We start from the raw sequence: 44,758 nt of genomic DNA, 5'->3' as shown, positions 1-44,758 counted from the left end.
TCCAGGATGCCCCGCCAGTTGCTCTCGTCGTTGGCTCCACCGCGATGGCATTCGTCGATCACGACGAAGTCGAAGAAGTCCGGTGGGTAGTCGCCGAAGTTGGGCGATGGGTTCCCGTCGGCATCGGTGCCGGTCATGAAGGTCTGAAAGATCGTGAAGAACACACTGCCGTTCTTCGGCACGCGTCCCTTCTTGCGAATCGTCTCGGGATCGATCCGCACCAGGGCATCCTCCTGGAACGCATTGAACGCGTTGAAAGCCTGATTGGCCAGGATGTTGCGATCGGCCAGGAACAGAATCCGCGGCCGGCGACTCGGCTCGTTGCCCGCGCGCCAGTCCTTCAGGTTCCAGCGACTGTGGAACAGCTTCCAGGCGATCTGGAACGCCACGGCTGTCTTCCCGGTACCGGTGGCCATCGTTAGCAAAATACGATCGCGACCATCGGCCACCGCTTCCAGCACACGATTGATGGCGTTGTGCTGGTAGTAGCGTGGCTGCCAGGCCCCGCCGCGATCCTCGTAGGGCACCTCGCCGAACCGCTCACGCCAGTCGTTCTGGGTGGCGAAGGTGGCCGCCCACAGTTCGTCGGGCGTGGGGTAACTGTCGACGTTGCCCTCGACACCCGTCTGCATATCGGCGCGGTATTGTTCGTGTCCGTTGGTCGAGTAGGCAAACCGGGCCTGGAGCATGCCGGCGTAGCGTTTGGCCTGGGCGAGACCCTCGGTCGGCGGCAGCGATTCCTTCTTGGCCTCGATCACCGCTAGCTTCTGCCCACGGTAGAACAGCACGTAGTCGGCGATGTCCTGCTTACCCCGCTTGCCGGCCCCCTGCAAACGGCCGATCGTGATCACCTCGCGCCCCACGCGGCTACCGGCCACTTCGCCCCAACCGGCGGCTTTCAGCGCCGGATCGATCAGCTCGGCGCGGGTTTCGGCTTCATTGCGGGCGTGGTTGGTCATCCGTACGGGGCGAAATCGTCGCTGTCGGTGGTAAGCAATTGGAGGTACTTGGGATGAATGAACAGCTTCTCGCGCCCTGATTGCTGCTCGTTCAGCACGCCCAGTTCCGCCAGCGCTTTCAAGTAGCGGGATGCCGCGCGGCGTTCGGCAATGCCGGCATCCACGACGTCTTGGATGCGGCAGTAGGGCAGCTCGAAGATCACGCTCACGAGTTCGTGGCTATAGACCTTGGGCTCGCGCTGGCGAACAAATTCCGTCGTGTGTTCCGCCAGCTGACGAATTGCTTTGATCTTGTTCGTGGTCCAATTGGCAGTCTGCTCGACCCCTTTCACCAGGTACAGAATCCAGTCCTCCCACTGGCCAGCAGACGTTACCCCGCGCAACAGTCGATAGTAGTCGTCGCGGTGCTCGATGATGTACCGACTCAAGTATAGGATTGGCAGCTTCAATAGTCCCTCATGGATAAGGAACAGGCTGTTGAGCACTCGTCCCGTACGACCATTGCCATCGGTGAACGGGTGGATGGCCTCGAACTGATAGTGACCAACGGCCAGGCGCACCAGTGGGTCGAGATCAGTTTGCTCGTGCATGAACCGCTCCCAGTTCGCCAACAGATCGCGCAGCAGTGGCTCGCCCACCGGCGGGGTGTAAACCACCTCGCCACCTGATCGGGCCAGCGCCGTGCCGGGCACCTTCCGCACCCGCATCTCGACGTTCTTAATCTTGGTGCAGACCTGTTCGGCCGTCTGGGTCGTGAGCGGGTAGTCGGACAGCGAGCGAAACCCTTCGAGCAGCGCCTGGCTATAACGCAGGGCTTCCTTGGTGGCCGGGTCGGCGTGGTCGTCCGTGGCCCGGTGCTGGAAGAGTCGATCGGTGGTGGTAACGATGTTCTCGATTTCCGAACTGGACTGCGCTTCGAGCAGCGGCAGTGTGTTAATCAACACGGCCTGATTGGGGATCAGCTCGGCCGCCTCCTTTAGGCCCTCGAGTGCTGCCCGTGCAGGGATGCACTGCTTGAGCACCCGGGTGGTTTCCAGCTCGGCGTGCGGTGGCAACATCGGCAGCTCGTTGTACGGCTGATCCGGTCGCCAATTGGGAGCTCTGGGCGGATTTCGCTTGGTTTTTGCGGATTCCTGCATGCCTGGAGCATATGTCACCAGAAGTGACAGGTCAACAGAACGTGTCACAATTTAGCCATTTCGGTGACATGTTCTCTGAATGTGTCACCCGAGGCGACATGTTTTTCGATTCGCCGCCAAATCGACCTATTGGCCGTACTTGTCGATGCAGTCAGCACATCAGGGCAGAGACTGCCAACCGTCTCCCAGTCTCCCCACAGTCCGCCAAGCAGAATCTCTTGGCGCACACTGGGGAGACTGTGGTAATCACTCGCCAAATCTGACCAGGCTCAGCCAGCGGCCGTCACGAAACCACTAGTCGACAACCCCCGCTCGCCATTCCACCGGTAAGCCACCAATTTGCCGCCCCTCGCCACGCTGTAGTCTACACAGGCCGCGTTTCGGGTCTGCGGAGTTGGCTCGCCGGTGAGCCAGTAGTGACCGAAGAACACCGGTGGAGCGTCTGTGGGGTACGTGTCAATCGGCAGGGCGTCAACTCGTGCTGCTACTCCGGTCGGCTCCGTAACGTTCGGAAGAGCATATTCGGCTATGTCCTGGCCATTCGGCGAATCGAACCACCGGGTTCGGATCGCGGTTCGCTCATGCCCATCCTTGTCCCGGTACGACATGCCCGCGGGTAGCTCCATCTCAGTGCCCTTGAGCACACGATCGACGGCGTGAAATAGAGCGGAGCTGTGATCGGTGGCATCCTTCACGAAGGCTTCCGTTAGCGGCGAGGTGCCGTCGCGTCGAGCCGAGATGGTGACGATGTCATTGGCACTCCAGCAGGCGTGCACCAATCGAACGCTATCCAGGTCGAGCCACATAGGCAGCATGCGAAACCACTCCAGCGCATCCTGCAACTCGGCTTCGCTAAGCTGCTTCATCGTTTCACTATGTTGCTTGTTGTTCTTCTCCGAATGCGGCCTGAGGTAGCTGCCGGCGCCGTCCGGCGTGTGGTAGGCGATCGCGTTGAATTCGTGATTGCCCATCACCGCCTGGGCTGCGCCCGAGTCGACCATCGCCCGCACGATCCGCAGCACCTCGGTGATATGCGGCCCGTGATCGATGAAGTCGCCCACGAACAGCACCGTCCGTTTTGGGTGCCTGTAGCCACTGCCGTCCTTGGTGTAGTCCAAGTGCTCAAGCAACCGCACCAATTCGCCAGCGTGGCCGTGGATGTCGCCGATGATGTCAAACAATGGCCTACCCCTTCACCAATGAAAATTTCACTTCGTACCGGTAGAACCCCACCGAGGGCACCATCGCGATCGCCCGCCTCAACTTGGGGCTATCTTCCAGCGCGATGATGATCCCTCTTACCTGCTGCCCCGGTGCTGCAAGTTCCTCGGCCACGAAGTTCATGTAACGCAGAAGCTGACCGACGACCGCGTCACTGGCTCGGCCTTTTTTGAGCTCGACAACCAGCAATGTTGCTTCATCCTTGCTGATAGCCAGTATGTCTATTGGTCCCGTATCAGTCTGGTACTGCTGGCCGACGGTTTCGCCATCGTCCTGAAATATGCTGTACTCCGCCCCCAATTCGGTGCAGGACCAATTGTGCACCAAGAAGTCCTCCAGGTGCTTCTCCATGACGAACTTTTCTGGGTCTTCGATAGTCTCGTCCGTTGTCACAATCTTGGGCGGCACAACCCCCGCAATGAGTGCCTCGATCTCTTCAGCGTGTTTCGTGATCGTGCTAACGGTGCCGGGGACTCCAGTAGAATTCTGGAGAGCTTCGGTCATCGACTCGCGGCTCACGTGCTGATTCCACCATTTGACTGGTCGGCGATGTGGAAGCGTGGCGCCTTCTGCATAGTAGTAGTCTCCTGCAACCTCGCCGATCTGGTAGTTGCCACCCCCATCGGGACACAGCAGCAAGTCGCTTATTTGCATTCCCTTGCTGACCGTCCAAATGGCCCCACACGCCAACCCCGCCGCGATCTTCGATTTGTCTGGCCACTTCGCCTGATACACGGGGATGAACTGCTTGTTGAACGTTCGCCATTCATCAGGAAGATGTCCCGTTAGATCCTGGTGCAAGCCAAAGTCGGTGCCTATGAACCCACCCGCAAAACACTCCTCAGCGTGCTCGCTTCCGCGGCCCAGCATCACTCGGTAGTAATCGGTCATCGCGTCGCTCCCATCAATGTCGATACGGTTGTTCCGAGCCGCCCTACGGCGACTCCTCCACAATCCGCCGGAAATCCTCCGCCACGTACTTCTCGAACTGCGGCTTCACGTGCTCGGTTTGGGCCTTGGTGTTCTTGCCGTTGAACCAAATCGTTCTCTTTCCCCTATTTTTGCCTGTCTTGTTCTGGTTCGCCTCCTTCACAAACTCCTTAGATGTCATGATCCACATCACGTCCATGCGTTCACCGCGATAACGAGGTCCGCAGTGTGCTTGCCCCGATCGCCAAGCTCGCCGAACAGCATGGCGCAGCGGTGCTGATGGTGGCCCATCGTCGCAAGGGCGCGGCGCAGTCGGCAGATGATACGGCTCTTGGTAGCCGCGCCTTTACGGGCCTGGCTCGTAGCGTGTGGCATATCAGCCGCGATCCCGACGACGACCAGCGCCGTTTGCTGCTACCTGGCAAGAGCAACCTGGCCGCCGTGACGACGGGGTTGGCATTCAGCATCATGGGCGAGCCTGCCTCGGTTCACTGGGACGACGAGCCGGTGCGGATGTCGGCCGACGATGCCCTGGCCCGCGAGACGGGCAACGCCACCGGCGAGTTGTCGGCGCTCGACGAGGCGGTGGCGTGGCTCGCCGAGTACCTGGCCACGGGTCCTCACCCGGGGAAAGCTGTCCGCAAGGCCGCCGAAGCCGACGGCATCGCCAACCGGACTCTCGATCGCGCCCGCGGCAAGCTGCAGGTTAAAGCCGAGCCCGATGGTTTCGGTGGCCCCTGGGTGTGGCGTTTACCGGACGACCACTCCACAGAGTGCGCCAACGTTGCGCCAGAGTCTACAGAATACGCCAAGGAAGATGCCTTGGCGCACACTGGGGATACTGTGGCGCACTCTGACGGATCGGCCTTGCATGCGTGTAGTCATTGTGGATCAACCGACCTGCGCGAGGTTCCGATTCACGATGGCCGGTCTATCCGCCGCGACTGCTCGCGTTGCAGCAAAATGGTCGACTTCCCGGTGTGGCGACCTGCCTAGTCCTGCGACTGGATATGATTGGCGACATCAAGCATAAAAGCAAAGTCGCTGCAACATTACGCAACAAATCGATACCCCTCCAACATCTTCTGATTTCCACGTCCTGCAATCTTGCGCGATTGCCTGCAACGTGAGACAATGACCTACGACAAGCAACCCTTACGAGGTAACACGATGGCTAGCATCGCAAAAGACCCAGGTGGCAAACGTCGCATTCTGTTCGTCGATCCGCTCGACAAGAGTAAGCGGCGCACCGTTCGATTGGGCAAGATGGCACAGCGGACCGCCGAGGGCGTCAAGATCAAGGTCGAGCACCTGATTGCTGCCAAAGCTTCAGGACATTCGATCGATGCCGATACTGCGAGTTGGGTCGCCAATATCCCGGACGATCTGGCCGAGAAGCTGGCCCGCGTTGAATTGATCGAGCCGCGCAAGCCTCGGAATGTGCACACCCTGGAGACGTTCCTCGATGACTACATCGCCTCGCGGAGCGACGTGAAAGGGAGCACGGCGACGATCTACCGTCACGTTCGCCGGTGCCTGCTGGAGTTCTTCGGCAACGACGCGAAGCTCGCCAGCATCACACCGGGCGACGCGGACAAGTTCCGGCTGTGGCTGGCCGACAAGAAAGGTGGTCAGGGCCTGGGGGTAAACACGGTCCGCCGGCGCTGCGGTATCGCCAAGCAGTTCTTCCGCGCCGCCCTTCGGTCAAAGCTGATCGCCGAGAACCCGTTCGCCGATCTGAAGGGCCTGACGATCAAGGCCAACCGCGAGCGTTTCCACTTTGTGAGCCGCGACGTGGCCGCCAAGGTGCTCGACGCCTGTCCCGACGCCCAATGGCGGCTGATATTCGCCCTGAGCCGCTACGGTGGGCTACGGTGCCCGAGTGAGCACTTGGCCCTCACCTGGGACGACGTCGACTGGGAGAAGGGCCTGCTGCGTGTGTCGAGCCCTAAGACTGCCCACCACGAGGGTAAATCCTCGCGGATCATCCCGCTGTTCCCCGAGTTGCGTAAAGAGCTCGACGCAGTGTGGGCCGCCTACGACGAGGACAGCACGACCGACCGCGTCCACGTGATCACCCGCTACCGTGACACAAATACCAACCTGAGGACTCAGTTCCTGCGGATCATCGGCCGTGCTGGTGTCGATCCCTGGCCCAAGCTGTTCCACAACCTGCGGAGCACGCGCGAGACTGAACTCGCCGAACAGTTCCCGATCCACGTGGTCTGTGAATGGATGGGCAACACGCAGGCGATCGCGGCGCAACACTACCTGCAAGTGACCGACGAGCACTACCAAGCGGCGCAAAATGCGGCGCAGCAGGCGCACGCGGAAGGTGGCACGGGTACGCACGACAAAAAGACGACGGAACAGAAACCCGTTGTTTTGTCGAATCTGTCGGGAAACACCGATGCAGTGAACGGGCGTTTAGTAGTCCGGGAGGGACTCGAACCCCCGACCAAGGGATTATGAGTCCCCTGCTCTAACCGACTGAGCTACCGGACCAGGTTGTTGATGCTGTGGGCGGTTGGTTTCTTTATTATACGCATCCCGACTTGGGTCGCGAGGGCTTCGGTCGGGCGGTCAGCGGGACTCGCCGTTGCTGGCTTTTTCTGGGGGGACCAGGGCAATTAGTTTGTCGCCGGCTTTGGGTTCGTATTTGCTGTCGGCTGCCACCACCATCAGGCGTCCGCCATCGGGGATGACGAACATCAGGATCGCGTCGTCGCCGTATTTTTCGCGGAAGTGCGACATGGTGAAGCCTTCGCTGAGGGTGGTTTTCTTCATCACGAAGCCACTTTCATGGCGTTCTTTTATCTGGTCTTCGGTCAGGTCGCTGGCGAACAAGATGCGTCCGCGGAGGTGCTTCGGCACGCGCTGATGCCGCTGGCTCGTCTTCTCGTGCGGAGCGAACTGAAACACGTTGGCGCTACCAAACTGTTCGGCAAACTCGCTGGCCGCCAGGGTGTTCACTTCGTCGTTCGGCGTCATGGCCAACAGCCGGCCGAGATCGCCTAGATCCGTTTCTTCGTGCACAAAATCGCTACCGATGCTGGCGTAGCAGACGGGCAGCCCGTCCATGCGGGCCAGGGCGATATTCTGTGGGTTGGTATCCACCAGCAGCGTGCTGAGGCCTTCGTTGTGCAGCGAGCGGGCGACCTCTCGGACTAGTGGCGATGCACCAACGAACAGCACACCCTGGGGATCTTCACGCGACAGGCCGAGATACCGCGCGACGTACCCGAGCGACAAGCCGTAGATGGTAACGGTGCCAACCACGACCAGGAACACAACCAGCACGAACTTCTTTCCTTCGGCCGCCATCTCGGGTTGGGCCTGGCTGATGCCAATGGCGAACAGCGTGGCGACGGCCGCGGCCACAATACCTCGGGGGTGAATCCAGGAGAGGAACAGCCGCTGCTTGCGCGTGAGTTCGCTGCCCAACGTCGACAGAAACACCGAGGCGGGACGCACCACCAATACCATGAACAGCACCAGGGCGATGCCTCCCCAGCCAACGTCGCGCAGGTCGGCCATGCTGGGTTGAATGCGGGAGGCCAGCACAATGAACAGTACCGACAGCAACAGCACGCGGAGGTTCTCTTTGAATTCAATCACGTGCTTGATGGTCACGTCGCGCTGGTTTGCCAGGTACATACCCAGCACCGTAACGGTGATAAGCCCCGACTCGGGCTGCAGGTAATTGGAAATCGCAAATAGCAGCAGCACGATCGCCAGCACCACCGGGTTCTGCAGGTAGTCGGGCACCAGGTAGCGCCGCATCAATTCCCGGACCACCCAGCCAGAGAGTAACCCGAGCCCCAAGCCAATAGCGATGGTCTTGCCAAGCGCGATCATGGTGCCTTGGGCGACGCCGTTGGGCGCAGGATGCGCGACCACCTCGTAGACCAGGGCGGCCAGCACCGCGCCGATGGGGTCGTTGATGATACCTTCCCATTTGACGACCGAACCCAATTTGCGTTCGGGGCGCACCTGCCGAAGCAGTGGCAAGATCACTGTCGGACCGCTGACCGTAAGCAGTGCTCCCAGCAGCGCAGCCATCGGCCAAGAGAAGTCCACCAGGTAGTGGGCGGCCACGGCTGTAAGCACAGCGGTGGTAAATAGACCGATGGAGACCAACTGCAATACGACACCGCTAGTTTCGCGAATCTCGCGGAACCGCAGGTTCAGTCCCCCCTCGAACAGGATCACACCAACCGACAAGGAAACCATCGGAAACAGGATGGACGATTCGAGGTAATCTTCCGGGCGGCCGGCCACGTAGCCCCAGCCGAAGCCCAGGAACAATAGCAACACGATCGCCGGTATCTTCAGCCGCCAGGCCAGCCACTGAGCGGCGATGCCGAGCGCCAGTACGGCCGCCAGGTAGAGCGGGGGGGCAAGTGTGATGGGCAAATCCATGGCAGGCCGGTGAGGTGATGAAGGCAAGTTGGCGGAGCCCCCATCTTAGAGCCAGCTATCCAGTTGGGGGAGTGGTTGCGGCAATGGTCAATCGTAGCCTGCTATCACTTGTTTTTTCGTCCGCAGACGATACTAGGCACATTTCGTGGGGTTAGTTCTCTCGTGACCAAGATCGCTCGAGCACTTCTTGGCGGCGGCTGGCAATGATTCGTACGAGTCGTGCGAACAGAAAGATGGTAGGCCGCAAGTCCAATTGATATTCCCTTAGGAGAGTGACGATGAAACGGCTACTTTGGCTGGCACCCCTTGGCATGGTGATGGCATGCCCCGTGCTGGCACAACCAGGCGGTGGGCCCCCCGAAGGACGAGGGCCCAGGAATGCCGAGCGCATGCAGCAGATGGTCGAGCGCTTCGACGAAGATGGCGATGGCAAACTGAGTCGTGAAGAACGCGAAGCAGCATGGAAAGCACGCAGCGAAGCGCGTGAAAGTCGAAACGCGGATGCTCCGCGAGGACCGCGTCGCACAGCACGCGATGGCGACCGTCCGCGCGGCGATCGCGGGGCGGCGCGTGACGGTGACCGACGTCGCGGTCCGCGCAATGCCGACACGAAGAAAGACTCCGACACGAAAAAGGCCGACGCAAAGAAAGGCACGGAAGCCAAGAAGAAAGCGGAAGCCAAAAAGTCAGCCGCGAAGAAGCCTGAAGCCAAGCAGGACGATGCGAGGCCTAGAAATCGTGCAGGACGCAATGCCCGCGGCCCGCGTGATGGACGTGGTGGCCCAGGGTTTGGTGGACCTCCAAGAGACAACCAGGCACGCCGTGGCGGCCCCATGGATCGACGTGGTCCTGGGCGTCGTGGTCCTGCTGAAGCCCGTGGCCGGCGTGGCGATGGTCCGCCGCGTGACGGCCAGGCCCGCCGTGGCGGTTTTGGCGAAGGGCGTGGCCCCGGACGCGGTGGTCCCCCTGAGGGTGTTCGCCGTGGCGGTCGGCCCGATGCCGCTCCCGGCCAACCAAGTGCCGAACGGATGTTTGCTCGACTCGACCGCGACAACGATGGCTCGCTGAGCAAAGAAGAGTTTGCGGCGGTGCAGCGAATCCTGAATCGGCTGGACCTTTCACCAAGTCGTCGCCCTGGTGGCCCGCGCGGTTTCGGCGGCCCGGCACGTGGTGGCGATCGACCCGCTGGTCCTCGCGCCGATCGCGACCAAGACGGCCCACCACCGCGTGGCGAAGCTCGTCGTGGCGGCGGCCGTGGACAGGGCCCTCGTGGCGACTGGGGCCGTGGTGCTGGCCGTCCGCGTCCCGACTTCGACCAAGATTCGGACGACTGACGAGATCATTTGACGACGAGTGTTCCGTCCTTATTGCCCCGAGCCGGGTTACGATCTGGCTCGGGGCGATTCTTTTTCGGGGAGGCCGGTGGCAGGCCGATTCTGCGGTTTACACCGGTCGATTCGGCTGCTGGGCAGAAGTTTGCCCAATGCGGGGCGAGCAAATATAATGGCGGCAGGAACTTACGAGCCAGAGGCCGGTCTCGGTCTTCGTTCGGCCCTCGCCTTCTTCCCCGCACCGAGTTTCGTTCGCCATGCCCCGTCTGCTCGCACTCATTTTGACCATCACGCCCATGCTGTTGATGGCCGACGCCACGTTTGGCCAAGCTCCCACGCGCGAGCCTCGCGTGTTCGCACGCGGCGTGCTGACAACCATCGAACCGGAACTGCAACCCGAGGAGACTTTCAGTCATCAGCCGATGATCGAGATCACCTCGAACAAGTCGCTCGACTGGCAGCCCGCCACGCTGCCGAAGACTCGCACGCTGTACAGCATGGCGGAGAACGCCACATTCACCAACGAAGTGTGGGGCCTGGAGTTCACGTTCAAGCCGCTACGGATGATTACCGTTGACGTCACCCTGCCCAATGGCCGCACCGAGCGTAAGCTGCTGTGGTACCTGGTGTACAACATCAACAACACGGGCGAGCGGATTAAGCCGGTGGAAGACGCCACGGGGCAGTTTTCGGCCGAGCCTGCCGACCCGCAACCGGTGCGATTCCTGCCGCATTTTGTCCTGGAAGGCCAGGACGTGGACCGCAGCGGACAGAAGATCTACAAGGCGTACCTTGATCGCGTGATTCCGTCGGTGGTCGAGACCATTCGTCAACGCGAAGTGCCGGGCCGCGTGCTGCTGGACAACGTGGAGATCGCCGCCAAACCGATTGAGGTCAGCACCGAAGCTCAGGACAACAGCGTGTGGGGAGTCGCCATCTGGGAACAGGTGGATCCGGAGATGGACTTCCTGTCGATCTACGTCGGCGGGTTGACGAATGCCCACATCTGGCAGGACATGCCGGGCGAGTTTCGCGTGGGCGATCCCGCGGGCAAGGGCCGCCATATCGCCGCCAAGACGCTGCAGTTGAACTTCTGGCGGCCGGGCGACGAGTTCCTCGAGAACGAGCGGGAAATCCGCTACGGTGTGCCCCCCGGAAAGGCCTCGCTCTACGGGGTCGAAGAGGGGGTTGCTTATCAGTGGGCCTTCCGGTAGGATTTCCAGGCTCGGAGGGGTGCCCCATTGGCCACCCTCTGTTGTCCCCTACAACTACCGAAGCCGGCGTGCGGTTATTTGCCACCGCTGGCGTCTACACGACTCCGCAGTGGAGGTCCCTAGCGATGGCACATAAAAAAGGTCAAGGCTCGAGCCGCAACGGTCGCGATTCCAACGCCCAACGGCGTGGCGTGAAGCGATTTGGGGGCCAGCAGGTCACCGCCGGCCACATTTTGGTCCGGCAGCTCGGCAACAAGTTCCGTCCCGGTACCGGCGTGGGCCAGGGCAAGGACTTCACGCTGTTCGCCCTGGTGGACGGTGAAGTGAAGTTCGACCAGGAAGGTCGCCGCGTTAACGTCGTGTCGGCCAACTAAGCTGGTCGAACCGAGCCCGTCAGGTGGCGGTTCAGGCGTGCTTCAGCCGTTTTCGAAGTAGCTAGAAACCGTTGGCCGAGTCGACTCGTCCGCACTAGAGTCGACCGCAGCGCTCGCCGCCTCAAGTCAGATACACTGCAAGGGACGCCCTGTGCGTCCCTTGTTTTTTGCCAACTTGGAACTCTCACCATGTTCGTCGATCGGGTCGAAGTCGAACTGCAAGCAGGCAAAGGGGGCGACGGCTGCGTCAGCTTCCGGCGTGAGAAGTTCGTACCCCGGGGCGGACCGGACGGTGGCGACGGCGGCAACGGGGGCAGCATTATTGTCGTGGCCGAAAACGGTGTCGACAGCCTTGCGGCGCTCGCGCATCGCAAGCATTGGCGTGCCCGCAGCGGTGTGCCCGGTGGTGGCAGCAACCGGCATGGCGCCAATGCCGAGGACCTGGTAATTCGCGTCCCGCCCGGCACGCTGGTCCGCGACTCCAAGCACGACCTCGTGCTCCGCGATCTGAAAAACGAAGGCGACACGGTCGTGGCCGCCCGCGGTGGCAACGGCGGCAAAGGCAACGCCCGGTTCAAAAGCTCCACCAACCAGGTGCCCCGCGAGTTCACGCCTGGCACCGAAGGCGAACATCGCCACGTGGTGTTCGAGCTGAAGCTAATCGCCGACGTCGGCCTGTTGGGCAAACCCAACGCGGGTAAGAGCACGCTGCTGAGCCGGGTGTCGCGGGCACGCCCCGAAATTGCCAACTATCCGTTCACCACCAAGAAACCGAACCTGGGCATTGTGCAGGTGGACCTCGATACCGAGTTCGTGATGGCCGACATCCCGGGCCTGATCGAAGGGGCCCACAGTGGCGCGGGTCTGGGCCTCGAATTCCTGCGACACGTCGAACGGACCCGCGTGCTGGTGCATCTGGTCGAGCCGATGCCCATGGATCAAAGCGACCCGCTGGCCAACTACCACGCGATCCGGAGCGAACTTCAGGAGTACTCGCAGGACTTGGCCCAGCGACCGGAGATCATCGCCGTCTCGAAGTCCGAGCTACCCGGAGCAGCCGAATTGGCCGAACAGCTTGCTGCCGACACGGGACGAGAGGTCTTTCTGTTCTCCTCCGTCACAGGCGATGGGCTCAATCGCTTGCTGGGCCGCACCTACGAACTGCTGACGCAGTCGCGCGAGGACGAGGCATAGCTCCGTCACGTGGGGGCCGAGTCCGTGGAGTGGTCTACTTCCCGGTGGTCTCTTCCAGCAGCTCGTCATAGACGGCCGCGACGCCTCGAGCCATGACTTCATCGGAGAAGCGACTGCGATGGCAGGCCAGCGCGTTGGCGGCCAGGGCCACCAAGTCCACTTCGCCTCGGCAACACTCGGCAATGGCGTCGGTCAACTGGCTCACGCTGCCCGGTTCGACCAGGATGCCACTGTGACGATGCTCCACCGCAGCAGTCACGCCCTCGACATGCGAGGCAATCACTGGCACTCCGGCCGACATTGCTTCAAGCACTACCATGGGCAGTCCTTCGCCGAACAAACTGGGCAGCACCAACACGTCGACCTTGGCCAGCTCGCTTGGCACATCGCTGGTAAAGCCGGTGAACTCCACCCGATCTTCGAGCAAAAGCTTGGCCGTCAGATCGCGAATCTGTTGTTCGTACTCGGGCGTTTCGAATCCGCCAATGGCTCGCAACTTGACGTCGTATCCCAGCGAGACCGCGGCGCCCAGTGCTTCCAGCAGCACCTCGGTTCCCTTGCGAGGCCGGAATAGCGCCACCATGCCAAGCGCCAACGAACCATCATCGGAGGCGCGCGCCGCATGCAGATCGATGGCCGGCACGCCGTTGGGCACGCAAACCAGCCGCGACGCGGGAACGCCGCGCTCCAGCATGTAGGGTTCGAGCGATGGAGACACCACGATTACTCGCGACGCCGAGCGAAGGCAAAACCGCTCGACCATGCTGTTGATTTGGTTCTGCCACGGCTTCTGCGAATCGCGCGACACAGGGCTGTGAACATGGTACACCCACGGCAAGTCGAGCGAACGCGCGGCTACGGCCGTAATCAGGGCCGAGCGAGGAGTGTGAGCGTGGAGGATCTTGTAGCCGTGCCGGTGAACCAGCTGCTTCAAACGCCCCACGGCTCGGTAATCGATGCGCGATCGCATCGGTACCGGCTCGAGGCGGACGGTCGAGCGGCGGAAGTGGCCAAACTTGTCCGCCTTCACGGCCGCGAAGTCGACCTCGAAACCTACGTCTGGCAGCCGCAGAGCAAGCAGATCCTGCACCCGTTCGGCGCCGGAGTAATGCTCGCCATTAATCACATGCAGCACGCGGGCCGTGGCCTGCGGGCGAATCGGCAGCAGCACCGGCGAAACGTCGTCCATTGCCCCTGAGGGGGGCGCCTCCACCGTGTCGGGAGGAAAAAGTTGAACGGTAGGAGGAGAACCAGTCATGGCAGCGCAGCAGCGGGGCGAAGAGTCGGAGGCCTATCCTCAAGCCTACGCCGCAGCAGCCGCGAACTGCCTGGTAGCCGGCCGCTCATGCGACAAAGCTCTCCCTCTGGAGCCGTTATTCGCTACAATCGATGCGACCCTCTCACCTCCGCCGCTTGCCATATGCATCAACACGTCACAATCACCACCACTACGGGCGATCACTCGGTCGCCGAACAAATCGCCGCCGACCTGGTCGACCGCCGCCTGGTGGCTTGCGCCCAGATTGGCGGGCCGATCCGCAGCGTCTATCGCTGGGAAGGTACGGTGGAGTTCACCGAAGAGATTGTGTTACACCTGAAAACCACGGCCGAACAGGTGGATGCGGTAAAGCAAGTGATCGCCAAACTACATCCGTACGACGTGCCCGAGGTGATCGTCACGCCCATCATCGATGGCAGCGCGGAATACCTGAAATGGATCGACGATCAAACACGCCCGGCGTAGGCGCTTATTGCTGCGAGATTATTGTGCTCACCGTGGCGAAACCCTGCCCCCACAGCACTTCCAGCGGCACCGCCGCATAGATGCCGCGGGTGAAGACCTGCTCGACCACCTCGTCGGCCATCTGAATGGGGTTCTTTGGCACCAACACGATGTCGGCATCGTTGAGCCAGATTTCGTCAGCCGGCACCGGACGGCGGGCGTATAGCGCGCCACGCAGGTCGACCATGGTCGCCATCAACCGCCAGTCGTCGGCCCGGCGAAACACCACCACTTGCCGCAAGTTGGCGCCCACGCGCCAACCGCCCGCCATGGCGATGGCTTGCATCGTCGTGGTGGGTCCCGTGAGTTCGAACTGCCCAGGTGTTTGAACATGTCCCAGCACGTACATATAACGCTGGGCACGTTGCGTGAGGTCGGGCGTGATGCGTACCCCCGGAGTAGTGGCAGCGTAACGAGCATCGACCTCCATCTTGGCTTCCGACAGCGTAAGCCCCTGCACGTACACGCTGCCAACGCCTGGCAGGTTAATCCGGCCCGAAGGGGTCACGGTCACCTGCAGCTGCCGGCCACCAAGGTTGCCACCACGGGCGTCGACCGTTTCCATCAGGTCTTCCAGGCGAGTATCAACGCGGATGGCGGTGACGGTAATGGCCGGCACTCGGTAGTACTTTTTGTATTGCTTCTCGAGCTCATCACGCAGCGTGGGAATCGATTGCCCCGCAGCGTGCACCTGTCCCAACAGTGGCAATGTGATGGTGCCATCCGGTTGAACAATCACCTGGCGGCTCAGATCGCCCGTGCCAGGTATCCCGTCGTCCGGTTCGCCGGTGTTGCCACCGCCGCCGGCGGTAAGGGACTCGACGCGAATCATATCGCCGACTTCCAGCTTGTACGGCTCGTCGAGCACCTCGCGCGTCCGCAGATAGTAGATAGCCATTTGATCGCCCACACGCAGGCGATACTCGGGCACGTGAGGCAAACGGGCGTGGCCGACGTACTCGCCTTGTGCGTACGACTGCCAGTTGCCACAACCGCGCGAATCCCAGCCCACCTCGCCACAGCCGCCACCCGTGGCGCTGTCGACCGACCAGATGGAATACGGTGCAGCCGGGCCGAGCGCCTGGCACAACGTGATTGGTCCCGAGTGCCTTGGTGCCGGCGGAGCGCTCTGCCGGCCTGCTTCCGCCGATTTATCGCGTTGCTGGGGGGAGCGAGCCGCGCAAATGCCCAGCACGGCCACCACGCAGGCGGCCGCGACCAGTAACGGGCGATAGTTGGTTGTGTGCTTCATGCCGAGTATCAGTGTGCAGAGGTTTGGCTCACCACCACATGGGGTGCGCAGGCCGTTGCGTTGCCGAAGGCGGGTCGCTGCCAGGTGCTACGGCGCCAGGCGGGGCAGGGCGGGGGGGCGCCGTTGCTGCGGGCCGCGCAGCCACGGTGGCAGCACCACCGGAGGTGCGACGAGCAAACTCGTCGGGGGAGACCCAGGAGATGCCGCGTTCGGCCGACAACTGGCCTCTGGCAATCTCGCGCTGGGCGATTTGCTGGGCCGCTTGCCGGTGTGCTTCGGCTTGCTGAGGCCGGTCAAGCTTCGTCATCACGTAGGCGAGGTTGCGTTGCGTGGCACTGGTATCGGCCAGTTGCGCGGCATGCTCCAGCAGGGCGGCTGCTTGCTCGTAGCGGCCAGCACGGGCCAGCAGCACGCCGGCTTCGTTGGCTGCCAGGTGATTGCCGCCGTGCGCGCCCACGGCGCTGCGGTACATGGTAAGACTCTTCCGCACTGCCTGAGTTTGCTCATCGCGCTGGGCCAACTGAGTGTAGATCTTGCCCAGGCCGAACAGCATCATCGAACCGGCTTGTTCGCCTTCGATAGCCATGGCCAGTTTCTGCTGAGCGTACAAGTGGTACATGGCCACCGCTGTGTGTGGCAGCACCCGCTCCGCTTGCTCTTCCTGCAGCATGGGCGTCTGGTGCCCGGCGGCGATCTTCTGCGGAGTGGTCTTGGTGGTATCACGAACCAGGAAATCATCGGCCTCTTCAATGGCACGCAGCCCCGCGGCCAGTGCCTGCGTGTGACGGCTGGTCATCTGCGTGGCATCTTTGGCCTGAGCCAACTCGACCAACAACTGCTCGAACTTTGCCCGAGCTGCATGCAATGCGCCGTGCCGAGCGAGGGTAAACGTCTGCTGCACGCGCGGCTGGAACTGTTTGCTCAATTGGTTCGCGGCCGGGAAATACGCCAACACATCGTCGATCGACGTGCTGGCGGCCAGCTGGGCGTCTTCGTCGAACTCCGCCGCTTCAAACCCGCTGCTGGGGTTCACTTCGACGATCCGATCCGCGGTTGCGGGGGCCTCCGTCTCGATGGCGGCCAGTGCCTCTTCCTGGGGCACCACCGGTTCAGGATCAGCAACGGATTCGACATCCGGCAGCGCCTCGAAGCACTCGCCTTGATCGCCTGCCAGCTCTTCGGGCGGAATAGGAGGCAGCAACTCCAGCAAAGGAGTTGGTTCGATTTCGGCCGCCGCGGGCTCCACCACCGCTGGTTCCGGCAGACGTCGCACCCTGGTGGATTGGACGGCCACGTTCTTGATGGTTGCCCTGGGAATGGGCTGCAATCGATCGGCCATCCGCTGGTCGTCGACGGCTGGTGCGGGCGGGCTCAAGGGCTCTTCGACTCGTTCCGGCAGACACTGGATGCCGACCGCGACGAGCGCCGTCACCAGCAAGGCCGCAGCGGCGGGGCCAATCAGGTCTTGCCTTGGACGCGATGTAGGCATGGGGGAAATTCTGTCTCGGTGCGACCTGTGGCCAATGCAGTACCGGGGCGGGCAGCCTGATGCGCCGCTCCGTACTGGTACAAGTCGTCCTGCCCCCAGCATGCAAACCAGCAAAAGCCATCTAATCGGCCCCCCGCCAGCCATGCCCTGCCCGCACGGCCGATACAACCCCCACTGGTCAGTGAGGAAGGTCCGCCTGCAGGCCGCAAAGCTTGCCTGGCCCGCAACCTCGCCGCTATCAGGCGAACAACCGTCGCTGACGATCGGGCACCAGCGGCACGGCGTCGAAGCCAGCCGCGCGCAGATGCTGATCGAAGCCCGGTGGGCCGTGCGTGGTATAAATGCGGCGTGGCGACACGCGTCGGGCGGCTTCGAGCAACTCGTCGAAGTCGGCATGGTCCGACAAGGGCAGCGCCACGTCGACTCGTTGACGGTACTGCGTCGAGGGGTCGATGGCCCAGCCGGTAACCCCAATCGAAAACACTTGGCCCAGTCCCGCCAGGCGAAAGCCTCTCATCGATCGCGGCAGCGTCACCACCACGTGCCCGGCAGGCAGGCGTCCGCCGTACGCGGCATAGTTGCCCAAGTTGGCTCCCTGCTGCTGGTAAACTCGACTGATAGCGGCAATGTCGGGGTGCTGCAACACCGCCAGTCCCGCGCGAGTGAGAATGGCCGTGACTTCTTGGGCCTTACCCAGGGCATAGGCGTGCACCACAGGGGTTTGGTCCTTGGAAAACGCGGTTTGGATGGTCTCCAACAGTTGCTCGATTACCACCTCTCGAGATGGCATGCGGTAGCGGGGTGAGCCAAATGTGGTTTCCATCACCAGCACGTCGGCCGTGGGCAACTCGGCCGCTTCGGCGGTGAGCGATTCGCCCAGCTTGAAGTCGCCCGTGTACAGCAGTCGCTCGCGACCGTCGTCGGCCAGCAGCATCGCCGAACCCAAGCAATGCCCCGCCGGATAAGTGGTCAACTGCACTCCGCCCATCTCCAGCGGCGTACGATACGGCATTTCGCGAACCGCCAACTTCGGCCCCAGGCGGTGACGATACAGGGCCGCGGTGGCAGGCGTGGCGTAGGCCCATTCGTGGCGAGCCATGTGATCGGCGTGGGCGTGCGATACGAATCCCCGCTGCTGTCGCCGTCGGACGTCCACCCCCAGGCCCGCCCGCGTGATCTTTAGCCCGTTGTCGTAATGAAACATATTCACCCCGCCATGCCCTGTTTCCGTGTAGCATGCTATCCTACCACAGCGTCCTTTCGTTTGCTCACCTTCAGAATGCGTCCATCATGGGTCTGGTCGAAGTCGTCATCCTCGCCATTGTGCAGGGGCTCACCGAATTTTTGCCCGTCAGTTCGTCGGGGCATCTGGTGGTGGCCAACGCGCTATTGAAGCAGATTGGCTATCCGCCCACCGAGGATCTGGTGGAGGTGAATATCGTGTTGCACCTGGGCACGTTGCTCGCGGTGCTGGTGTACTATCGGCGCGAGATCATTCGCATGCTGACCCGCGATCGTCAGGTGGCTGCCTACGTGGTCGTGGGTACCGTGCCGGCGGCCATCGCGGGGGTGTTTCTCAAGAAGGGCCTCGAAGACCACGTTACCGCGGGCGTGCTGGAGAATGTGCTGGTCGCCGGCTGCATGTTTCCCGTCACAGCCGCCCTGTTGGTGTTTGCCATGCGGCGCAAGCCAGGCGAGGGCGAGTACACGCAGTTGGGGTTTGGCAAATCGATCATGATTGGCATCGCCCAGGCTTGTGCCCTTCTGCCGGGCATCTCGCGCAGCGGCTCGACCATCGCCGCGGGCATTGCGTGTGGACTCAAGCGAGAAGAAGCCGCCACCTTTGCCTTTCTGCTCGCCATCCCAGCGATTGCCGGCGCCGGAGTGCTCGAAGGGCTCGACGTCCTGGACGAGGGCAGCAGCACTGCCCTGGGTGTGCTTGCCGTGGGCTTTGTGCTGTCGTTCCTGGTGGGTTGGGCGTCGCTGGTGCTGTTGATTCGCTTCGTGCGGCAAGGCACCCTGAGCGTGTTCGCCTGGTACCTGGTACCACTGGGCATCGCCGTCGTAACGTGGCAGTTGTGGCAGATGTTCGGCACCACGGCCGCTGCGGCCGGCGGATAGAGTTACACGTTCTGCGTTTCGCCCAGAAGTTCTTCCAGCCGTTCGATCTGCTGCTCGCTGCGGGCGATCAGGTCACGCAGGATCATGATCTTGGTATCGAGCTGCCCGTTCACGTCGCGGCTCATCTGGGCCAATTGCACCTTTTGCTTCTCTATCACGGCTACCGAGTCGTGCTTGGCGCCGTCCCACTCCGTCTTGGGACGCGGTTGGGCGTCGATGGGTCGGTTGTCGAAGCCTTTGCGGCGGCGCCCCACCTGGCGATAGGTCCGCCGCAACAGGATGGACGTCAGCAGCGCGATGCCCAACAGGAACATCAATATCGGGCCGAGTTGATCGCCGAACATCGCCTAGTCCTTTCGTGCAAGTTCAGTCTCTAGCTCTTCGCCGCAAACGCAGCGGTAGCCGCCGCGTACACCTGTGCTAGCGTCGCTCCGCTCCGCTCGGCCGCCTGACGGCAGCTTTCGTACTCGGCGGAAAATCGCTCGGTGCCGTCCGGCAACTCGGCCACCACGCCCTGCAGGGTGCCCAGGGATGTCTCCACCTCTATCTGTCGGCGGGGCAGGATGCGTCGCTCTACCAATTGCCGCCGCAGTCCTAATGTGGTGGTTTCGCGGAATACGATCGACTCCAATGCGTCGGCCTTGTCCTGTGGGCATTGCACGGTCAGTAGCACGCCGGGGCGATTCTTCTTCATCTGCACGGGCGTGAGCGTCACGTCCACCGCGCCCGCCTGCCACAATGCGTCGACACAGTGGCCAACCTGCTCGCCGGGCGTATCGTCCAGGTTGGTCTCCAGCAGGACAATCTTGTCCGTTTGCACTCCTGTGGCCGCGCCGGTCGTCTCGCCCACCAGCAACCGCAACACGTTGGCGTGATCGAAGTCCTTCTGCCCTGCCCCCAGGCCGATGGTCTCGATGGTCATTGCCGGCACCGGGCCGAACTCGTTGGTCAGCGTGGTGACGATTGCTGCCCCGGTGGGTGTGGTCAGTTCGCCCTCCGGAGCGAAATCGGCCAGCGGTACTCCGTTGAGCAACTCCGCCGTGGCCGGTGCCGGAATAGCGCAGCGACCATGTGCAATTTGGATGAAACCGGTGCCGGTGGGAATCGGCGAAGCTACCACCCGGTCTACTCCCAGCAGATCCCATCCAATTGCCGCGCCGACGATGTCGGCAATCGAGTCGACCGCGCCCACTTCGTGAAAGTGCACCTTCTCGATGGTGCTACCATGCACCTTGGCTTCGGCCTTGGCGAGCCGTAGGAAGATGTCGCCAGCCAGCTTCTTCTGCCGCTCGGTAAGCGTGCTGCCATCGATCATCTTCGTGATGTGATGCAGATGGCGGTGGGCGTGTTCGGGTTCGTGCTCCACCACAATCTGCGTGGCGCGGAAGCCCTTTTTCTTCACTTCGCTCGCCACCAGGCGGCAACTTGGCAAGCCCAGGCTATCGATGCCCGCTTGCAGTGTGGCCAAGTCGACACCGGCATCGACCAAGGCTCCCAGGGTCATATCGCCGCTGATTCCGCTGGCGCAATCGAGGTAGGCAATTCGCATGTTGTCTTTGCTAGCAGTGGTAAAGTGATTCGTCAGACCGGCAATTGTACCCGTTGGAGGGCTTTCACGTCGACGTTGACTCCTTGGCGCAGTTTACCTAGTGTTGTCGGGCCGAGATTGTCGCCCCGCGTCGGGGCGGCTGGCCTCCGGAACCTCGGAGCAATTGGTCGATGACCGCCCTAGCCACGTCACCACGCCCTGCCCGCTACCTGCCGCCGCGGATTCCCGATCGGCTGAAGTTGCTGTACGTCACTACCTTGCACCGCAGCAGCACATGGCTGTCCGAGGCGTTCGCCACCGACAACGCCACGCGGGTGATCCTGAAAGAAACCGTCGGCGTTACGGCCGGTCTGGCCCTATTGCGGGACGAAGTGTTCGATGCTGTGGTCGTGTTCCACGAGCCCGGCGTGCTCGACGCGCTCGACTTCGTCGAAGCCCTCCGCACCGGTGGGCACGAAGAGCCGATCATCGTGCTGGGGGTCGAACCGCCCCAGTCGTTCGAGGTGCTGGCCTACGAGGTGGGCGCAGACGCCTATTGCTCGATGAAGCAGACCACCACCCGGAGCCTGTTGTGGGAATTTGCCCGCGCGATCCGGCGCTACGAACTGGTCCGCGAAAACCGCCGTATGGTCGAGGCCGAGCGACAACGCCTGGCTTCCGAACACGCCGAAGCGGAACGCCTGCTCGAAGAGCAACGCACTCTGCTCACCGAACTCGAAGCGGTCGACACGGGCGAGGTCACCCATGCCGAGGGGCTGGCCGGTTCGCTGGCCGAGGTCACAGCGAGAAGCTCGCGGGCTGCCTTGCCGGCGGCGCTGGTGAATCACTATCGCGATCTGCTGCAGACCTACGTCGTAATGGGCTCCGGCAACCTGAGCGACGAGATGTATCGCCTGACCGAAGTGCTGGTGGACGCCAAGATCTCGGCGCACCAGGTCATCGCCCTGCACGTCGAGGTGCTGGAGGGAATGATCCACGGCCTCGGCCGCCGCAGCGCCCGGCACGTGATGAACCGTGCCGATCTGTTGGTGCTGGAAGTCACCATGCACCTGGCCGAGGGCTACCAACAGCGGTACGAATCTCGCCGGGAGTCGGAACAGCAGATGCTGCTGCCGGGGTTCAATGAAGCGGATATCTATGCTCCGCGATGTGAGGATGCCGCTTAACTCACCCATGGTTGGGGTCGAATGCAACGAGTCCTCACCCTACGGACGGCAAAGCCCGACACCTGGCTCACTTGTCCAAATGCACGTCCATCTGCGGGAACGGAATCTCGATCTGCGCCGCGTCGAGGTTCATCTTCACTTGGCGAATCAGCGCTTGTTTGATGTTTAGGAACTCGGAGGTCGGTCCCCACACGCGGACCTGCCAGTCGACGCTCGACGCCCCCAGGCTCATCAGGATGATGGCCGGTTCCGGATCCGCGGCGGCACCTTCGGCAGCGTTGGCCGCTTCGGTCAGCACGCGACGGGTCTCGTCGATGTCGGCCGCGTACGACACACCAACATCCACATCCACCCGTCGCTGGCTGTGGTAGGTGATGTTCTCGATGACCGAACCATAGATGGAGCTGTTGGGCACGATGATCCGACGATTGTCGAACGTGTCGATCGAGGTGGTAAACAGTTCGATCTCGTGCACCTTGCCCAGGTTGTTGGCCACGTTCACCACGTCGCCCACTTTGTAGGGGCGGAACACCAGCAACATGGCACCGGCCGCGAAGTTGGACAGCGTTCCCTGAAACGCCAGACCAATCGCAAAGCCGGTGGCGCCAATCACCGCGGCGAAGCTGGTGGTCTCGACGCCGAACTTCGACAAGCACGCCAGCGCGGCCAGTACGATGATACTCCACCACACCAGCTTGGCGATGAACAGCGTCAGCGTCTCGTCGACCTTTAGTTTTCGCAGGCTCGCCCGCACCACCCGCGAGGCCCAACCGGCGATGGTCCACGCCAGCGTCAGCAGCACCAACACCAGTGCCGCGCGAAGTCCGTAGTACTCGGCCAGCGACACCCATTCGCTGGAGGTCAAACTGAAGTCGAACGACAGCAGCTTCTTGAGTGCCTCGGCCTGCTCGGGCGGAGCCACGATGGTGCCTTCTTTTCCCTTCTCTACGACTTCGGTGGTCTGAGCGGCGGCCGCTTGGGCCAATGGAAGCAGGGGCAGCATGTCGGTCGGTCCACAAGGGCAGGTGGGAATTGCGAACCGATTTGATAGCAGAAGCCAACGGCGTGCGACAACGTCAATGCCCCAACAAGGCATCCACCGCCGCACCGATGTCGGGTTTGCGCATCAGCGACTCGCCCACCAAGATGGCATTCACCCCGGCATCGGCCAGCAGTTGCACGTCGTCGTGCGTTTTGATGCCACTCTCGCCCACCAGCAGTTTGTCCTCGGGCACCTGGCGGCGAATGTCGAGCGTGTGGTGCAGGTCGACTTCGAACGTCCGCAGATCGCGGTTGTTCACACCAATCAGCTGTGCGCCCGCCGCCAGCACTGCTGGCAAGTTGCCTGGCTCATAAAGCTCCACCAGCGCGGTGAGTCCCAACTCGTTGGCCTGGGCGTGTAGCATCGTGAGTTCATCCGGCGCGAGGCACTCGGCGATCAACAGCACCGCGTCGGCGCCAGCCGCGCGGGCTTCGACCAGTTGATACTCGTCCAGAATGAAGTCCTTCCGCAGCACGGGAATGTCGACCGCGGCCCGAACCTCGCGCAGGTAGTCGAGGTGGCCCTGAAAGTACTGCTCGTCGGTCAGCACGCTGATGCACGATGCCCCATGCTGCTGGTAAATGGTCGCGATGGTGGTGGGATCGAAGTCCTCGCGAATCAGCCCTGCCGAGGGGCTGGCCTTCTTCACTTCGGCGATCAACTTAATCGGTCCGGGCGCCGCGATGGCCGCCAGGAAGTCGCGTACCGGGGGAGCATCCGCCAATTGTGCGCGCAAATCGTCGATCGGCCGAGCCGACTTGGCCGCGGCGATCTCGGTGCGTTTGGTGGCGACAATCTTATCGAGAATTGTAGACATGGATATCAACTTTGGGCGCTCAAGCATCGGTTGCCGGGGCCACCCCGGGCGGAGCCTTGCGGGCGGGGAACGAAACTTGAGAATTGAATTTGGATACTTCGTCGACTTGGCATTTCGCAAGTTTGACAAAACGCCTATTATCGGCGCGCGAGCGGGTGTGTGCTAGCATGCGCGAGGGCGTTTTCGCACCCCATTTTGCAGGCAATACAATGACTGACTACCGACTTGAACGCGATACCATGGGCGAAATGCAGGTGCCCGCTTCGGCCCTGTACGGCGCGAGCACCGCGCGTGCGGTGGAGAATTTCCCGATCGCGAAGCGCCCTGTGCCCCCCACCGTGATTCACGCCTTCGGCCACCTGAAGGCCGCCGCGGCTCAGGCCAACAAGGACCTGGGCAAGCTGGACGCCAAGCTGGCCGACGTGATTATCGCCGCCTCCACGGAAGTTGCCGAGGGCAAGTACGACGAACATTTCCCGGTCGATGTCTACCAGACCGGCAGCGGCACTTCGACGAACATGAACGCCAACGAGGTGATCGCCTCGGTGGCCAACGAAAAGCTGGGCCTGGGCGCCACGACCAAGGCCGAAGGGGGAGTGCACCCCAACGACCACGTGAACATGGGGCAAAGCTCCAACGACACTTTCCCCACCGGTATGCACATCGCTGCGGCGGTGCTGCTCGACCAGCAGCTCGAGCCGGCGCTCGAAAAGCTGACCAAGGCGCTCGCCGACAAGGCCGAGAAGTGGGACAAGATTATCAAAGTCGGTCGCACCCACCTGATGGATGCCACGCCGATTCGTGTGGGCCAGCTATTTGCCGGCTACGCCGCGCAGGCGAAGTACTGCCATAAGCGGGCCGAGCGGGCCAAGATGCGAATTCTCGAGAACATGCCCATCGGCGGCACCGCCGTCGGCACGGGCATCAACGCCCATCCCGATTTCGCCGGCCGCGTGTGCAAGACACTCACCACTAAGCTGGGTGTGCTGTTCAGCGAAGCCGAAGATCACTGCGAGGCGCAAGCCACCAAGGACTCCTTTGTCGAGGCCCATGGCGAGCTGAAGGCCGTTGCCGTGGCGCTGTCGAAGATCGCCAACGACATTCGCCACCTGGGCAGCGGACCTCGCTGCGGTATTGGCGAGCTGGTGTTGCCGGCCATTCAACCAGGCTCGTCCATTATGCCTGGTAAGGTAAACCCGGTGATTTGCGAAAGCGTGATGCAGGTCGCCTGCCGCGTGATCGGCAATGACGCCACGGTAACCATGGCAGGCATGGGCGGGGTCGGCTCGATCTTTGAATTGAACGTCGCCATGCCGGTGATGATCGACGGATTCCTCGAGTCGGTCACGTTGCTGGCCAATGTTGCCGATACGTTCGTCGATAAGCTGCTGAAGGGCTTGGAAGTCGACGAGGCTCGATGTGCCGAATTGTTGGACGCCTCGCTGATGACCATCACGGCCCTGGCGCCGGAAGTGGGCTACGAGAAGTGCGCCGCCCTCGCGAAGCAGGCCCATAAGGAAGGCAAGACCATCAAGCAGTTGGTGGGCGAGCTGAACCTGATGCCCGAGGCACGCCTGACGGAGTTGATGGACTACGACAGCATGACCAGGCCCGAGGCATGATCGCCGCGGGCTGACGGCTCACTGAGCTGCTGAAAAATCGAAAGGCCACGAAAGGATGCGTGGAAGGATGCTGAACGCAAGGATTGCGATGGCGGCAGTCGTGGGACTGCTGGTTGGCCCGTGTGTATCTACCGATTCGTCAGCGGACGAGTTGACCAATCCCGCTGCGCCGCGAGCGCCGGAGCGGATCGAGTTGCCGGCCGAGAAACCGCAGGTCGAGCAGACCAACTACTGGCGTAACGCCCGGCCGCTGAAGGCGGCCGAGTCGCCCGCCGCCCAGGCATCGGACTTGCGACCGGTACCGCCCGATCCCGCACCACTCAGCTTGCCCAGTTGGTTGTTGCCCGAAAGCGAATCGCTGCAGCAGCTCGAACCGCCCGAGCCCCCTGGCCAGGCGGTGATGATCGACGACCACGAACCGGAAGTATCGGCGGATGAGGTGATTGAGCTGGCGATGGCCAAAGTGCAGCTGGCGCCTTCGCGCTCGGCCGCGTTGCTGGTTGTCGCCCGCGAGCTGGCCGTCGACGCCAAGAATGTTGGCGACTTTGGCGATGTGATCGATCAGTGCCACCGCGCGCTCGATGCGGGACCGGAGCGTACAACGGCCGATTCGCTGGCCAAGCTGGGGGCCTGGGCCTACAACCGGCGCGGCGAACTGTTGGTTGAAAAGGGCGACGAACATTCCGCGTTCGAAGACTTTCAGGAAGCCATTCAGCTCGATCCCAACAACTGGGCCGCGCTACACAATCGCGGCGTCACGCTGGCTCGCTACAACAAGCGGGCCGATGCCCTGTCGGACTTCAACCGTGTGGTCGATCTGGCCCCGTCCTTTGCCATCGCCCGTTACAACCGTGGCGAACTGCTAAGCCAGATGGGTCGTTGGCGGGAGGCCGTCCAGGACTATACCGTCGCCATGCAAACGATGCCCGACGAGGCCTCGTTGTACACCGCCCGGGGGGTTGTGCTGAACGAACTGGGTGAACGTAGCGAAGCGGCCACGGACTTCAATCGGGCGATCCGGCTCGATCCCAACTCAGCGCAAGCCTACGTTGGTCGCGGCAACGTGTTCGCCGCCGAGCGGATGTACGAACAAGCGGTGGGCGACTTCCAGCGGGCACTGGTTCTCGACCCCAGCTCGGCAACCGCCTACCGCAGCACTGCTTGGATACTGGCCACCTGCCCGATTGAACAATTCCGCGACGGCCAGAAGGCGCTGGCCGCTGCCGATCGGCTGGCGCAACTCCGCGGCCACGACGACCCCATGGTGCTCGACATCCTGGCCGCCGCCCATGCCGCCGGTGGCGACTTTACTCGGGCCATCACCTTTGAGCAGCAGGCGATCGTCCTGGAAGACGACGCGAACCTAAAGCAACAGTACCTCCACCGCCTGGGACTCTACCGCAGCGGCCAAGCGTTCCGCACCGAGTAGTCGCAGAACAGAATGCCCAGACTTCCTCGGTGGATGGTCTCGGGCGCTATCGCACAGCTGGAGCGTTTTCAGCTCGTATCTCAGCAATTTGGCGCAGCCCGGTCTAAGCGGATATGCTGGAAGAAGAGGCAGCGTTGCGTGGGCAAGCAGCGCAGCCAACCGGCACCGTTCAAACTCCTCGGAGGCTCCCATGCGACCTATCGCGTTGTCCATCGTTATACTCGCTGGTGCGATCATGGCAGCCGCAGGAACGATCGCCGAGTCGTTGCCGGATGCTCGTCGCTATAACAATACCGATACGATCGGCTTGCTAATCGTTGGGGCAGCGCTCGCCTTCCTGGTGTTCGATTTGTGGATGAGCACCTCGTACGTTGATGCTCCCGAGTCATCACCGAACCGTGCGGCTAACGATTCGCATAAAGCTGTTTAGTGCTGCCGCGGCGAAGCGTGCGTCGCACTTGCCAGGCCCGAAAGCACCACCATGCGCATACCAGTCATTCGTGGCATCATCGACCGGCGGATTCTGGCAAATTTTCGCATCGATCCCGAGGTGATGGCCCGCAACCTCCCCGCCCCGTTTCGGCCGCAGCTCGTCGGTGGATTTGCCATCGGCGGTATCTGTCTGATCCGGCTGAAGGCCATCCGGCCATGGTTCTTTCCATTGCCGTGGGGCATGGGTTCGGAGAATGCCGCACATCGCATTGCCGTGGAGTGGGACGACGATGGACAGACGCACACGGGCGTCTATATTCCTCGCCGTGATACCGATTCGCGGCTCAATACTTGGGCGGGCGGCACCCTCTTCCCCGGTGTCCATCACCACGCAAGGTTCACCGTGGAAGAATCCGAAGCGCACTACTCGATCGAGCTCGAGAGCGACGACGGCGACACCCGGGTGCTGGTCGCGGCAGACGTGACCGACCGACTGCCAGCCTCGTCGGTCTTCCGGTCCGTGGCCGAGGCGTCCGCGTTCTTCGAACAGGGGGCGCTGGGTTACTCCGACACTCACAGCGATGGCAAGTTCGACGGGCTGGAACTGCGTTGCCAGAACTGGCAAGTCGAGCCGCTCGATGTCTATCGCATCGAATCGAGTTACTTCGAAAACGAGCTGGCCTTTCCGCCGGGTTCGATTCAATTCGATTGCGCCCTGCTGATGCTCAACATCAGCCACGAATGGCTCGGCCGGCCCGACCTATGCTGTGCCGTGACGGCCGGGGCGTGAGGTTGGTTACGCATGGAGACTTGAAACACTGCGGCGCGTACGCAATAACTGCCACCGGCGGTTGAGCGCACCTTCACTACCACGCATTCACGGCAAAATGTAGGGCTGAATACCTCGGCAATCAATTGCCAGCTGTCGCACCGATTTTTGAGCTGAACTCGCTCTTTCCGCATGCTACAATCACCCCTTCATCGGGGGGTGTCTCACTTGGCGGAGTTCAGAATGCGCGGTCGATGGTTGGTTGGTGTTTCGGTTTCTCTACGTGCTTCCCAAACGATGGCCGCTGCGATGCTGCTGGGAGCATTGGTTTGTTCCACGCCCGTCGCGGCACAATTCACCTGGACCGGTGCCGTTAACAACCAATGGGGTAACCCCAATAATTGGTCGCCGGCAGTCCCGGTTCCCCCCGGCTCGTCGGTTACTTTCGGTGCGGCAAACAATACCGACGTCGATCTGGGCGCGAACCGGACGGTGGGAGTGCTGACGTTCGGTGCTGCCGTACCGTTTTCGCTGAATAACCACACGCTCACCATCAACGGTCCCGTGCAGACTGCGGAAACGATCGCCGGCACGCACACCATCGCCAGCAATGTGATTTTGCCTGCTGTCGCACCCTGGAACATTGCCGCCGCTGCGCCGCTGGAAGTCTCGGGCGCCATTAGTGGCGCTGGTGGAATCAATAAGGTGGGCGGTGGCGTTTTGACGCTCTCCGCCGCCAACTCGTATCCCGAAACAACGCAAATTCTAGCCGGCCAAATCGCGATCGCCGATGCGGAGGCACTGGCGAGTTCGACGGTTATCATCGGTGTGGACAACGGGCTCGATATCAACGGTCTGGATGCCCGACTCGGCGCACTGGCAGGCGCAGGTGCTATCGATCTTGGCTCGCAGAATGTGCGCGTCGGACTCAACAACGCCAGCACTACCTACGCAGGGGGGATTACAGGTACCAGTGATTCGGTCCTCCGCCAAGCTGGCACCGGGACGCTCACGTTGACCGGGGGCACGGACACCACCCCTTCGAGCTTCGGCTCGCTCCGCTCTCAAAATGGACAGATCGTTGTCGACGGTGCTCGTATTGACTTGACCAGTTCCGTTGCCTCGAGCGTTGTCAGTGCACTGACCGTGAATGATGAGCCGGTAACGCTCCAAAATGGGGCCGATGTTCGGGTGACGACTGGCTACACTTATGTTCAAGACACTACGTTGACAATCACGGGATCCGACACCCGCCTGGAAAGCGATTACGTGCAAACATCCGGCTTACCTGGCAGTCCCGCCCTGATCCAGGTCGAGAACAACGCCACGCTACTCAGCAATAATGGGTTGACACTGGAAACGAGCATTGCGGGGACCAATACATTGATGGTCCAGACCGGTGGCACCGTCCAAATTGCAAATTCCCTCCTGCTTGCCAGGATCGCCGGGGCAAGTGGCATTGTGTCGGTTTCTGGCAGCAACAGTTCGCTCACCGCCGAAAATCTCTACCTGGGAGGCATTGCCAACGCACCAGGGGGGACGGGAGAGGTCACTGTCGAAAGCGACGCAACGGTCGCCATAGCAGGAGATACGTTCTTCTGGACATCGGCCAGCAGCCTGGTGGTCGACGGGGCGACATTCGAAACAAGAACGCTCTCCAACGACACCGGCGTCGCCAGCACGATCAGCATTTCCGATCCTGCAGCCGGGGCCGCGCTGACCATCGGCCTGGGCGATGGCGATTCGACCTTCGACGGCCTGATCCAGGACGCCTCCGGCGGAGCCGGTTCGCTCAAGAAAGTCGGCACGGGCACGCTCACCCTCACCGACGACAACACCTTCAGCGGCGGCGTGGTGTTCGAAGGGGGCATCGTCGCCGCCGGCGCCGACACCAACCTGGGCGACACTTCCGGTCCGCTCACGTTCGACGGCGGCGACTTGCGCTTCGAGACATCTTTCGACCTGAGCGCCACTCGAACGATCACGCTAAACAGTGGAGGCGGGACCATCCGCACCAAGTCGAACTCCACCACCATCTCGCAAGCGATCACCGGCACGGGCGATCTCACCAAGGAAGGAACTGGGACACTCACCCTGGCTGGAGCCAATACCTACAGCGGCGACACGCTAATCAACAACGGAACGCTTGTCCTGGACAACATCGACGCCTTGCAAAACTCGACCGTCGTAATCAACGTCGACAACGGCCTCGACATCAACGGACTGGACGCGAAGCTGGGTGGACTCGCCGGTTCGGGCGACCTGGAGATCGGCGCGCAGACTGTCGATACGGGGCTGAACAACGCCAACACCACCTACTCTGGCGTGATCACAGGAACCAGCGACTCGAGGCTTCGGCACCAGGGTGAAGGTACGCTTACCCTCACTGGCGGTACAGAAGCCACACCTTCGAGCATTGGGACACTTCGATCGCAGGACGAGAATGGGAACATTGTCGTGGATGGTGCTCGGATCGATCTGACCAGCAGCGATTTCTCAACCACCACCGGTGCGTTGCTTGCTCGCTCGGGCAATGTCACCTTCCAAAATGGCGCCGACGTGCGGATGGCTGACGGCAGCTATGCCTACGCCACGAATGGAGAGATAAGAGTATCTGGCACTGGCACTTCGCTATCGGGAATCGATCTGCGAGCATCGGAACCCGTAGGGTCCACTGGTTCCGTCGTAGTCGAAAGCGAAGCATCGCTCGATCTGACGGGCGACCTGATCGTCGGCTTCGAGGGCAATGGGGACCTTGAGGTTCAATCCGGCGCCGTAGCGTCAGCAAAGCGGGTGGTACTTGGGCCCCTTACGGATGCCGTTGGTACGGCCTCTGTGACAGGTACCAACAGCCTACTGACTGTCGTGAACAATTTTCTCCTGGGCGGCACTGGCTCAAACCAGCTTGGCGGTACAGGCACACTGATGGTAGTAGACAACGCCACAGTGCAAGTTGGCAACCGCACCAAGTTCTGGACCTCGCTTAGTTCCATCACCGTAGATGGGGGAACCTTCCAGACGGATGAGCTCACCCAGGGTGACGGGGTCGTGGCGACAATCAGCATCAGCGACCCGGCGGGCGACGCCGCGCTCGTCGTCGGCACGGGCGATAGCGATTCCACATTCGAAGGCCTGATCCAGGACGTCGCCGGCGGCCGCGGTTCGCTGAAGAAAGCCGGCGCCGGCAACCTCACCCTCACCGGCGTGAACACTTACACGGGAGAGACCATCATCGAAGGAGGTACGCTAAGCCTCGCTGAGGATTTTCTTGCCGATAATTCCGACGTGGTACTCGACGCCAGCGCCACGCTCGACCTGACTCATGGTCTGGTCGACACCGTCGACGAGTTCTGGCTCGCAGGTTTCTCTCGAGCTATCGGAACGCACGGCGCCATTGGTTCGGGTGCCGACTTCGAGTGGTCCCAGATCACCGGGACCGGTATGCTGGAGGTCACCGATTTCGCCGGCCTGGCGGGCGATTACAACGCCGATGGCGTGGTGGACCTGGCCGACTACACTGTGTGGCGCAACCACCTGGGCGCTGCGGCGGGCACGCTGGTGAACGATATCGACGGCGGCGCAATTGGTTCGGCCCAGTACGCCACCTGGAAGTCGAACTTCGGCGCCAGCACGCCGACACCGGCCGTCCACGACGGTGCGGTGCCCGAACCCAGTGCCCTGCTGCTGTTGCTGGCGGGGTTGGGCGTCTTGGCTAGCGGTAAAATTCGATAACTGCGTCACGGTCCATTGTCGTGACATGCTCAAGCCTTGCGGGGAAATGATGCGCAACATCACGACGGTAGACGTTCGACGGTGGCTGCTTGTATGGTGCCTGCAGCTGATGGCGGGTTTGCCTGCCTGCGCCGAGGACACCGAGCCACTGACGCTGACCAGTCCGAACGGCCAGTTGCAGGTGACGTTCGAGTTGGACGAGCAGGCTCGGCCCAAGCTGATTGTCACCAAGGGCGATGCCGAGTTGGTGCAGACAACGCTGGGCCTCGAGCTGGCCGAAAGCGGCACGCTGGCGGCAGGGCTCGAAGTCACTGGCACGAAATGCACGAGCCGCGATCGTGAGTATCAGATCCCGGTGGGCAAGAATTCCTCCGCCCGCGATCGTCACGAGGAACTGGTGGTCGCGCTCCGCGAGCAGTCCGATCCGCACCGAGAGCTGGAAATCGAACTGCGGGCGTTCGACGATGGGGTGGCCTTTCGCTATCGCATTCCACAGCAACCGTCGCTCAGCGATGTGGTGTTGCTCGATGAACTCACGACTTTTCAGTTTCGCCCCGCGGCCCGCGCACACTTGTTGCCACTCAAGGGGTACACGACTCCCTACGAGGCGTACTATCTGACGCAAGGGGTGACGGAAGTCGATCCGAAGAAGCTCTTTGGTGTGCCGATGCTGGTAGAGGATACCACCGCTGGGGAAACCGAGTGGGTCGCCTTGACCGAGGCCGACCTGACCGACTACGCGGGCATGTACGTGGCGGCAGACCAAGATTCTCCGGGGCGTTTCGTGGCCAAGCTCTCGCCGCTGCCGGGCCGTGACGATGGCGCCAAGGTGATCGGCCAGGCTCCGTTTGCCTCGCCATGGCGGGTGCTGATGGTGGCCAGCGACGTGGGCCCATTGATCGAGTCGGATATCGTGTTCCATCTCAGCAGCCCCTCGAAGATTGCGGACACCAGTTGGATCCAACCGGGCGCGACAACGTTCACCTGGTGGAACCACTACACGCTGGAAGATGTCGACTTCGAGCCGGGGGTCAACACCGCGACGATGAAGCACTACATCGACTTCTGCGCCGAGCACGGCCTGCCCTATCACACGCTCGATGGTCTCGACGTCACCTGGTATGGCGGCCCCATTGCACCCATCGGGCCAACCGACGTGACCACGGCCGTCGACGGTCTCGACCTGCCAGAGGTATTGCGATACGCCGCGGAAAAAGGCGTGAAGTTGCGGCTATGGGTGCATTGGAAAGCCCTCCAGCCACAGTTGGATAAGGCCTTCGAGGCTTACGAAAAATGGGGCATCGAAGGTGTGATGATCGATTTCATGGACCGCGACGATCAAGAGATGGTCCGCTGGTACCACGAGGTGGCCGAGAAGGCCGCCCAGCACCATTTGACCGTTACCTGGCATGGCGCCTACAAGCCGACCGGCATGGAGCGAACCTGGCCGAACGTACTGAGCTACGAGGCGGCGCTCAATCAAGAGTACAACAAATGGTCGGAAGTCGGCACTCCGCCGACACACAACTTGCAGATCGCCTTTATTCGCATGCTGGCCGGACCGCTCGACTACCATCAGGGCGGAATGCGGAATGTCATGCCAGAGCAACATCGGCCGAACAACCGGATGCCAACCGTGCAAGGCACGCGCGGCCATCAATTGGCGATGTACGTGGTTTACCAGAATCACCTTCCCATGCTGGTCGACTATCCAGAAGCGTATCATGGCCAGGCAGGGTTCGATTTCCTCGCCAAGGTGCCCACGACCTGGGACGAAACGCGAGTGCTTCACGCCGAAGTGGACAAGTGCCTGGTGATCGCGCGACGAAGCGGCGACGATTGGTACTTGGGGGGGATGACCGGCGACAAAGCGTGCAGCCTTACGTTGCCGCTCGAGTTTCTCGCTGGCGACAGCCACGTTGCGAAACTCTACCTCGACGATTCGGCCAGCGGTCTAACCTCGTTGCAGGAGTCGGAGCAGGTTGTTGACTCGACCGACTCGCTGCCGATTGCCATGCCACGCGGCGGTGGCTTTGTCGCCAAGATCACGCCCAAGACAGCCGAACAAGAGTGACATCCGTCTGACCCAATGGGGCACCGTCCTTAGTGATGGTTGCCTGTTGGCCCGCTGGTTGGCCCGAACTTTGCCAAGGCCGCGCAAGCCACTATACTGCCGGTGTTACGCAAACGTTCCCCGCAGAGGAGGCCAACCATGTTCAAGGCTTATGCCGCCAGTTCCGCGAAGGGTGATTTCGATGTCATCGAGTTCGACCCCGGCCCCCTGGGCTACGACGAAGTGGAAGTGGCCGTCGAGTACTGCGGCGTTTGCCACAGCGACTTGAGCATGAAGCGTAACGAATGGTGGATGACCAAGTATCCATTCGTTGGTGGCCACGAGGTGGCAGGGCGGGTCGTCGCCCTGGGCGAAGGGGTGGAAGGACTCGAAGTGGGGCAGCGGGTCGGCGTTGGTTGGACATCCGCTTCCTGCATGCGATGCGACCAGTGCCAAAGCGGCTACCAGAACCGCTGCCCGAGTGTCGAAGGAACCATCGTCGGCCGCCATGGTGGGTTTGCCGATCGCGTTCGGGCGCAGGCCGCCTGGACGATACCGATTCCCGAGGGGGTCGACTCGGTCGATTGCGGCCCCTTGTTCTGCGGCGGCCTCACCGTGTTTAACCCCCTGGCCGAAAATCACATTTCCCCCACAGGGCGCGTGGCCGTCATTGGCATCGGCGGACTGGGGCACATGGCTTTGCAGTTTGCCAACGCCTGGGGGTGCGAGGTAACCGCCTTCAGTACCTCGCCCGACAAAGAGGAAGAGGCCCGCAAGATGGGTGCTCACCACTTCCTCAGCACACGCGATAGCGACGCCCTGCAGTCGGTAGCCGGCAAGTTCGACATGGTGCTCGACACGGTAAACGCACCGCTCGACTGGGATGCCTATGTCAACACGCTGCGTCCTGGCGGCAAGCTCCACGTGGTGGGCGCCGCACCTAAGGTGGAAGCAAAGGTGTTTCCTCTACTAATGGGTCAGAAATCGATCGGCGCCTCGCCCACCGGCAGCATCGTGCGGGCCAAGGAGATGCTCGAGTTCTGCGCCCGGCACGAGATCAAGCCGCTCATCGAGACTTTCCCCATGAGCAAGATCAACGACGCCATGCAACACCTGGCCGACGGCAAGGCACGGTACCGAGTGGTGCTCGAGGCCGATTGGTAGGGCAGGTGGCGGCGACAGTCGCTACGCCGATAAAGCCTGCCTGGCGGGCTGATAGCCACCTGGCTCCATCGATACGGCAATGTTCACGCGATTCCAGGCGTTGATGGCTGCCACGACCCAGGCCAAGTCAAGAAGCTCCTGGTCGCTGAACTCCGCTTTGGCTTGTTCCAGAACCTCTGCTGGCAACGGGTGATGGGCTACCTTGGTCAGTTCCTCCGCCACCAGCAGCGCGGTGCGTTCCCGCTGAGAGTAATACGGTGTTTCTCGCCAGGCGGGCAGGCTGTAAAGCCGCTGTTCGGTTTCGTCGCCAGCCCGGGCATCTTTCCAGTGCATGTCGATGCAGTACGCGCAGCCATTGATCTGCGAGACGTGAAGCTTCACTAGCTCGCGAATTGCAGGTTCGATGCTGCACTGCGCCAGGTACTTTTCTACGCCGAGCATTGCCCGATAGGCGTCGGCGGCCAGGTTGTGTGTTGCAGCGATGGTTGCCATGATCGTCTCCCGAAGGTGGTGTTAAATGGTCTATCGAACCTGCCCGAAGGTAGGAACCGTTCGTAGTGCAGTTGTCTTCTCTGCCGCACTACTTAGAGGACGAATGGGCGACCGGTTTTGTGACAGAGTGACGAAAAGAAATCGCCGGCTCACGCACACACTAGCGGCTAGTCGATGTGCGCCGCGGACCAGTGGGCCAGCTTATCGGGATTGAGCGTCATGTAGACTCCGCGGATATCCTTGTCGACACGGAGTGATACCACCTGCACCACTGCGCCCTCGGACTGCAGCACCAACCCTGGCGATCCATTGACCATGACCGGCCGAATGGTGCAGTCGCGACGTTTCTTGCTGAATACGCCCACCAGAAAGCGGGCGGCACGACTGCGGCCGCGAATCGCGACCCGCGCCGCGGCAACCTTGCCACCGCCATCGGAGAGCACCTCCACGTCGTCGGCAAACAGCGCTTCGACTTGTTGGATGTCGCCCGACCGGCAAGCCGCCACGAACCTCTCGGCAATTCGCTCCGCCTGTTCGGGCGGGGCGTCGAATCGTGGCCGATCCTGCTTCAATCGCGATCTAGCACGGCTGACAATTTGCCGGACGTGTACTTCCGACTTGTCGAGGATCTCGCCGATCTCCGCGTACTCGTAGTCGAACACCACTCGCAACAGAAAAGCAGCTCGCTCGTGGGGCGAAAGCCGCTCGAGCATCAGCAGGAATCCCTGGCTCAGCGAGTCCGCCAACTCGCGGTTTGGCATGCCACCGGTAGTATCGATCGGCTCCGGCACCCATGGGCCGACATACGTCTTGCGGCGTTTGGTGGCACGCAATTGGTCGATGCAGCGACGCGTGGTCGTGCGAATCAAAAACCCTTCGGGCGAGGTCACCCTCTCGGCGGCCTGCAATCGCAGGAATGCATCCTGCACCGCATCTTCGGCATCGGTCACGCTACCCAGCATGCGATAGGCCACCGACATCAGCCGCGGCCGCAACTCGTTTATGCTGTCCACCATGTCAAACACCTCCTCGCCTCCGTGGCCCGGACTCGATTCTACCATCGGCAAGCCGCATTCACCGCTGCAAACCACGCAGCCACCGCCCGGCTCAACTACAAGGACGCACGAACGAGCCGATTTGTGACAGACGAGCCGCGGAACTCGCAAGATGGAAGGCACATTTGACCAGCGGGTCGAGGAATCCTGGCTGGACCACCGGGGAAAGGCCAAGGGGACCAAACCCACAAAACCCCAGGTGTAAAAACTTCGCCGTTGATCTCACGCGGTGGCGCGATCCAATGGAGGTACGGCGGGGGCTGCACACAGAAATGGGCCAATGGAATGCACGCCAGCTGAGCCAATGAGGCTAGCCGAATGCCGGGCGAGGAGTGACGTGCGCCGGAGCCCTCCCAGAGTTTTGGGCCAGGTTTAGTCTTGGGCCAGGCTTGGGGAACAACGCTGGGGAACAACTCCGGGGTTTTGTCGCACCCGGTAGTTGACCGGGCCTGTAAAACAAGGGGTTTCACCACTTGGGGGGGACCAAAACGCCGGAGGTTTTGGGCCCATGAATGTAAGTGGTGGAAGTTGTCCCAAAACTCGCGCGAAGTTCCCCCGTCAGGCCAGGGGGGCGACGGGTGGGAACTGCCGGTGGTTTAGTCCCACCAGCGGTAGCGGGGGATGCAATACAGAGCTCGCACAGCATCGCGGAATTGGATTTTTTTGCCGGCGTCGTAGCCACGGTAGTTGTAGGAGATGGGGACTTCGCAGATGCGGCACTTGCGGCGGGCGAGTTTCGCGGTGAGTTCCGGCTCGAAGCCGAAACGCTTTTCGCGGAGCACCATTTCGCGGATCGCGGCTCGGCGGAACACCTTGTAGCCAGATTCCATGTCGGTGAGCCGCAGGCCGGTCGCCAGGTTGGAAAGTCGCGTAATCGCGGCATTGCCCAGGCGGTGCAGCCACGAAGGATCCTGCTTGGCATCGCCGAGGTAGCGCGAACCGTACACGACGTCCGCCTCGCCAGCCTCGATGGGGGCAAGCAGACGGCCGTAGTCAGTTGGGTTGTATTCCAGGTCGGCGTCCTGAACGAGGACAACGTCGCCCGTGATGTGTGCGAGCGCGGTATGAATTGCGGCACCCTTACCCTTGTTGTAACCATGCATGAAGACCCGCACGCCCTCGAGCTTCTCCAGTTCGAGGAGCTCGTCCCGGGTGCCATCGGTGCTGCAGTCGTCGACGATCAATACTTCGGTAACGTAGCCGGTAGCGCGCACCCGCTCGGCGATCTGGCGGATAGTTTGCAGCTCGTTGTAAACAGGTATCACCACACTGACGGCGAGCTTGGTGCGACGAAGAGGCTCGGTCTTCACCCCCTCGGGGTGATCAAGCTCGAGCGCCGCGAGACCGGCCTCGGCTGCGTCGAGCGTCGAGAGCATTCGTTGGGTACTCTCGGGAGTTTGCTGCTGGCGCACCTTGTCGCTGGCAGCCTCTCCGGTAGCGGACGTGACGATTGGTTGTTCGAGCTGTTGCTGTTGGTCGACCATGGCGATGGGCTGTTACAGGTTTTCGGAAGGAAGCGGAGGGGCGTCGCGCTCGGCCAGGTGGCTCGAGGTCGACGGGACGGGAAGTGCCGGCCAGACCAAGGCGCTATGGTGCACCTTGTCCGTGATCAATCGCTCGCTGGGCGCGAGGTAGCGATGGCTGTTGGTATCGTCGAAGATGACTGCCCGGCCCCACAGTTGGGCAAGCCCATCCTGGTAGATGAGCGTCCACTGGGGATCGGCGCTGGCGGCTTGATCCTGCATCACCCGCACGGAATGCTCGTAGCGACGGTCGATGAGCACGAGCTCCGGATCGCCGAGTTCGAGGATGGCGGTTGGATTCATGGGGCCAGCATCGTCACGGCGGTAGCGGCGACCATCGTTCTCGCCCACCTGGAAGTCGAACGATTTGTCGACGACTTCCTGCGGGTAGCAAGTGCGGAACCGTCCGTCGAAGGCGACCGTGGTCTCAGGGCCGAGCGCGGCAATGGCGTACTGCGCCCAGTCGTACGTCACGACCATTCGGCCGTGAAGGTCCTTGAAGGTCATCCACTGCACGGCATCGACCGGATACATCGAGCGATACACCGGCAGCGAGGCCAACCGGCCATAGAGCGTGTTGCCCTGTACCCCGATCAGGCCCACGAGCACGGCAGCCAGGGTCCAACGCCACCAAGGTCCCAGGCGTTGAATGTTGAGCCGGCTGGTGTCGGGCTTCAGGTGGACGAATGCAGATTGCAGGTGTGGCGGTATCCAAAATCCGCACAGCAACACAAAGAACGGAATATGTCGTATGTGCATCACGGCCTGGCAAGCGACAAGCACCAAGGTGGTCAACTGGACCCAGTCGCGATGGCGATGCGTCAGCGCCAGGCTCGCCACGGTGACAATCGACAAGATGACAAACGGCCAGAACACCACTTGCTGCGGCTGCAGCAAGTTCCATTCGGCGATCTCCGGACGCGGGCTACCGAGCGACAAGAGCAACCAGCGATGCAGCTCGAGGCCATAGGCGTTGAGCAGCGTGGCTGCGGACATCGCAGCAATGATGAACACGAGGACGCCCACCTCGAGCACGGAATGCCAACCACGATAAACGATTGCTTCGACGGATCGCCCCAGGAGGTAGACACCCACGATACAAACCCCCGCGACAAAAGCGCCGTGCGAGTTGGCCCACACCGCGGCGATCGGCACCAGCAGCAGCAACCACGCAAGCTGGCTGTGTCGCCAGGTGCAGATATCGTGGCGCGGTTCTTCGCCGTCGTTGCTGGGATTGTGCAACCACAGCGACCAGCCGGTAAATGCCAGCTCCAGCACCACCAGCATCATCGTGCAGCAGGCGAAACTGAAGATTTGCGGGCGAACCGTAAAGAATGGCGACAGGTTATTGGCCAACAGCAGCAGGAATCCTGCCGTGGTGAGTACCCAGACACCGTTGCGAGCGGCAACCCAGGCCATGGCCGCCAGGATGGCGATGCCGACCAGCAACTTAAAGACAAGCAGTCCTTTGTCGCCGAACCAGTCGAACAGGGTGGCATAGGTAAGCTCGGCCAGTACCTCGTGATTCACCCACGGTTGATCCACCGCCGTATAGGTGTGAGTAGCGGTGTGGTGCAGTTGGCCATCGCGAAGGGCATCCTGCCCGTAGCGGACGTGTCCCCACAAATCGGGATCAGCCAGGTTAAAGGCCAGGGCCACCGCACAGGAGACCCCCAGGGCGACGACCACCAGCCATTTCAGCATTCCGTACTCGGCCCGTGCCGTGCCCATATCGCGATCGCTCAGTTGCTCGCGGTGGAAGGCACTGAAACGGTCGTTGTCGGAATTGTCATCGCCGAGTTGGTTGTCGACTGGGGGGTGGTCGGTCATCGGTACAAACGGTCAGAGGAGCCGGAGGGGGCCGGCGAGCGGTCGCCACTGCGACCAGCTTTCTGTCGGGCAGAATGGGCTGCCGTGGAAAGATACCTCGCAAAATCGGCACGCGCCGCCGGGTTTAACGGAAGTGCGCCAATTGCCAGGCCGCGTTTTTGCCGACTTCCCGCAAAGTCGTTACAACTGGTTGGCGGCGTCATTTTCGGGTGCTAGCATGTCGGCTTTACGTGGCGTTTATCTGGCTTGGCACCGCCAGCGGGTTTTGTTAACTTGCGGCCCTCAGTTGGAGACGAGCCGCTTGGATGGTGGCCTTACTCCCACCGACCCAAAACTCGTCTGGCCGACACGGAAGGAGGCCCCCCTCATGCAAGTACATGGCAAAGAAAAGCTGCGGGTTCACATCCGCTGGATGATCCGTCGCGATATGGGCGAGGTTCTTCAGATCGAAAAGGGAAGCTTCGAATTTCCCTGGTTCGAGGAAGACTTCGTGCGTTGTCTGCGCCAACGCAATTGCATTGGCATGGTCGCCGAATACGGCGAGCGCGTGATCGGTTTTATGATCTACGAGCTTCACAAGACGCGTCTACACGTGTTGAACTTCGCCGTTGCGCCGGAGTATCGCCGGTTGGGCGTTGGTGAGCAAATGATCGATAAACTGATTAGTAAGCTCTCCAGCCAACGCCGCACACGTATTTCCCTGGAAGTTCGCGAGACGAACCTCTCCGCTCAGTTGTTCTTCAAGGATAGCGGGTTCCGCGCTACGGCGGTGCTTCGTGATTTCTACGACGACTCGACTGAAGACGCCTACGTCATGCAGTACCGCTATGAAAGCGAGGACGACGAAGGCTACGCCGACAACTGGACGCAGCGACTCGCGGGATAGCAAAGCTCAAAGAGCCTAAAGCTCGATAATTTCCGCTTCGCATTGCGGAACATCGAGGATGGCGATGGAGTGCTTGGCCGCACGGTATAACGCACCGGGGTTGAGCACCAGTTTGCCGTTGTGCTCAAGCTTCTCGGCAACGTGCGTATGGCCGTAGCAGACCGCCCGGTAAACCGGGTTGTCGAGCACCGACTGAAAGCGGTTTCGCTCGTGACTGTGCAACAGCGCGATGCGGGTGCCCTCGAACTCCAAATCGCCAAACAGACCGTGGCAGTGCTGCCCTGCGTCCTCGATGGCTTTTGCCAGCCCCGATTGATCGTAGTCGCAATTGCCGAACACGAAGTGCGTAGGCCAGGCGGCAAACATCTTCACCACCTCACCCGATCCGATGTCGCCGCAGTGCAGCACGGCATCGACCTGCAGGCTTTCAAGCAGCCGGATGGCGGGCCGGGTGTGATCGGTGTGTCCGTGTGAGTCGCTGACAATTCCAAGTCGCATAGGTGAGATCAAAGGCTAGAGGCTGATTTCCAAGCTTCGTATAACCGACGAGCTACACCTCATCGGCAAACAGCCACGACTCGAGACGCTTCGCATCCTGCTGGAGTCTTCGCTGAACGTCCCCATATTCTTCCGCATCGACTATCAGCGTGCAAATGGGCTTGCCCCGAGGAATGACATCGCCCTGGTGCGGGATGTCGGCCAACTGCAGTTCAGGTAGCCGCCGGAACACCACCTCGCGTCGGGCGAACAGGTAAGCTTTGCCCGCGTAACACGCAGGTTCCGGCCGGTGGGCTGGCAGTTCGCCGCGCGTGCAAGCCGCCACATGAGCCGCAACGATGTTCATCCCGGTAAACCGCTCCACGACCTCCATCGAAGCCGTGTACCGCGGATTGACGTCGACCACCCACGCGGCGCCGGCGTCGTCCAGAACGAAGTCGATTCCGAAAACTCCGACAACGCCCAATTTGCTGGCAAGCAGCTCTCCCGCGTGAGCCAACTGCATGGCGAGAGCCCCCTCAGCCAGCCTGGAATTGGCGAGAGTGTACGGCCCCACCGAACCGGCGTAATGGTACGGTTGGCTGTGAGTCCAACGGCGGTCGATGAGTTGCTCGGTCACACCGAGTAGCACCGCACAGCCTGCCGCCGCGACGTACGCCGCGGCGATTGGTGTGCCTTCGATCTTTCGCTGCCAATAGCAGTTCTCCGGCACCGGCGAGCCTGGCAACCAGTCGTCGACGCCCAGTCCGCCGGCAGATGAGATCGCTTTCACAAGCCAACCGGACCCCGGGGGAGGAGTAAACTGGGTTTCGGGAAATCGCACATCACCGGCACTGAACAGCGAAACCAGCCTGATGGGTTGTTTGCAGGTGCGCATGACATCGGTCGCGCAACCAAGCAATGGACGCAGCTCGGCCATCCGCTCCATCTGGTCGGGATAGTTTTCCCAACTGCCCGTCACCATCCATCCATCGATGTCCCGCTCGGCAAGCCAGCGGACAAACGCGTGGGGGTCCGGTGGCATCTTCGCCGCCGGGCACCGGGCAGCAAGGTCGCAGTCGGCAAACAGGTCGGCCGCGACCACTTCGAAGCCGGCCTCCAGGGCGGAGAACGCCGCGGCGCGAACGCTGGCGCCCATAATTGCGAGCCGCATGTTGGTCATTCGCCCCCGTGCCGACCCTGGTACTCTTCGGCCGGGTACTTTCGGGCGTTCTTCACCATCTTGGCGTGGATGGTCGACGACAGATCGACCCCCATCGAGTTGGCAATCGCCAAGGTGTACGACAGCACATCGGCAATCTCCTCGGCCGCGGCCGCCAGCTTTTCCGGATGATTGGCCACCTCGCGGGAGTCGGCCACTTCGATCCACTGAAAGTGCTCCATCAACTCGGCCGCCTCAATGGCCAGCGACATCGCCAAGTTCTTGGGCGAGTGGAACTGCGACCAGTCGCGTTCACGCACAAACTCGTCCACCAGTTTCTTGAGGTCGGCGACAGTGGTCGTTTGGTCATTTTTGTCGAGCATGGAAGTTCACCGAAACAGACGCAGGTGGATGCAGATCAGGCCGGATTTTCGCGGATCACAAGCTGGGGTGCAAGTTGTGCGGCGAGTGGCGGAGTGCGCCGGAACCGACGACAAGCCCCCGGCCACCCATTGGCCCTCACGCTCACCCCAACAGCTTGGCGATCTTCCGTCCCGTTGTGCTCAGCGGGTACTCCCCCAAGTCGGACGGAGCGAGCCACACGGCGGGAGAATCTTTGCTCGATTTCAGCCGTCCGCCCTGGTGCTTGGCTTCGTAGCAGTCGAGCGTAATGCGGTACCGCGTGACCCCATGCTTGATGGTCTTCAGCAGTGGACCAAGCGACGCCCGAATGCCGGTTACTTCAGTCAGCTTGGATTCCAGCTCCCGTGCGGCGAACAATGGCCCCTCGCTCTCCACACCGAACCGCGGGAAGTCCCACAGTCCAGTCCAACGTTCCTCGGGACCACACTGTCGAATCAGCACCTTGCCACTACGTCGCACGACGAGGGCCGCTTCGCGGAGGTCCGTGTAGGTGGTCTTCTTGGTGGTTGGCAGCAGCTCTTCGACGATGCCCAACTGCCGTGCGTGGCACAGCGACTCCACCGGACATGCATCGCATTTCGGCGTACGTGGCGTGCAGACCAGCGAGCCCAGTTCCATCAACGCCTGATTGAATCGCGACACCTCTTTGCGGGGCAAGAGTTCCTCGGCCACCTGCCACAGACGCTTTTGCCCGGCCGACCGCGTGGGGTCATCGCGCAGGGCAACTAGTCGTGCGAGTAGTCGAATGGTGTTGGCTTCGAGAATCGGCGCCGGCTTGTCGTAGGCGATCGAAACGATGGCGCCGGCCGTGTACCGGCCGATGCCGGGCAGCTTCATCAATTCTTCGACCGAGGTGGGAAACTCGCCGCCGAGTTCGTTCGACACCACCTTAGCCGCCGCGTGCAGCCCGCGGGCCCGCCGATAGTAGCCGAGCCCTTCCCACAGCCGCAGGACTTGCTGCTCTTCGGCCGCGGCAAGGTCGTGCACGGTGGGTAGGGCAGCCATAAACCGCTCGAAGTACCCCCGCACGGTGGCCACCTGCGTCTGCTGCAGCATGACCTCGCTGACCCACACCCGGTACGGATCACGAGACTTCCGCCACGGCAAATCCCGCTCGTGCTGCTTGTACCACGCGAGGAGCTTGCGGCGGAACGACTGCTTCCACGCACTAGTGAGTTCCGGTTCGAAGGTGCCATCCGTTGCCATGCGGAGATTTTAGAGGTTTACTGCAAAAACGACTAGGAGCAACGAGGGCAACGGGCGGCATAGCCTGAATTGCGGGATTTCGCCCCTCAGTCCAGGAGTGCTACTCCCTTGTTAGAATATGACAATGCTCGCTCTCCGATTCACCGTTCGTCGAATGATGACAGGCATTACACTCTTGTGTGTGGTGTTGGGACTCATCGCGGCGTTTCCGCAGACGGCGTCGAACGTGGCGTGGGAGTTGATGCCCTGGGCGGCGGCGCTGGGCGTTCTGGTGTGGGCGTTGGTGAATTCCAGGCAGCGGCCGGCGACCCTGCTGATCGTCGGCGGTGGCATTTTGGTGGGATCGTTGGCCATGCCTGCGGCTGGTAGTGGACTGTATCCACTCACTGGCATAGAACGTTTGCTGGATGACATGGCCCGAGGCGTGCCCGTCACCATTGCGGCCGGCTTGGCAGCGGGGCTAGACCGAGTGATTCAAGGCGTGGAATCGGAAGGCAAAT

40 protein-coding genes and 1 tRNA gene are annotated in these 44,758 nt (G+C 61.8%); 18 read left to right on the top strand and 23 right to left on the bottom strand.

Going from position 1 to position 44,758, the window contains the following annotated elements:
- The 5 genes from NG895_RS07000 to NG895_RS06980 all read right to left on the bottom strand — a co-directional run.
- A partial coding sequence (locus NG895_RS07000; protein WP_252851756.1) for a DEAD/DEAH box helicase family protein occupies nt 1–959 on the bottom strand: 959 nt, incomplete at its 3' end.
- On the bottom strand, nt 956–2,098 hold the full coding sequence (gene fic, locus NG895_RS06995; RefSeq protein ID WP_252851757.1) for a protein adenylyltransferase Fic: 1,143 nt from the start codon (nt 2,096–2,098) through the stop codon (nt 956–958). The genes NG895_RS07000 and fic, both read right to left, overlap by 4 nt.
- A gap of 269 nt (nt 2,099–2,367) precedes the next feature.
- Nucleotides 2,368–3,279: a metallophosphoesterase gene (locus tag NG895_RS06990; protein WP_252851755.1), complete on the bottom strand. Its 912-nt coding sequence runs from the start codon at nt 3,277–3,279 to the stop codon at nt 2,368–2,370.
- Between the two features lie 4 nt (nt 3,280–3,283).
- A complete protein-coding gene (locus tag NG895_RS06985; RefSeq protein ID WP_252851754.1) occupies nt 3,284–4,210 on the bottom strand; it encodes an endonuclease NucS domain-containing protein in 927 nt (308 codons plus the stop codon).
- A 43-nt stretch (nt 4,211–4,253) separates the two neighbouring features.
- Entirely contained in the window at nt 4,254–4,430 is a 177-nt protein-coding gene (locus tag NG895_RS06980; RefSeq protein ID WP_252851753.1) for a hypothetical protein, read from the bottom strand.
- Between the two features lie 47 nt (nt 4,431–4,477).
- Between NG895_RS06980 and NG895_RS06975 the strand changes: the two genes are divergently transcribed.
- Nucleotides 4,478–5,245, top strand: coding sequence for a helicase RepA family protein (locus tag NG895_RS06975; protein WP_252851752.1), 768 nt, complete (start codon nt 4,478–4,480; stop codon nt 5,243–5,245).
- 138 nt (nt 5,246–5,383) lie between these two features.
- Entirely contained in the window at nt 5,384–6,721 is a 1,338-nt protein-coding gene (locus NG895_RS30830; protein ID WP_425267210.1) for a tyrosine-type recombinase/integrase, read from the top strand.
- Here NG895_RS30830 and NG895_RS06965 read toward each other — a convergent pair.
- A tRNA-Ile gene (locus tag NG895_RS06965) sits at nt 6,681–6,754 on the bottom strand. The two genes, NG895_RS30830 and NG895_RS06965, sit on opposite strands and share 41 nt — an antisense overlap.
- Before the next feature lie 78 nt (nt 6,755–6,832).
- On the bottom strand, nt 6,833–8,671 hold the full coding sequence (locus NG895_RS06960; RefSeq protein WP_252851750.1) for a cation:proton antiporter: 1,839 nt from the start codon (nt 8,669–8,671) through the stop codon (nt 6,833–6,835).
- 278 nt (nt 8,672–8,949) lie between these two features.
- On the opposite strand from NG895_RS06960, the gene NG895_RS06955 reads away from it, so the two are divergent.
- The 4 genes from NG895_RS06955 (at nt 8,950) to obgE (ending at nt 12,784) form a co-directional block, all read left to right on the top strand.
- Nucleotides 8,950–10,005 carry an EF-hand domain-containing protein gene (locus NG895_RS06955; protein ID WP_252851749.1) on the top strand — a complete coding sequence of 352 codons (1,056 nt, stop codon included), beginning with the start codon at nt 8,950–8,952 and terminating at the stop codon, nt 10,003–10,005.
- Between the two features lie 254 nt (nt 10,006–10,259).
- Nucleotides 10,260–11,216 carry a hypothetical protein gene (locus NG895_RS06950; protein WP_252851748.1) on the top strand — a complete coding sequence of 319 codons (957 nt, stop codon included), beginning with the start codon at nt 10,260–10,262 and terminating at the stop codon, nt 11,214–11,216.
- A 125-nt stretch (nt 11,217–11,341) separates the two neighbouring features.
- Entirely contained in the window at nt 11,342–11,590 is a 249-nt protein-coding gene (gene rpmA, locus NG895_RS06945) for a 50S ribosomal protein L27 (RefSeq protein WP_252851747.1), read from the top strand.
- 189 nt (nt 11,591–11,779) lie between these two features.
- Complete coding sequence (obgE, locus tag NG895_RS06940) at nt 11,780–12,784, top strand: GTPase ObgE (RefSeq protein WP_252851746.1); 1,005 nt, start codon at nt 11,780–11,782, stop codon at nt 12,782–12,784.
- A gap of 34 nt (nt 12,785–12,818) precedes the next feature.
- Here the strand turns inward: obgE and NG895_RS06935 are convergent, their stop codons facing one another.
- Nucleotides 12,819–14,042: a glycosyltransferase gene (locus tag NG895_RS06935; RefSeq protein ID WP_252851745.1), complete on the bottom strand. Its 1,224-nt coding sequence runs from the start codon at nt 14,040–14,042 to the stop codon at nt 12,819–12,821.
- Nucleotides 14,043–14,204: 162 nt separating this feature from the next.
- Between NG895_RS06935 and cutA the strand changes: the two genes are divergently transcribed.
- Nucleotides 14,205–14,528, top strand: a complete 324-nt coding sequence (cutA, locus tag NG895_RS06930) for a divalent-cation tolerance protein CutA (protein WP_252851744.1) — start codon at nt 14,205–14,207, stop codon at nt 14,526–14,528.
- A 4-nt stretch (nt 14,529–14,532) separates the two neighbouring features.
- Here cutA and NG895_RS06925 read toward each other — a convergent pair whose 3' ends face one another.
- From NG895_RS06925 to NG895_RS06915, 3 genes are all read right to left on the bottom strand, one after another.
- On the bottom strand, nt 14,533–15,819 hold the full coding sequence (locus NG895_RS06925; RefSeq protein ID WP_252851743.1) for a polysaccharide biosynthesis/export family protein: 1,287 nt from the start codon (nt 15,817–15,819) through the stop codon (nt 14,533–14,535).
- 28 nt (nt 15,820–15,847) lie between these two features.
- On the bottom strand, nt 15,848–17,308 hold the full coding sequence (locus NG895_RS06920) for a tetratricopeptide repeat protein (protein WP_252851742.1): 1,461 nt from the start codon (nt 17,306–17,308) through the stop codon (nt 15,848–15,850).
- Nucleotides 17,309–17,546: 238 nt separating this feature from the next.
- Nucleotides 17,547–18,512: an MBL fold metallo-hydrolase gene (locus NG895_RS06915; protein WP_252851741.1), complete on the bottom strand. Its 966-nt coding sequence runs from the start codon at nt 18,510–18,512 to the stop codon at nt 17,547–17,549.
- 32 nt (nt 18,513–18,544) lie between these two features.
- Here NG895_RS06915 and NG895_RS06910 point away from each other — a divergent pair, with 32 nt between their 5' ends.
- Nucleotides 18,545–19,429 (top strand): undecaprenyl-diphosphate phosphatase, encoded by an 885-nt coding sequence (locus NG895_RS06910; protein WP_252851740.1) that lies wholly within the window; start codon nt 18,545–18,547, stop codon nt 19,427–19,429.
- Nucleotides 19,430–19,431: 2 nt separating this feature from the next.
- Here the strand turns inward: NG895_RS06910 and NG895_RS06905 are convergent, their stop codons facing one another.
- Both NG895_RS06905 and larC read right to left on the bottom strand, forming a co-directional pair.
- Nucleotides 19,432–19,773: a hypothetical protein gene (locus tag NG895_RS06905; protein WP_252851739.1), complete on the bottom strand. Its 342-nt coding sequence runs from the start codon at nt 19,771–19,773 to the stop codon at nt 19,432–19,434.
- 29 nt (nt 19,774–19,802) lie between these two features.
- Nucleotides 19,803–20,978 (bottom strand): nickel pincer cofactor biosynthesis protein LarC, encoded by a 1,176-nt coding sequence (gene larC, locus NG895_RS06900; RefSeq protein ID WP_252851738.1) that lies wholly within the window; start codon nt 20,976–20,978, stop codon nt 19,803–19,805.
- 170 nt (nt 20,979–21,148) lie between these two features.
- On the opposite strand from larC, the gene NG895_RS06895 reads away from it, so the two are divergent.
- Nucleotides 21,149–22,144: a hypothetical protein gene (locus NG895_RS06895; RefSeq protein ID WP_252851737.1), complete on the top strand. Its 996-nt coding sequence runs from the start codon at nt 21,149–21,151 to the stop codon at nt 22,142–22,144.
- 67 nt (nt 22,145–22,211) lie between these two features.
- On the opposite strand, the gene NG895_RS06890 is transcribed toward NG895_RS06895, so the two are convergent.
- Both NG895_RS06890 and trpC read right to left on the bottom strand, forming a co-directional pair.
- The gene (locus NG895_RS06890; RefSeq protein ID WP_252851736.1) at nt 22,212–23,147 is read right to left on the bottom strand and encodes a mechanosensitive ion channel family protein; all 936 of its coding nucleotides are present in this window, start codon (nt 23,145–23,147) and stop codon (nt 22,212–22,214) included.
- A 73-nt stretch (nt 23,148–23,220) separates the two neighbouring features.
- Nucleotides 23,221–24,003 carry an indole-3-glycerol phosphate synthase TrpC gene (gene trpC, locus NG895_RS06885; RefSeq protein ID WP_252851735.1) on the bottom strand — a complete coding sequence of 261 codons (783 nt, stop codon included), beginning with the start codon at nt 24,001–24,003 and terminating at the stop codon, nt 23,221–23,223.
- 209 nt (nt 24,004–24,212) lie between these two features.
- Between trpC and NG895_RS06880 the strand changes: the two genes are divergently transcribed.
- From NG895_RS06880 to ahr, 7 genes are all read left to right on the top strand, one after another.
- Nucleotides 24,213–25,625, top strand: a complete 1,413-nt coding sequence (locus NG895_RS06880) for a class II fumarate hydratase (RefSeq protein ID WP_252851734.1) — start codon at nt 24,213–24,215, stop codon at nt 25,623–25,625.
- A gap of 67 nt (nt 25,626–25,692) precedes the next feature.
- On the top strand, nt 25,693–27,054 hold the full coding sequence (locus tag NG895_RS06875; protein WP_252851733.1) for a tetratricopeptide repeat protein: 1,362 nt from the start codon (nt 25,693–25,695) through the stop codon (nt 27,052–27,054).
- 190 nt (nt 27,055–27,244) lie between these two features.
- Complete coding sequence (locus NG895_RS06870; protein WP_252851732.1) at nt 27,245–27,484, top strand: hypothetical protein; 240 nt, start codon at nt 27,245–27,247, stop codon at nt 27,482–27,484.
- A gap of 51 nt (nt 27,485–27,535) precedes the next feature.
- On the top strand, nt 27,536–28,276 hold the full coding sequence (locus tag NG895_RS06865; protein ID WP_252851731.1) for a DUF2071 domain-containing protein: 741 nt from the start codon (nt 27,536–27,538) through the stop codon (nt 28,274–28,276).
- Between the two features lie 276 nt (nt 28,277–28,552).
- The gene (locus NG895_RS06860) at nt 28,553–31,987 is read left to right on the top strand and encodes a beta strand repeat-containing protein (RefSeq protein WP_252851730.1); all 3,435 of its coding nucleotides are present in this window, start codon (nt 28,553–28,555) and stop codon (nt 31,985–31,987) included.
- A 25-nt stretch (nt 31,988–32,012) separates the two neighbouring features.
- Nucleotides 32,013–34,061 (top strand): glycoside hydrolase family 97 protein, encoded by a 2,049-nt coding sequence (locus NG895_RS06855; protein ID WP_252851729.1) that lies wholly within the window; start codon nt 32,013–32,015, stop codon nt 34,059–34,061.
- A 138-nt stretch (nt 34,062–34,199) separates the two neighbouring features.
- Nucleotides 34,200–35,204 (top strand): NADPH-dependent aldehyde reductase Ahr, encoded by a 1,005-nt coding sequence (gene ahr / locus NG895_RS06850; RefSeq protein WP_252851728.1) that lies wholly within the window; start codon nt 34,200–34,202, stop codon nt 35,202–35,204.
- A 21-nt stretch (nt 35,205–35,225) separates the two neighbouring features.
- On the opposite strand, the gene NG895_RS06845 is transcribed toward ahr, so the two are convergent.
- The 4 genes from NG895_RS06845 to NG895_RS06830 all read right to left on the bottom strand — a co-directional run bounded on the left by NG895_RS06845 (nt 35,226) and on the right by NG895_RS06830 (nt 40,104).
- On the bottom strand, nt 35,226–35,696 hold the full coding sequence (locus NG895_RS06845) for a carboxymuconolactone decarboxylase family protein (protein ID WP_252851727.1): 471 nt from the start codon (nt 35,694–35,696) through the stop codon (nt 35,226–35,228).
- A 167-nt stretch (nt 35,697–35,863) separates the two neighbouring features.
- The gene (gene sigJ / locus NG895_RS06840; protein ID WP_252851726.1) at nt 35,864–36,712 is read right to left on the bottom strand and encodes an RNA polymerase sigma factor SigJ; all 849 of its coding nucleotides are present in this window, start codon (nt 36,710–36,712) and stop codon (nt 35,864–35,866) included.
- 635 nt (nt 36,713–37,347) lie between these two features.
- On the bottom strand, nt 37,348–38,235 hold the full coding sequence (locus NG895_RS06835) for a glycosyltransferase family 2 protein (protein WP_252851725.1): 888 nt from the start codon (nt 38,233–38,235) through the stop codon (nt 37,348–37,350).
- Nucleotides 38,236–38,247: 12 nt separating this feature from the next.
- Nucleotides 38,248–40,104: a hypothetical protein gene (locus NG895_RS06830; protein ID WP_252851724.1), complete on the bottom strand. Its 1,857-nt coding sequence runs from the start codon at nt 40,102–40,104 to the stop codon at nt 38,248–38,250.
- Nucleotides 40,105–40,471: 367 nt separating this feature from the next.
- On the opposite strand from NG895_RS06830, the gene rimI reads away from it, so the two are divergent.
- Entirely contained in the window at nt 40,472–40,990 is a 519-nt protein-coding gene (gene rimI, locus NG895_RS06825) for a ribosomal protein S18-alanine N-acetyltransferase (protein WP_252851723.1), read from the top strand.
- 15 nt (nt 40,991–41,005) lie between these two features.
- Here rimI and NG895_RS06820 read toward each other — a convergent pair whose 3' ends face one another.
- From NG895_RS06820 to mutY, 4 genes are all read right to left on the bottom strand, one after another.
- Complete coding sequence (locus NG895_RS06820) at nt 41,006–41,488, bottom strand: YfcE family phosphodiesterase (protein WP_252851722.1); 483 nt, start codon at nt 41,486–41,488, stop codon at nt 41,006–41,008.
- Nucleotides 41,489–41,540: 52 nt separating this feature from the next.
- Entirely contained in the window at nt 41,541–42,641 is a 1,101-nt protein-coding gene (locus NG895_RS06815; RefSeq protein WP_252851721.1) for an ATP-grasp domain-containing protein, read from the bottom strand.
- A 5-nt stretch (nt 42,642–42,646) separates the two neighbouring features.
- Nucleotides 42,647–43,012 (bottom strand): nucleotide pyrophosphohydrolase, encoded by a 366-nt coding sequence (locus NG895_RS06810; RefSeq protein ID WP_252851720.1) that lies wholly within the window; start codon nt 43,010–43,012, stop codon nt 42,647–42,649.
- Nucleotides 43,013–43,154: 142 nt separating this feature from the next.
- Nucleotides 43,155–44,258, bottom strand: coding sequence for an A/G-specific adenine glycosylase (gene mutY / locus NG895_RS06805; protein WP_252851719.1), 1,104 nt, complete (start codon nt 44,256–44,258; stop codon nt 43,155–43,157).
- A gap of 124 nt (nt 44,259–44,382) precedes the next feature.
- Here mutY and NG895_RS06800 point away from each other — a divergent pair.
- The coding region (locus tag NG895_RS06800) for a hypothetical protein (protein WP_252851718.1) at nt 44,383–44,758 on the top strand (376 nt) is incomplete at its 3' end.

The sequence above is a fragment of the Aeoliella straminimaris genome, assembly GCF_024054565.1.
Lineage (GTDB): Bacteria > Planctomycetota > Planctomycetia > Pirellulales > Lacipirellulaceae > Aeoliella > Aeoliella straminimaris.
The sequence above is the reverse complement of the archived record's forward strand: the minus strand, read 5'-3'. Positions and strand labels throughout refer to the sequence as shown.

Excerpts from the sequence above, each read along its gene's own strand:
- NG895_RS06955 (WP_252851749.1), top strand. The coding sequence starts at position 8,950 with ATGAAACGGCTACTTTGGCTGGCACCCCTTGGCATGGTGATGGCATGC.
- NG895_RS06985 (WP_252851754.1), bottom strand. The coding sequence starts at position 4,210 with ATGACCGATTACTACCGAGTGATGCTGGGCCGCGGAAGCGAGCACGCT.
- NG895_RS06915 (WP_252851741.1), bottom strand. The coding sequence starts at position 18,512 with ATGTTTCATTACGACAACGGGCTAAAGATCACGCGGGCGGGCCTGGGG.
- NG895_RS06810 (WP_252851720.1), bottom strand. The coding sequence starts at position 43,012 with ATGCTCGACAAAAATGACCAAACGACCACTGTCGCCGACCTCAAGAAA.
- NG895_RS06865 (WP_252851731.1), top strand. The coding sequence starts at position 27,536 with ATGCGCATACCAGTCATTCGTGGCATCATCGACCGGCGGATTCTGGCA.
- NG895_RS06860 (WP_252851730.1), top strand. The coding sequence starts at position 28,553 with ATGGCCGCTGCGATGCTGCTGGGAGCATTGGTTTGTTCCACGCCCGTC.
- NG895_RS06830 (WP_252851724.1), bottom strand. The coding sequence starts at position 40,104 with ATGACCGACCACCCCCCAGTCGACAACCAACTCGGCGATGACAATTCC.
- cutA (WP_252851744.1), top strand. The coding sequence starts at position 14,205 with ATGCATCAACACGTCACAATCACCACCACTACGGGCGATCACTCGGTC.
- NG895_RS06960 (WP_252851750.1), bottom strand. The coding sequence starts at position 8,671 with ATGGATTTGCCCATCACACTTGCCCCCCCGCTCTACCTGGCGGCCGTA.
- rpmA (WP_252851747.1), top strand. The coding sequence starts at position 11,342 with ATGGCACATAAAAAAGGTCAAGGCTCGAGCCGCAACGGTCGCGATTCC.
- NG895_RS06905 (WP_252851739.1), bottom strand. The coding sequence starts at position 19,773 with ATGTTCGGCGATCAACTCGGCCCGATATTGATGTTCCTGTTGGGCATC.
- NG895_RS06950 (WP_252851748.1), top strand. The coding sequence starts at position 10,260 with ATGCCCCGTCTGCTCGCACTCATTTTGACCATCACGCCCATGCTGTTG.
- NG895_RS06835 (WP_252851725.1), bottom strand. The coding sequence starts at position 38,235 with ATGGTCGACCAACAGCAACAGCTCGAACAACCAATCGTCACGTCCGCT.
- larC (WP_252851738.1), bottom strand. The coding sequence starts at position 20,978 with ATGCGAATTGCCTACCTCGATTGCGCCAGCGGAATCAGCGGCGATATG.
- NG895_RS06845 (WP_252851727.1), bottom strand. The coding sequence starts at position 35,696 with ATGGCAACCATCGCTGCAACACACAACCTGGCCGCCGACGCCTATCGG.
- NG895_RS06855 (WP_252851729.1), top strand. The coding sequence starts at position 32,013 with ATGCTCAAGCCTTGCGGGGAAATGATGCGCAACATCACGACGGTAGAC.
- NG895_RS06935 (WP_252851745.1), bottom strand. The coding sequence starts at position 14,042 with ATGACTGGTTCTCCTCCTACCGTTCAACTTTTTCCTCCCGACACGGTG.
- NG895_RS06890 (WP_252851736.1), bottom strand. The coding sequence starts at position 23,147 with ATGCTGCCCCTGCTTCCATTGGCCCAAGCGGCCGCCGCTCAGACCACC.
- NG895_RS06880 (WP_252851734.1), top strand. The coding sequence starts at position 24,213 with ATGACTGACTACCGACTTGAACGCGATACCATGGGCGAAATGCAGGTG.
- fic (WP_252851757.1), bottom strand. The coding sequence starts at position 2,098 with ATGCAGGAATCCGCAAAAACCAAGCGAAATCCGCCCAGAGCTCCCAAT.
- NG895_RS06875 (WP_252851733.1), top strand. The coding sequence starts at position 25,693 with ATGCTGAACGCAAGGATTGCGATGGCGGCAGTCGTGGGACTGCTGGTT.
- NG895_RS06895 (WP_252851737.1), top strand. The coding sequence starts at position 21,149 with ATGACCGCCCTAGCCACGTCACCACGCCCTGCCCGCTACCTGCCGCCG.
- NG895_RS06925 (WP_252851743.1), bottom strand. The coding sequence starts at position 15,819 with ATGAAGCACACAACCAACTATCGCCCGTTACTGGTCGCGGCCGCCTGC.
- NG895_RS06910 (WP_252851740.1), top strand. The coding sequence starts at position 18,545 with ATGCTATCCTACCACAGCGTCCTTTCGTTTGCTCACCTTCAGAATGCG.
- NG895_RS06820 (WP_252851722.1), bottom strand. The coding sequence starts at position 41,488 with ATGCGACTTGGAATTGTCAGCGACTCACACGGACACACCGATCACACC.
- NG895_RS06870 (WP_252851732.1), top strand. The coding sequence starts at position 27,245 with ATGCGACCTATCGCGTTGTCCATCGTTATACTCGCTGGTGCGATCATG.
- NG895_RS30830 (WP_425267210.1), top strand. The coding sequence starts at position 5,384 with ATGACCTACGACAAGCAACCCTTACGAGGTAACACGATGGCTAGCATC.
- rimI (WP_252851723.1), top strand. The coding sequence starts at position 40,472 with ATGCAAGTACATGGCAAAGAAAAGCTGCGGGTTCACATCCGCTGGATG.
- trpC (WP_252851735.1), bottom strand. The coding sequence starts at position 24,003 with ATGTCTACAATTCTCGATAAGATTGTCGCCACCAAACGCACCGAGATC.
- obgE (WP_252851746.1), top strand. The coding sequence starts at position 11,780 with ATGTTCGTCGATCGGGTCGAAGTCGAACTGCAAGCAGGCAAAGGGGGC.
- NG895_RS06815 (WP_252851721.1), bottom strand. The coding sequence starts at position 42,641 with ATGCGGCTCGCAATTATGGGCGCCAGCGTTCGCGCCGCGGCGTTCTCC.
- NG895_RS06920 (WP_252851742.1), bottom strand. The coding sequence starts at position 17,308 with ATGCCTACATCGCGTCCAAGGCAAGACCTGATTGGCCCCGCCGCTGCG.
- sigJ (WP_252851726.1), bottom strand. The coding sequence starts at position 36,712 with ATGGTGGACAGCATAAACGAGTTGCGGCCGCGGCTGATGTCGGTGGCC.
- ahr (WP_252851728.1), top strand. The coding sequence starts at position 34,200 with ATGTTCAAGGCTTATGCCGCCAGTTCCGCGAAGGGTGATTTCGATGTC.
- mutY (WP_252851719.1), bottom strand. The coding sequence starts at position 44,258 with ATGGCAACGGATGGCACCTTCGAACCGGAACTCACTAGTGCGTGGAAG.
- NG895_RS06980 (WP_252851753.1), bottom strand. The coding sequence starts at position 4,430 with ATGACATCTAAGGAGTTTGTGAAGGAGGCGAACCAGAACAAGACAGGC.